This window comes from Pseudomonas sp. PVC-3-1, assembly GCF_057444315.1.
In genome coordinates, this window is record NZ_CM172023.1 from 336,642 (window position 1) to 392,428 (window position 55,787).

A 55,787-nucleotide genomic window follows, 5' to 3' on the forward strand; every position below is an offset into this window, starting at 1 on the left:
ATGTCCTGGCCCTGGCACGCCTGTGCCACGGCATCGGCGCGATGATGGAACGAACCGGCGGCGGACGGATTCTCAACGTCGCCTCCATGGCCAGCCTGCTGCCCGGCCCCTGGATGAGCAGCTACTACGCCAGCAAGGCATTCGTGCTGCACTTCTCGGAGGGGTTGCGCGAAGAACTCAAGGGCCGCGGCATCAAGGTTTCCGTGCTGTGCCCTGGGCCGACCCGCACGGCTTTCTACCGCAATGCCGACATGCGCCTGGGCAAGCTCGATGACGGCAAGCGCGTCATGTCGCCCGAGGAAGTGGCCTTCCTGGCCGTGAAAGCGCTGCGTCGCGCGCCCGCTCTCATCATCCCCGGTTGGCGCAACCGCCTGTTCGCCTGCGGCGTGCGCCTACTGCCGCGCTGGCTCATGCGCAAGCTGGCCGGACGTATCAATCGCCTGGCGCTGGCCAGCTGACCGGCACTCAGTCCGCGCGCACGGTACGGCCGTCCGCCCACTGGCGCAGCGCGGCCAGTTCCTCCGCCATGACCACCGACAAGGGCGCGGTACGGCGGATTTCCTCCAGCAACAGCGTCTGGTCCACCGCCTTCTGTCGTGCCTGTGCGGCATAGAAGGCGCCGACCACTGCCTGCTCGATCTCCGCACCCGAGAAACCGTCTGCCGCTTCGGCCAGTTCGCCCAGATCGAACTGCGCCACCTCCAGCTCACGACGCACGAGGTGGATGCGAAAAATGTCCATCCGCACGGCATGATCCGGCAGGTCGACGAAGAACAGCTCGTCGAAGCGCCCCTTGCGCACCAGCTCCGGCGGCAGGCGATCGATGGCGTTGGCGGTGGCCACCATAAATACCGGCGCCTTGCGCTCGGCCATCCAGGTCAGCAGCGTGGCCAGAACGCGCTGACTGACGCCGTTGTCCTGGTCACCGGTGGCCACGCCTTTTTCGATTTCGTCCGCCCAGAGCACGCAGGGCGCCATGCTGTCGGCCAGGCGTAGCGCTTCACGCAGGTTGCGCTCGGTCTCGCCGAAGTACTTGTTGTAGAGGCTGCCGAAGTCCAGGCGCAGCAGCGGCAGGCCCCAGAGACCCGCGATCGCCTTGGCTGCCAGGCTCTTGCCACCGCCCTGAACACCGACCAGCAGCACGCCCTTGGGCAGGTCCTTGTCCTTGCCTTCGGTGAATGCGCTCTGCCGCTCGCCCAGCCAGCGCTTGAGGCTGGCCAGCCCACCGACTTCGGCAAAGCGCGCGGTATCGTGCTCGAAGCTGAGCACGCCATCGAGATTGAGCAGCTCGAACTTGGTGCGGTTGAGCTCGGGCAAGTCTTCCTGGGTGATCGCCCCATCGTTGCAGATCACACTGCGCGCCAACAGCCGCGCCTCACCGTGAGTAAGTCCGCGCAGGTTCTTCACCACCTGGCGCAGCGTACGGTTATCCGTGCGCACGCGCGCGCCTTTATTGCGCTCGCTCCAGCGGCTCGCTTCCTCGCGTACCAGCCCGACCAGTTCATCCTCGGACGGCAACGACAAGGCAAAGCGCGCGGCGAAGCGCTGGACCTCGGCGGGCAATTTCAATGCATGGGAAACCAGCACCACTGTGGGGCGGAAATTTCCCTCGGCCATGGCGATCTCCTTGAGCAGACGCACGGCACGCGGGTTATCCACCAGATAGGGATGCAGATCGCAGAGCACATAGAGGTTCGGCTGCGGATCGGCCTTGATCAGGCGCAGGGCATTCTCGGCCTCACGGCTGTCGCCCTCGCCCTGGGGCTCGCCACCAAAGCCGAGGCGCTGCAGGCCCTCGGTCGCCGACCACAGCTGCAGGTTGAGCCCACGCCGTACCGCCAGGCCGGTCAGGGTCTCCAGCACCCGAGGTTCGTCCCAGGACTCGATGACGATCAGCTTGACCCTGGAATCGAGCACCAGGCCCAGGTCATGGATATCGTTCTGCACGCTTACTCCTTGCGTTGACCGGCCCGGAACTGGGCGCGGTGGTCGACGGCCGCTAAACTCGTGCTCCTGACCACACGACTGGAGGAGCATTTCGTGGACTGTCTGTTCTGCAAGATCGTCGCCGGGGACATTCCCGCGCGCAAGCTCTATGAAGATGACCAGGTGATTGCCTTCCAAGACATTGGCCCGCAGGCGCCAGTGCATTTCCTGGTAATCCCGAAGAAGCACATCTCGACGCTCAATGACCTGACCGAGGCAGACAAGCCGCTGGCTGGGCACATCCTCTTCACCGCCCAGCGCCTGGCCAAGGAACAAGGCTGCGACGAGGGCTTCCGTGTGGTGATGAACTGCAACGACCTGGGCGGCCAGACCGTGCACCATATCCACATGCACGTGCTGGGTCAGCGCCAGATGCATTGGCCGCCGGGCTGATCGCCGAGCAATCGACAAGAAGACGCTGCGCGCACCTCGGCAAGACCTGTCATCCGCCATCCGGTAAACTGGCGGGCGAATGTTCCTTCCGGAGGTGCGCCATGTCCGCCGACCGTCACTACTCCCCCGCCGACCGCTTCCTGCTGCAGGCCGATGCCGCGCTGCGCACCCTGCTGCCTTTCAGTGGCCATCCGGGGCGCCCGTCCCCCGCCATCGTCCAGCCGGATGCCGAGCTCAGCGACACCGATGCCCGCCACGTGGCCGGCCTCATGCGCATCAACCATACCGGCGAGGTCTGCGCGCAGGCGCTGTACCAGGGCCAGGCGCTGACCGCCAAGCTGCCGAAGGTGCGCAAGGCCATGGAAGAAGCCGCCGACGAGGAAGTCGACCATCTCGCCTGGTGCGAACAGCGCATCCGCGAACTGGGCAGCCGCCCGAGCGTGCTCAACCCGATCTTCTACGGCCTGTCGTTCGGCGTCGGCGCTGCTGCCGGGCTGATCAGCGACCGGGTCAGCCTGGGCTTTGTCGCCGCCACCGAAGACCAGGTGTGCAAGCACCTGGACGAACACCTGGCGGAAATCCCCGCCGAGGACCAGAAGTCCCGCGCCATTCTCGAGCAGATGCGCGAGGACGAGGAGCACCACGCCACCAGCGCCATCGAGGCCGGCGGCCTGCGCTTCCCGGCGCCGGTGAAGTTCGGTATGACCCTGCTGTCCAAGGTGATGACCAAGTCCACCTACCGGATCTGATCCGGCCGACAAAAAAAGGGGCGCCCAGTGGGCGCCCCTTTTTCGTTTCTACTGTCGAGCGTTGCGAGCGCAGGAGAGACAAGGCGAAAAGTCAGGATGAAAGCGGAGTTTGCTGCAGCAAATGAGCATTTCAGCCCGGCTTTTCAACGCCGTGTCTCCCAGCGCAGTACCTCGATCAGCGCGGCATGTTGCGCGCGTAGAAGATCTCCAGCATTTCGTGCCGTACGCGCTCCTCCACCTGCTTGCGCTGCTCGGGCGACAGGTTGCGGGTCGCGTCACCGAACAGGTAGTTGTCCAGGTCGAACTCCTTGAGCAGCATCTTGGTGTGGAACAGGTTCTCCTGGTACACGTTCACGTCGGTCATCTGATAGGCCTCGTACGTGTCGTCGGAGAGATAGTTCTGGATCGAGTTGATCTCGTGGTCGATGAAGTGCTTCTTGCCTTCCACGTCGCGGGTGAAGCCGCGCACGCGGTAATCCACGGTGACGATGTCCGAATCGAACTGGTGGATGAGGTAGTTGAGCGCTTTCAGCGGCGAGATCACGCCGCAGGTCGACACATCGATGTCCACCCGGAAGGTCGCGATGCCTTCCACCGGATGAATCTCCGGATAGGTGTGCACGGTGATATGGCTCTTGTCGAGGTGCGCCAGGATGGTTTCCGGTAGCGGCCCCGGGGATTCCTCGATCTGGCTGTCAGTCGGGGTGACCGGCTGCTCGGAGATCAGGATGGTTACGCTGGCGCCTTGCGGATCGTAATCCTGACGAGCGATGTTCAGGATGTTTGCGCCAATGATGTCGACAACATCGGTGAGGATCTGCGTGAGTCGTTCAGCATCGTACTCTTCGTCGATGTACTGCACGTAGGCCTGCTGGTCTTCAGGCGTCTCGGCATAGCAGATGTCATAGATGTTGAAGCTCAAGGTCTTCGTCAGGTTGTTGAACCCGTGGAGCTTGAGTTTGCTTTTCACCGTGGGATAACTCTCATCAAATGCGGCTCTGCCGCGTGGTTGAGCATGCCCGTCAGATGCGTACGGCGGCACCTGCGTAGGACGGTTTACACCTCTTCGCGATGGCGATTGTGGTTGCTTGGTTTCGGGCCGGATGGCCCTGAAAAAAGGTGGCGCATTATGCAGAGGTCAGTCGACCTCTGCCAGAGTTTGCGCACCCTTGATGATGAAAGGATGAAGGTGCCTGTCAGCCCAGTTCCACAATCTCGTAGTCGTGGGTGATCTCGACGCCGGCACGGCCGAGCATGATCGAGGCGGAGCAGTACTTCTCGGCCGACAGCTCGACCGCGCGCTTGACCTGCGCTTCCTTCAGACCACGGCCCTTGACCACGAAATGCACGTGGATCTTGGTGAACACCTTCGGGTCCTCGTCGGCACGCTCTGCTTCGAGGAAGGCTTCGCAGCTTTCCACTGGCTGGCGGCCCTTCTTCAGGATGCTGACCACGTCGAAGTTGGTGCAGCCGCCCAGGCCGAGCAGGAGCATCTCCATCGGGCGCACGCCCAGGTTGCGGCCACCGGCGTCTGGCGGACCATCCATCACCACGACGTGGCCACTGCCGGATTCGCCGAGGAACATCGCCTCGCCCGCCCACTGGATTCGCGCTTTCATTGCAAGGAACTCCGCCGAAAAAAAAGGGGCGACAGCTTATCACAGGCCCCTAGCACGCCCAGTGGGAGCGACGGCTGTTACCCAGGTCTCATTTCCACACGGCAAGTATGCATTTATCACTTAAGCTGGCGCCGGTTTACTGGCACACTCTCGGAAATTGCCTACACGAACGTTCCAGACTTCCAATTGCTGGTAACACGACGTCTGTTAAGCTCTTGCGGATTTACGTTCACGCAAGAATGCTCAGCTAGGCAATCGCCGCCCTGCGGATCGAGGGGGATCGAGCCAGGGACGCACGGCACTACAGCTGGTCATAACAAATCATTAGCGCCTGTTGTGCAAAGGCCACTTTTTCTACTTTCCGGGACTCGGGCATGGTAGCTATTACCCTCACACCCAAAATAAAGAACCTCGACAAGTTGCTCGCGCACTGTCATCGCCGCCGCTTCACCGCCAAGAGCACCATCATCTACGCCGGTGACCGCTGCGAGAGCCTGTTCTTCATCATCAAGGGGTCGGTAACCGTCCTGATCGAGGATGACGATGGCCGCGAGATGATCATCGGATACCTCAATACCGGCGATTTCTTCGGGGAGATGGGGCTCTTCGAGAAGGAAGGCAGTACCGGCCAGGAGCGTAGCGCCTGGATTCGCGCCAAGACCGAATGCGAAGTCGCTGAGATCAGCTATGCGAAGTTCCGCGAACTGAGCCAGCAGGATCCGGAGATTCTCTTCACCCTCGGCAGCCAGATGGCGGACCGCCTGCGCAAAACCACGCGCAAGGTCGGTGACCTGGCCTTCCTCGACGTCACCGGGCGTGTCGCGCGCACCCTGCTGGACCTGTGCCAGCAGCCGGACGCCATGACCCACCCGGACGGCATGCAGATCAAGATCACCCGTCAGGAAATCGGCCGTATCGTCGGCTGCTCCCGCGAGATGGTCGGTCGCGTGCTTAAGAGCCTGGAGGAGCAGGGTCTGGTACACGTGAAGGGCAAGACCATGGTGGTCTTCGGCACCCGTTGAAGAAACGCCAGAAAACAAAAAAGCCGGCAATTGCCGGCTTTTTTGTTGCCCTGATTCTGTAGGAGCGAGCTTGCTCGCGAACATTACAAGGCCACTACTGCGCCTGGGCAGTTCGCGAGCAAGCTCGCTCCTACAAAGAGCAGTCAGTCCGGGTCGGCGCCCAGCTTGACCTTGCTGCGCTCGGGGAAGAACAGGCGCTTGAGCTCGGTGCCCGGCTCGTCGGCACGCATGAAGGCTTCGCCGACCAGGAAGCCGAACACGTCGCTGACTTCCATCAGCTCGACATCGGCGCGGTTGAGGATGCCGCTTTCGGTAATCACCATGCGCTCGCGCGGGATTTCCGGCAGCAGGTCCAGGGTGGTCTCCAGGCTCACCTCGAAGGTGTGCAGGTTGCGGTTGTTGATGCCGACCAGCGGAGTGTCCAGGGTCTTCAGCGCGCGCTCCAGTTCCGGTGCGTCATGCACTTCCACCAGCACGTCGAGGCCGACGTCCTTGGCCACCGAGGCCAGCTCGGCCATGCGCACGTCATCCAGCGCCGAGACGATCAGCAGGATGCAGTCAGCGCCGATGGCACGGGCTTCCACCACCTGGTACGGGTCGATCATGAAGTCCTTGCGGATCACCGGCAGCGAGCAGGCCGCGCGGGCTTCCTTCAGGTAGGCGTCGCTACCGAGGAAGAAGTCGATGTCGGTCAGCACCGAGAGGCAGGCAGCGCCACCTTCCTCGTAGCTGCGGGCGATATCGGCAGGGTCGAAGTTCTCGCGCAGGATGCCCTTGCTCGGCGAAGCCTTCTTCACCTCGGCGATCACTGCCGGCTCGCGGCGCTTGGCGCGCTCCAGCAGGGCGTTGGCGAAACCACGCGGGGCATCGGCCGCACGCGCCAGTTGTTCCACCTCCGCAAAGGCGACACGGGCGCGGCGTTCGGCGACTTCTTCGGCCTTGCGGGCCAGGATCTTCTGCAGAACCGTCGGCACACTCACTGTGCGTTCTCCTCTCGGTAAACGGCGGTGAAGGCCGCCAGCTCTTCCATCTTCTCCCGCGCCAGCCCCGTGTGCAGGGCGTCGTGGGCCAATTGCATGCCTTCGTGCAGGCTGGTGGCCAGGTCTGCCGCGTAGAGCGCGGCGCCAGCGTTGAGCACGATCAGCTCGGCGGCTTTCTGCCCGGCCTCGGTCTTGCGTCGGCCCAAGGCGTCACGGATCAGCTCCAGCGACTGCTGCGGGCTGTCCACGGTCAGGCCGATCAGGCTCTGGCTCTTGATGCCGAAGTCTTCGGGCTGCACTTCGTATTCGGTGACCACGCCGTCCTTCAGCTCGGCGACGTGGGTCGGCGCGGCGAGACTGAACTCGTCCAGTCCATCGCGGGAATGCACCACCAGGATGTGCTCACTGCCCAGGCGCTTGAGCACCTCGGCCAGCGGACGGCACAGCGCCTGGCTGAACACGCCGACCACCTGGTGCTTCACGCCGGCCGGGTTGGTCAGCGGGCCGAGCATGTTGAACAGGGTACGCAGGCCGAGCTCGCGGCGCGGGCCGGCGGCATGCTTCATGGCCTTGTGGTGGACCTGGGCGAACATGAAGCCGACGCCGACGGTCTCGATGCAGCGCTTCACCTGGACGGGTTTGAGGTCCAGGTAAATGCCGGCTGCTTCCAGCAGGTCGGCGCTGCCGCTCTTGCCGGAGACCGCACGGTTACCGTGCTTGGCGACCTTGCCACCCGCTGCGGCGACCACGAAGGCCGCCGCCGAGGACACGTTGAAGATGTTCGCGCCATCGCCGCCGGTGCCGACCACATCGACCACGTGCTTCAAGCTGTCCAGCTCGACCTGGTCGGCCAGCTCGCGCATCACTGCCACGGCGCCGACGATCTCGTCGATGGTCTCGCTCTTCATGCGCATGCCCATGAGGAAGGCGCCGATCTGCGCGTCGGTGCACTGCCCGGTCATGATCTCGCGCATGACGTCCTGCATTTCCTCGGTGGTCAGGTCCAACTGGTTGACCACGCGGCTGAGGGCTTCCTTGATATTCATGCGCGCACCCCGCCGGTCTGCTTGAGGAAGTTGGCCAGCATCTCGTGGCCCTGTTCGGAGAGGATCGACTCGGGGTGGAACTGCACGCCTTCGACGTTCAGCGTCTTGTGGCGCAGGCCCATGATCTCGTCGACCGAGCCGTCTTCCAGCGCTGTCCAGGCGGTGATTTCCAGGCAGTCGGGCAGTGTCTCGCGCTTTACCACCAGGGAGTGGTAACGGGTCTGGGTCAGCGGATTGTTCAGGCCGGTAAACACGCCCAGGTCCTTGTGGAACACCGGGCTGACCTTGCCGTGCATGACCTGGCGGGCACGTACCACATCGCCGCCGAAGGCCTGGCCGATGGACTGGTGCCCCAGGCACACGCCCAACAGCGGCAGCTTGCCGGCGAAGCGCTCGATGACTTCCAGGGACACGCCCGCCTCGTTCGGCGTGCACGGGCCGGGGGACAGGACGATGCGTTCGGGATTGAGCGCGGCGATCTCGTCGACGCTCAGCTCGTCATTGCGAATGACGTGGATGTCGGCCTTCAACTCGGCGAAGTACTGCACCAGGTTGTAGGTGAAGGAGTCGTAGTTATCGATCATCAGCAGCATGTCTGCTCGAACCTCATGATTGCACTGCTTTCGGATCGCGCCATCGTCGACACCCGTTGCGGCCTCGCAGGCTGCGCGAATCTGGCGATTATGCCAGCGGATGGAAGAAATGGACGCGTAAGAAGAGACCGGCGCTATGCCGGGAAAGAAGGAATCAGGCGCGCCAGCGCCAACGGGCGAATGCCTTGAGGAGGGAGGTGATGATGCGGGTGCGGTGGATCACGGTTGCGGTCTCGCCTAGCGATGGCCGAACAGTAGCCCAAGGCCGGGCGCCAGCGCAATACGCGTGGCGCCCCTGCCGACGAAGGTAGGAAGTTTCAGCGGCACGCGTCGAGGGCCGCGCGCAGGCGGGTTTCGTAGGCGAGGTGCTGCTGCCGCTCGGCCAGCAGCGCGCGTACCTTGGTTTGCAGATCGTCAGCCGGGCGCAGGTTGGCGGTGGCGAATCGCGGGGTTTCGACGGCAGGTGACCGGCACGGCACCGGAACGGGAATGCGCACTTCCACCGGCAGCGGCGCGGTCGAAGCGCAGCCAGCCAGGAGCAGCACAGGGATGACCCGCAGCAGCTTCATGGCAGCAGCTCCCGGTCGATCAGCTGACGCACCACGGCGCACTCCTCGCCCTCGCTGCGCTCCAGCAGCAGCCGGCTGGCTGCGGCGTCATGGCTTTGCGCCCGTTCGCGAGCCTGGGCCAGGGCGCGCTCGGCGACATCCGCACGCTGGCGGGCAGCCTGCTCCAGCGCTTCGACCTGAGTGTTCTGCAGCGCCAGCTTCGACTCCAGCACCTTGCCGGCGTCGCTGCAGCGCGCCTGCTCCAGGCGCAGTTTCTCCAACTGCCCGCCATAGAAGTGCGCCGTCAGCCAACCGCCGATGAAACCGCCGAGCAGAAAGCCGGCCATACCCAGCGCCAGCCAGACGCGGCTCATCCCAATACCTCCTGCGCCCGGCGCCAAAGCTGCGTGCGCGCTTCCAGGCCGTTCAGCCCGCCATTGATACGCCGGGTGATGTCCTCGAAACGCTCTTCGTCGGCCAACTCGTTGAGACCCTTGCGCTGCCACCACCACGCGGCGGAGCGGCAAGCCCAACGCGGTTCCGCCAGCAGTTGCGGGCGGGCGACGAAGGGCTGCTCGAGCCCCTCACCCACCGACCGGTAATTGCTCCGCCCGGTGATCTGCAGCAGGCCGCGCCCACGAAAGCGCCAGCCATCCCCGGACGCCTCGTCGCCGTTGCCATTGCGCCCGGCGTAGACGAGGTTGGCGATGCGCTCCGGCTGGTACGCCACCTCCCGCGCCAGTGCCGTGGGCGAGCCATCGGCACGGCGAAAGCGTCGCGGCCAGACGGCGGCCAGCCGCTGCGCGCTGTAGGTCAGGCTTTCCACGCAACGGGTCAGCTGCGCACTTTCGTGACCGACCTGGGCGAGGAAGGCGGCAGCGCGCGATGGCGTGTCGATGGCGAAGTCACGCATCGCGGCATTGAGCACCGGAACAAAAACGCCCGCGACGGGGCGGGCGTTGGACAGGATCAGCAGCAGTTGGCGTTCGTCGATAAGCATGTCAGCTGCCCTCCCGTGTCTGCCTTGAGGGCCATACTCAGACCTCAATATCGAATTGCGGAAGGCTGGGCGCAGGCCCGCTGATGATGTCGTCGACGATGAATGCCATTGCCGCGACCGGTACCTGTGTTCCGCGAACTACGATTTCACTTCCGCCGCGCAGCCTGACTCGGCTGGTCCCGGCATCCAGATTCACCGTGACAACCTCGCCAATCAACCGGGTACCGCCGGGTAACAGGTCGATGAAGCGTTTCCAGGTGTTGATCGTGGCCATCAGCTCTCTCCTGAATAATGGCGCTCCAGGCGCAATGACTGGCGCACTCGGCTAGCTCCGATTCCTTCGGCGCTGATCTCGACGCCCAGGCAGAGTCCTCGCCAGGTTTCCTGGATATCCCGCACTTCGCACAGCATGGCGGGCTCGACCAGACCGGGCGCACTGCCACCCTTTTCAAACAAGGGAATATCCAGCGTCGTAATCGCCTGATTCCCGCCCTGCGAAAGCTCACAGATCCCTCTCGAGCGCGCTACCTCCGTACCGGTCATCCAGTCATCAGCGACATCCTTCGCCTCGACATCCCCCGCGCTCCCGCCACGACGAACCTGAACCCCCACACCGTGGGTGGTGCCACTGACATACACGGAGTTCCAGGCCGGTCGCGGAGCCCACTCGCTGCTCCACTCGGTGATAATTTCTGCGGGTACGATTCGGTCAACTACGGCACTGCCCCAAAACCAGGCAGCTTCCCGGTATCGAGGAAGAACACTCAGGCCATCGCCAGCAGGGTCAGGACGCACGACAGCGCCGGAAACGGCGGCCAGCCGCGCCACGACCTGCAACGGCGTCTGATTCACGTAACTGAACGCGCCGGCAGGTAGCGTCCAGTCCGGCGGGCCCATTGCGACGCTGTCCCAGTGCAATGCGAAACCATGGGGCACGATATGCTCCTCCGCCGCCTGCCTGGCGTTGACCGGAGCATCGTTACTGGAGCTCGCCAGCTGCGCATATGGCTCGGTCAGCAACTGTGTGCGACTTGCACCCTGGATGCTGTAGCGCTCGCCGGGGTGCCGGCCACTGCCGCTGTAGCGCTCGACCAGAAAGCGCCATTGCCATCCATTAATGGTCAGCTCCACGGTCTTGGGCCCGTCCGCGTCGGGCTTCACGACGTTCAGGGAGGTACGCCCGAACAGTTCGGCGGAAAACGACCAGGCAAAGCTGTCGATATCCAGACCGATGCGGATATTGGTTGCATCCAGCGGCGTTCTTTCCGGCAACACCACCAGGGTGACCGTGTTCGCGATCATGTAAGTCTCCAGAATGTCCGGTTCCACGGGTGGCTCGATGACCACCACTGGTCCGGGGTAATCGGGGTAGGCAATGCCTGTGGGCACCGGATCGGTTGGCGTTCCCCAGGCCCATGACATCGTCCGGATCGACGCCAGGAAGCGCGCGGATGCGAACTGCCCAGCCACAACTGAATCCCTGGGCTGGATGGCATGAGTCGTCGGCACGTAGCGGAAGTCGAAGAACGCGGCAGGCAGATTTGAAGGCGAGTAGCGCAAACCTGAAAAACGGAACTCCAGGACCCTGCCGGGCACATAGAGCGATTCGGATACCTCACGGACGGGATCCCACGCGGCCCCATACTCATCGGAGCGCCGCCACCCCGGCTCCGGCGCAAAGTCACGCATGGGCGGGAGCGGTCGATAGAGCATGCGAAATCGCACATCCCTCGGCGGTAGGCGATCGCCCCAGTTCGACCGGACATCGGTGTCCGCACCCACCGTGGTCGCCCAGCCATCAGCCGCTTCGCCCTCACGGCAGTTGGCCTGGCCCCACGTACCGCCGGAGGCGGCGTCGGCGACCAGCAATTCCTCCCAGGCCGAGGCCATCACGGCCTCGGCCTGGGCACCCCGCGCCCAAGGGACAGCAGTCAGGGACTGGCACCCCGCAATGTCCGACCAGAGTGCGCGCGACTGAGTATCCGGCCGTCGCGCAGCCCTATGCCAGGCGCATTGAGTTTCATGTGTCAGCATCAGATCATCTCGACAGGAACAGGGCCAAGGGCGAGGGGAACGTAATAGCGCACGGCAACGGCGCGAACCGTTCCGATCTGTCGCGAGGGGTTATCACCCTGCACAGGCCACCATTGGGGCTCGACAGTAGGCAGATTGCCGGCCTCGGTGACTTCATAAAGCCAGCCCTCGAACCGCGTCGGGCGAACGCGCTGCCCGACCTGCAGTGCCTTGCCGGGCTCGAAAGCCACGCCGAAATCATCCAGGCCCAGTGCGTAATGAGTGCCGGAGGCGGTTACGCCCAACTCGATGTCGCTCCAGCTATCCGCGCTCGTATCGCCAGCGCCGGCAACACGCCATTCGCCATCGGCCTGCTGCTCAACCACTACGACTTTACGCACGCGCCCGACACCATCGACCTGCGTCCTGCTTGAAATCTTCGCAGGCTGGGTGATGAGGCCACCACCAGCACCTTCAGTGAGGTTGTATGACAGCGATGTGGTACTCGCATCGAGCACCGGCCAACGCAGCAAGCCCAGGCGTGGCGAACCGTTATCGGACGCCTGGACGAGGAACTGTCCGCGCAACAGGCTCGCGCTGATCCATTGCGTCTTCGCTTGCGCGCCGAGCTGGAAGAACGCCACGGCATAAATGCCCAGCGGATCGTCGCCTTTGAACAAGGTGACGAACTTTTGCTGCGGAGTTGCTGCACCGTCACGGAAAACCTGCAGCGAAAGAGCTTGCAACGGCGGATAGCCACGCATGTTCGGCAGAACGCTGACGACCGCCTCGACAGTCTTCCAGCGGGCAATGCTGGGTGTGAAAAAACCTCGCCTCACAAATGGAAGCTGTGCTTGAGCGACGCCAATGTTCATCACCAGGCTCCTGGGTCGTCGGTGAAGAACAGCAGGCCCCAGGCGGTGGGCATGGGCCAGATTCTGTAGCCGTTCAACTCCTTCGGTGCCGTCCAGGCTTCCAAGGTCGGCGAGAACCCCATAGAGGTCATCAGCGATGAAGGCACGTATTTGCCGATAACGTTGTCGAGTAGGACGCCTGGCAAATATCCGACATACGCCAGTCCAGATATGTACAGATGCAGCGGGTTCAGCCTGAGAGTCGGCGGCAGCGCGTCCACCAGGGGCGAGGTATAGCCGGCGACCTGCTGGAATAACGACGGGGCCGCTGCGATCACCGTACCGGCGCCGCTGACGGCCGCGCCTGTCAGGGGATCTCGCAGAATGGTGTAACCATTCTCGAATATGTAGTTGTAGATCGATGCTCCGGTAAAGGTCCCCAAGGCGATTTGCCCGCCCAGGGCCATCATATTCTGGACCCCGGTCAGGCCCGAGTGCAGCTTGGCCGATCCCGCGAAGAAATTGATGACACGCTGGTACTGCGCATCGTTGACGTCAGTGGATAGCCTGATCTGCAGCAGGAAAGCCGTAGGCGTGGCCAGCAAGAGCCAACCTGCGACCACGTACTGGTCGAAGAAGCTGATCCAGTGGCGGTTGGCCTCACTGGGATTGCTCGACGCCGAGTAGGGGCCGGACCGCAGGTTCTGCCCTGCTGGTGGCGACCCCGAAATCGAGGTCAACGACTCGGCCAGGTAGACCTGCAACCCATAAACATTGGTGGGCGGACGAGTGAAATTGATAATCCCACCCACGGCGCGCTCGAGCGAAAAACCCGTGGCGAGGTTCTGCACCAGGCTCCAGCCTGCTGCCTGCCTGCCGGAGTAACCATTCACCAGGCACGGAATCAGAATCTGCTTGAGCCTCTCCAGGTTGTTGCCGGTCAGGTTCAGCCCTGGCCCGGCAACGTCATGGTGTGTATAGACAGCGGCGGCCATTAGTCTGCATCTCCTCGAATTTGAATCCGGAACTGGTCATCGGCGACCGAGCCTTGCCCGCTCAGTACTGTCCGAGCGATCCACAGCGGCCCCAGGCAGCTGTCAGTGTTGAAGCGCACCGCATTGCCCGCCGCCCAGCCGCTGCCCCAGCCGGCTGCGCGGATGGTGAAGTAGGCTGTGTTGGTTTCGGGGTTGATCGGAGAAAGATCGGACCCCGTGCTGCCCGTCGCGATGACACCCAGTTTTGCCTCGACCACCTGGAAGCTGGTGGCGGTGGTGAACACCAACGCCCACTTGCCATCAACGGTGCCCATGTTCGTAATCAGGGGTGGGTAGCTGAGCGTGTTGTAATTCGCCGTGGTGGTTTCACCCACAGGCACATCCGTCCAGTTGGGTACTCCTGCGTTCCAGGTTTTCTGGGTGAACCAGTGGTGGTAGCGGGCCTGCAGGTCACCCCAACTGAGCGCGCTCGACACCATGGTCTCGTTGGCGGGCAAATCCCAAGGCAGCGGCGAACTGATACCCAGTTCCCCACTGATCTGCACCTCGGTGCACAGCGCCATGTGCTCTACCCGGTCGAGTACCGTCAATGGCAACGTCAGCACGGCGCCACTCTCGTCCTGCAATACCAGCGGATTGGACCAGGTGATACGACCCTGCTCGCGATCAGCTGTGAAACTACTGGCCTTGAGCTTCAGCCCAACGGCATCGACTACTTTGATTTCCGCCTGCTGGCGCCGGCCGAGCTGAAGGGTGCCTCCAGCAGTTGGACTGGGCACCGTGGTCTCGCCGCTATGATGGATAACCAGCACATCGGCCGCACGGTAGTGCGGTACGCGACCGTCCGCCGGCAGGCGGACCGGATCCAGGCCGATCAGGCTCGCATCCAGCGGAAGCGAGGAGTAGACCACCGCGTTGTAGCGAATCAGCAACGGGATGACCGGAATGTTGCTAGCACCCGTCTCGTCATCGAGCTTGCTGGTGAAGCGCAGCCGGGCAATGCCCGTGTCGATATCCACGGCCCCCTTGATCACGGCATGATTGAAAACACCGTTGGCGTCTGCGGTCGCAGTCACCACCTGGGCCGTATCCACGCGCACCGCAGTCACTTGCAGACTGCCTGCACGCAGCGGCGCGCCGGGAGTGCGGAAGACCAGATCGGAAACACTGAACCCGCTGTTGGTAGTCAGGCACGCCAGCAGGGTAACTGCGGCAGCGGCACCGGCGTTGTAGGTGCTCAAGGTCGCAGTACGCCCCTTGTAATCCACCGCCCCAACTGCGACCCCGGCGTTGGTGGAGGTGTTGATATTCTTGTACAGCACTCCCGATCGATCGACGTAGGTCTCGCCGGCCCAGGTGAATACCAACGAGCCCGGCAGGATCGGCTCGGAGATACCCGGCAGTAGGTCCAGCGTCACCGGGGCAATTGCCTGCGTGTCAGTCTGTGGGCCGTAGCTCTGCGAGGCGCCCTGTGCACGAACGCTCAAGGTACCGCCGAAACGCTCCATCAATTGCGTGTTGGTCTTGACCAGGCGCAGCTTCTTTTTCCCAAAGGCGCCGGACGTTTCGGTGAGGTAGGTGTACTCGCGGAAGGTGTAGTTGCCCGCTACCTTCAGGGAAAAGGCTCCGGTGGAGTAATTGATGGAACCGCTCACGCCCTGCCAGGCGCCGGCTCCATCGTCCGTCACGCTGCGGTCGACGCTGATTTCCGACTCGTACACCGGCAGTTCGCCGGTTTCATAGGTCGCTCCAGGTGCAGGTACAGCCTGTCGTTGGCGGGTCGTCCAGGCGATCTGCACCGAGCCGGGCTTGAGAGGGAAGCCCGGGATGATGCCCGAACACATGCCGGATCCATCGGAGGTCACCGTCATCGGAGTGTCGGTCACACTGCCTTGCTGGTACGCATGGGTAATGCTGCTACCCGCATCCGGAGTGGCGGAAAGCTCCATGCTCACGGTGCCGGCGGCATAGTTGATGACCCCGCTGCCCCCTGCTCCGCTGAGCACGCCATGGCTGTTGTCGGTGATGCTACGGGTCGCGCCGCCAACCTTGAAGGTGGCGGAGTAGCTCCCCGGCAGCAGCCCCTGATGCGGCAAGGTACGGTTCACCCTGGCTTTGGCGGGCACGCTGCTACCGGTGCGCTGAGTGATCGCGTCGTCATTCTGCGACGCGTAGGCGAAGATGATCGAGGAGCCAACGTCGGGCAGCGCGTTGAGGGTCAGCGAAACGGAGCCCGTCGCAAAGGCGACGCTGCCAGTACCTGCGCCCTCCAACTCACCGTTGCCCGGATCGCGGATCTCCTGCCACTTGCCAAGGGCAAGGAAGGACACGACGAGTGTTCCTGGACGTGGCAGAGCATCAGCCAGCGATAAGGTGTAGACGAAACCACGGTTGCCGAGGTCGATAGCTATCTCGCCGGTCACGGTCTCGCCGGTGGTCGCAGCCGCAGGCTGATAACTTGCCGACGCGGCGCCAGTAAACGCGCCCCCCGTGCGGACCAGATTGATCTCGCCACTCTCGTAGTCGACGGTCCCGCTAATCAGCCAGTTGGAGCCACTGACATAGCGCAGGCCACCATTGCCGTTATCCACGTACACACCACCGTTGGCCGACAGCGACAGCGTGCCCGGTGCGCAGCCGGTGCCCAGGAAGACCCTCGACTGGCCGCCGCTCACCAGCGCCACGGAAAGCGCGACGGTGCGCGACGGGCCGGCGGCGATGTACATGCGGCGCTGATAGCCAGCCAACTGATCTATCAACGAGTTCTCACGTGTACTGCTGGGTACCAGTTGCGAATAGACGGTCTTCACTCGAAGGCTGAGCGAGCCCTTCTCGACGGCCTGAGCCAGCGGGCTGATGCCGTAGTAGCGCGCGGCGTCGGCCACCTGCGTGCCAAGCACCTGGCTCTTGGGCGTAGAGGTACCCGACGGCGTCGGCTGGCCACCGGGAAAGGTCGCCGAGAGCGGAGCGCTGATCGAAAGGTCGAGGCGTCGGCGAGTGAAGGTGGTGAAGTTCCCACTGCCGTAGTCGTACGTAAACTGTTCGAGGCGCACATCCACCGCAGTGATGCGCACGTACTGGGAAGCAGTGGTGCCGTTGACCAGTTGGAACACCTGGCCGATTTCCGGGATGCGCTGCTCTTCGCGCTGGATACAGGCAATCGCCCGTTGCCCCTGCAACTGGTTGCCGAAGAGCTCGAACGATGCCGCCACGGCGGGAACAACAAAAGACTCGATGGCATTTCGTGCGTCCGCGCGTTCGTCGGTCTGGGTACCAGCGAACAACAGCATCGATACCCGGGGATCTTCTGGCGCCTGGGTGATGACCGCGTGCGCCCCCTGATAGGAATCGGCCGTTGCGGTACTCACGCCTGCAAAGCATTTGCGCAGATTGATGCGACCGATGGTGCGGTCCAGGCGTGAAATGTCTGGGAACAGGTTATTGATTGCGCCATCCACCACAGGTGCGCCGGTGGCTCGGCCACCGCCATCCTCTTCGTCCGTCAGACGCTGGGACTTGAGCAGCTTCACGTCATTGGTGCTGATCGTCATGATCACTCCATCCAGAAATAAAAAACCCCGCAGGTGCGGGGTTGGGGTTAAGGCTCAGGCTGCGGTGGCGGCGCCACCGTGATGAGTCGTATCGTCAGCAGGTAATCGGCCTCGGGAGTCGGATTGACCTCGCGAAACAGAGGTGCAGCCTCCAGGGGAGCGCCAGCCTGGCGATTGAAGATCACCGAGAATTCACGCCCATCTGCCAAGCTCAGTTGCATCACCCTTCGTGGTTGGTCCCGCAGGTTCTCCAACTGGCGGACCACTGACAGCGGAGTCCAGGCACCTTCGTCGGAGCGCAGGGTAATAGGCCTGCCGTGGAGCTTGGCCCCTTCCTGCACCAGCAGAGCTCCGGTAATCGAGCGCTGCTGCTCCTGAGCGACGGCATCCCAGTCGAATTCATCCACCCAGGCCAACTGGTCGTCCAGCTCGATTGAGTCGAGTTTCATCAGAGTGTCCTCCTGCCAACCTGCTCAAGAATGCCCAGAAGTCTGGCTTCGTCCCCATTGTCCTTTACCGCCACATCGACGGAGCCTGAGGCCGACTCGAGGCGAATCACCCGCATGGGCGCCGGCTGTTGCGCAGCGGCCGACTGCACCTGCTCCAGGCGGCTCTTCTGTTCGACCTGCTGCCGTTGCTGGTCGGTTTCGCTCTGTATCTGACGCAGGGTCGAGAGAGCACTTTGCGCATTCTGGATAGTGCGCGAGTCTCCGGACTTCTGCGCCTGCTCCAGCTGCTCCTGCAGCTGATCACGTCGACTGGCGAAATTGAGGCGCTCCACTTCGTCGCTATCGCCGCGCAATCCGGCGAGCTCGCCCTTCATGCTCGACAACGTCTGCTGCGAGGCATCCCGCAACTGCTGAATCTGCTCGCGAGCCGCCGCGATGGTGCTCTGGAGCTGCTTCAGGTCGGCACTGTCCAGCAGCTTCATGCCCGCTTGCGCCGAGCTTGCACGCTTGATGAAGGTATCCAGCTCCATCGAGCCATTCTGGTATCCCTCCAGCAGGCTCTGCAGCGACTTCTTCTGGGACAGGAACTGGACCTGGACCTCCGCGCTGCGCGTCTGGGTCTCCAGCACCCACTTGCCCAATGAGGTCATGCCAACGGTGGCCGCCCCTTTGAGCGACTGGTAGGTCTGCAACGCCCGCTGCAGGGACTCGCTGGTCTTGTCCAGCGACGAGGTATCGAGCTTGGCCTCGCTGTTTGTAATGCCCTGGAGCTTGTCGAACTCAGCTAGAGCTGCGCTGCTCATCCCTGCCAGCGGAGTCCTCGCCTGTGTCAGCACTTTGCCGAAGTAACCGGCGAAGGGAGACCAATCTTCCTTGACTCGGCCTCCCATTGTTCTTTCACTCTCGATCCGCTCCCCAATTGCCCGGCGCTCTGCCTCCAGGTCCTTGGCAGCCGTGGCGCGGAGCTCGTGTAGCGTGGGCGGAGTTTTCTCCTCTTCGGGTTTTTTCTCCTTGGACTTCTCGGCAGAATTCTTAAGATCACCTGCCGCCTTGGTGGTTTCCTGGGTAGCCGTGGTCATCCCTTGAGCTGCCTTGATCATCTCTTCGACAGCTTTTATGAGCTGTTTCAGCAGGTCCGGGAGCTCCTGCGCCGCCTCGGCGCTTTGTGAGTCAGACAACATTCCTCCTCAGACGGGGAGGCAGTACTCACCTCCACCGTCTTGTCACTGATCGACCCGAATTGCGCAAAACGCGAGAGCGAGTCGCACCTCAGTTCAACATCGGCAAATCACTCAGGACGCCAGCTGCATCTCGCAGAATGCGGAAATTTCACCCACAGCACGCTGCGAGCTGGCCAGCAGGGTCAGCGGACCGGTGAGCTTCAGGTACTCCTGACCGAAGACCGCCAGCTCGCTCAGATGACCGAACTTCACACGATGGCAGCGCAGCGCGAACGGCGTGCCCGACTGGGCATCGTTCAGGCCCGCGATGTAGAGCTCCCATTCCGCTTCGCTGCCATTGAGCATCTGCACAACCTTCGCCGGAAGCGGGGTGTAGCTCACCTTCACACCAGCGTCGTCGATGCCGCCGCCGGCGATCACCTGGATGCCGTGAGGAGTGAGTCGATAGTCGGTGCCAGGAACCAGGGCCGCCCCCTGCGCGGACTTGACGGTAATGGACTGTTTGGGGTCGGGGAGATGAAGGAAGGGAATCAGCTCATCGGCAACGCCCTTTGATTTCAGCGCCTCATCGGCCACCGGGGTAGTCGGGACGACACTGGTTGTGCCGCGGGTCAGCAATGCGATGTTCTCGGCGGTGATGTCGTAAAGGCCGATGGAGGCGGTGACGTCGGATACCCGCTCGCGAACGTTGCGGTTACCGCCGCCGCCCATGTAGTTGGGCAACGCCTTGCGGTCGGTCGCGTAGCTGATGCTGAAGGCATCGCAGTTGCCGAAAGGCAGGAACGGAGCCTGCGAACCGAACAGTCGGCCGTGAACAATACCCTCGCCAATGAACGAGCGATCGGTGGTTTGCATCATCAGTAGAAATCCTCAAGGACATGGAAAGTGAGAAGACCACCGGAACTCGCCTGGCGAGTTCCCGGGCCTTCAATGAAAAAGGGCGCCTTGCGGGCCCTCGATTTCTTGCAATCGGCACATCAGCCGAATCGCTCGGTATATGTCGTAGTGACCAGCATCCGAACAGCAACCGGGGCACCTGCCCCGTGCAGCCCGGTAACCTCATCGCTGGCAACGGTGATCTGCTGGGACGGTCCGCGATTCAGGCGCCATACGGCCTTGCAGACCGACCACTCGAGACGGCCGAGCAGTGACTCCCGATCCGCAGGAGAAAGCCCAACCGGGTCAAAGTGAACCTCAAGCTGGTACGTGCGGCGCCGGCGAGTATGGATAGCGGGTGCATCTGCCTCGGAAGAAGGAGTGCTGCTGGCTGTGCAGAGCCAAGCGGCCGGCAAGGTCACCGCTTCTGTCTGAGCATCCGGTTTGCCAAACTCCACCGAGTGAAGAGTCAGCGGATAGCCGTCATCCTCGCGGATCGAGGCAAGCGCACCGACCAGGCTCTCCATCAACTCATTGGAGACAATCTTCATTTCCATCAGCCATTTCCTGATTCCAGTTGATTCGAATTCCCGGGAGCATCCAGCACCGGGCTTGCCCGGCGACTCAGCGATGCTCATCGATATCGCAGACACCCAGGCGCTTCGCCGCCCAGCGTTCGTAAAGTCCGACGGCAATCTCCGCGCCGGCCGCTGCGGTCAGGCTGCCGATAGCGGCGGCAAGGGTCAGCGAAGCACCGCAGGCCATGGCCAGGAACATCACCGCCATGCCGCAGACAATCGAGGCGCCGGAACGCAACGCCAACCGGCGCAGCAATCGCCAACCACCCAGGCCCGCCTTGTCGGCGCGCCACATTTCACCGCTGATGCCGCCCGCGACAGCGAGCAGGATCAGCCCCCACAAAGGCACATCGGCCAGGGTCTGCGGTTCGTTGCCCATTGGCTCACCTTGGATAAAGACGCCCGCGAACGGGCGAAACCGGCGGCTATCAGCCAACCGGGGATGACTGCCGACGCTCTCGCCGGCCACCTGCCGAAACGGCGGATAAAAAACGCGGGCATGAAAAAGCCCGGCTCACTGGCCGGGCTTTTCGGGGTTTCGCGTTGTGCTCCCTGGGGACGCACCTTTACAAGAATGACTACTTTGTACCCCTCGATTCCCACCGGAACAAGGCTTCTCGGGGAATGCACTGCAATACGCAGATGACACACCGCAATGTGCCATCGAAACGCCGAAATCCAGCGTCGGAAATTTCAGAGGTCTTTGCTCATCAGCACGGTAGTGAAGCCGCTGTGCCATTCCTCATCAGGGTAGAAATCGACCTCCGCATAACCCTGCTTTCCGTAGAAGGCCCGTGCCTGCAGGTTGAAGGTGTCGGTCTCCAGGCGGACACGCACATAGCCCGCGTCGGCGATGGCAACCTCGCCATGACGCAGCAGAGCCGCGCCAATGCCCAAGCGTTGATGACGGGGAGAAACATGCAGGGCATCGATGAAGTCCTCACGCCAGTCGAGCATGCCGGCCACTTCATCAGCAATGCAGGCGATCTAGAAGAACTGCAGGCGTTCATGCACGTACACGCTGGTGTGCGTAGAAGACTCGAAACGCGCAATGGCTTCGGCGCTGAGCTCGGGCTTCCAGGTGGCTTCGTAGGTTTCGCCGAGGATGCGCAGGACGGCATCGGCATCCGCGGGTTCAGCGCGGCGAATCAGGATAGGTGTCGTCATGGGTCGCGAGCATAGCGCAACGCACATGGCGAAAAGCACAAAGCCCGGCGCGGGCCGGGCTTCGAGGGAGGGAAGGAAAGGATCAGGCGACGCGGCGCATCAGCCGTGACTGGATGCTCTGATGCGCCACATGCAGGCGCAGGTAGAAGGTGTTGCGGCTGCAGCGGCAGTGCCGGTACTTCTGCGAGGCCTCACTGTCACGGTTGAGGTAATGCTCGGTGACTACGTCCTTCTGCTCGTCGGGCAGGTGGTTGATGATCAGGTCCAGTTCGGCGACGCGGTCGAGGATCACCTTGCTGCCCCGTGTGCCGCGAATCATCTCGCCCTTGTTGGCCATCATCATCGCCAGCAGGTTGCCGCCGGCATAGCCGCCACCGGCGCTGCCGGGGTTGTGCATCTCTTCGGCCCAGAGCTTGAGCATTTCATCGATGGGTTTGATCACAGTGTTTCTCCCATGGCGGCTCAGTGCCGCCGCTCCAACTCGTCCATGGCCTGGCAGTCGATGCAGCGAGTGCAGCCCGGCGCGGCCAGGCGGCGCGCCAGTGGAATGTCGTCGCCGCAGTCCTCGCAGTATTCGGCGGAGTCGATGGCCGCCGAGGAGCGGCGGCTGTGCAGCATGTCCTCGATGCGCTCCAGAACCAGGTCGTTGGCGTAGTCGGCGATATCAGCCACGGCGCACCTCCGCAGGAGCGGTGTCATGGGGCTGTAGCGCGCAGTTCGTTGGGTGGTTCATGTAAATCCTCCTGGCGACGTGCCCTCCGTGGTCGCCGAGCCTTCGGCCGCCTGGGGTGGTCAGTCGCGATCTATTCGTCGCGGACGCCGACTCGTCGGACGGCATCCATTGCCGGTACGCGGGCGGCATCTCCCTGGCCTGCCCGCGTCCTCCAGCCTGCAGGGCAGGCAACCCGCGGCTTCCTTGCCGTGGTGAGGGGGAAGCCGGTCGCCTCCCTTCAGCCAAACCGATTCTGGTTTCTCCGGTGGGCTGCTGGCTTTTATGATTACAACCACAGCTATATTTAGTCAACACCAAAGCTATTTACACGCTACAACCCAGGAGGTAGAGTGCCCCCATGGAAAACTCACCCTCATCGACGCTGGCAGAGCGCCTGAAACAGGCGATGGCCTCGCGTAACCTCAAGCAGGAAACCCTGGCCGAAGCCGCCGGGGTTTCGCAGAACACCATCCACAAGCTGACCTCGGGCAAGGCCCAGAGCACGCGCAAGCTAATCGAGATCGCCAGCGCGCTGGGCGTCTCGCCGACCTGGCTGGCCACCGGCGAAGGTGCACCGACGCAAAGCGTCGGCACGCCGACCGCGGCGCCCGCCGACGGCAGCCCGTTGCGACTGGAACCGCTGCACCCATGGGATAGCGATACGCCGCTGGACGAGGACGAAGTGGAACTACGCCTTTACAAGGAAGTGGAACTGGCGGCCGGCGCCGGCCGCACCGCAGTACGCGAGATAGAGGGGCGCAAGCTGCGTTTCTCCTACGCCACGCTGCGCGCGGCGGGGGTCGATCCAGCGGCGGCGATCTGCGCCCAGCTCACCGGCAACAGCATGGAGCCGCTGATCATGGATGGCTCCACGATCGGCATCGACACCGCCACCACGCACATCACCGACGGCGAGATCTACGCCCTTGAACATGAGGGCATGCTGCGGGTGAAGTTCGTCTATCGCCTGCCGGGTGGCGGCATCCGCCTGCGCAGCTTCAACCGCGACGAGTACCCTGACGAGGAGTACCCGCCGGAGCAGTTCGATAGCGGCCAGATCCGCATGATCGGCTGGGTGTTCTGGTGGTCCACCGTGCGCCACCGTCGCGCACCAACCCTGGTTCGCTGAACCCCGTTCGCAACAGGAAAGCCCCGCTTAGGCGGGGTTTTTCTTACGTGTCGATTGAAGATAAATACAACCTTTGCTATATTTCTCTTGTCGCCACCACCATCGGAACAGGAGAGTCCCATGCAGTCGACCGCAGATGTCCGCCCCGCCCCCCGCCCGGAGACGGTGAGCCTGGTCTATCAGATTTTCGGGGATGTCCTGGTGCCGCTGGAGCAGGTGCGCGAGCGCTGGTTCCGCAACCTGAACCGGGAGAATTTCAGCAAGGCACTGTCCTGCGGGCGCATCGCCCTGCCGGTGACCACGCTGGACGACAGCCACAAGGCAATGCAGTACGTCGCGGTGGATCACCTGGCGGCCTATGTGGAGGAGCGTTCGCAGCAAGCCGATGTGGCGCTGGCTCGGCGCAAGGCGAATCTGCAGGTGATGGAAGCACGGCAGGCCGGTTGAGTCCCGGTGCGCGACACGTCATGTGCTGTAGGAGCGAGCTTGCTCGCGAACCCGCCCAGCGATGGAGGAGCCGGCAGACTCAGTTCGCGAGCAAGCTCGCTCCTACCAAGAGCTGTATCCCCTGATATTCCTGCGTTGGGCGTTCCCCTCACCCCAACCCTCTCCCAGAGGGAGAGGGGGCAGCTCGGAGCAAGCGGAACGTCCCGCGCCAGCCGGTGGATTCCAGCCGGCATCCGGCGGTTCGAGCCCCAATAAAAAGCCCCGCCGAAGCGGGGCTTTCATCGAGCCGGCCACTCAGTCGCGGCCATGCACCTTGGCCGTGTGCTCGGCCAACGCGACGGCGCGGAACATGGCGCGGCGCTTGTTGATGGTCTCTTCCCACTCCGCCGCCGGCACGGAGTCGGCAACGATGCCGCCGCCAGCCTGGACGTGAAGCTCGCCGTTCTTGATTACCGCAGTGCGGATGGCGATGGCGGTGTCCATGTTGCCGTTCCACGCGAGGTATCCCACGGCGCCGCCGTAGACGCCACGCTTGACCGGTTCCAGCTCGTCGATGATTTCCATCGCACGAATCTTCGGCGCTCCGGACAGGGTGCCAGCCGGCAGGATGGCGCGCAGGGCGTCCATCGCCGAAAGCTCGGGCTTGAGCTGGCCGTTGACGTTGGAAACGATGTGCATGACGTTGGAGTAGCGCTCGATCACCATCTGCTCGGTGACCTTTACGCTGCCGGTCTGCGACACGCGGCCAACGTCGTTGCGGCCCAGGTCGATGAGCATCAGGTGCTCGGCGATTTCCTTGGCGTCGGACAGCAGGTCTTCTTCCAGGGCGCGGTCGGCCTCTTCGGTCGCGCCACGCGGGCGGGTGCCGGCGATGGGGCGCACGGTGACTTCACCATCCTCGACGCGCACCAACACTTCCGGCGAGCTGCCCACGACGTGGAAGTCGCCGAAGTTGAAGAAGTACATGTAGGGCGTCGGGTTGAAGCAGCGCAGCGCACGGTACAGGTCGATGGGCGCAGCAGCGAAGTCGATGGACATGCGTTGCGACGGCACCACCTGCATGCAGTCGCCGGCGAGGATGTACTCCTTCACGGTGTCCACCGCCCGCTCGTAGTCCTCGCGGGTGAAGCTGGCGCGGAATTGCGGCTCCGGCGCGTTGACCGCGCTGAAGTCCAGGCCACGGCGCGGGGTGATCGGCTGGCGCAGGCGCTCCAGCAACTCATCCAGTTGTGCCAGGCCCTTGTCATATGCGTCGGCCTGCGCCGGGTCGGCGAGGACGATCGCGTGCATCTTGCCGGCGAGGTTGTCGAAAACGACCACCGCGTCGGAGACCATCAGCAGAATGTCAGGATTGTTCAGCGGATCCGGGTTCGGGCACTGCGCCAGGCGCTGCTCGACGTAGCGCACGCAGTCGTAACCGAAGTAGCCGACCAGGCCACCGTTGAAGCGCGGCAGGCCGGCGATGGTCGGTACGCGGTAGCGCTCCTTGAACTCCTCGACGAAGGCCAGCGGGTCGGCGCATTCGAAGCTCTCGATCTCGACGCCGTCGACCTTGATGCTCGCCTGGTGACCGTACACTCGCAGCACGGTACGGCTGGGCAGGCCGATGATCGAGTAACGCCCCCACTTCTCGCCGCCCTGTACGGACTCGAGCAGGTAGGTGTTGGGGCCATCGGCGAGCTTCAGGTAGATCGACAGCGGGGTATCGAAGTCGGCAAGGGTTTCGCAGGTCAGCGGAATGCGGTTGTAGCCTTCGGCGGCCAGGCGCTGGAATTCTTCGCGGGTCATGATCAGCCTCGTGGAATAAGAGCCTGTTTAGGATCTCGCGAGCTAGAGCGGAACAAGGCGAAATCGCTTGAGAGAGCGGAGTTTACACGCAGTAAATGAGCATCTCGAAAGCGATTTCAACGCAGTGCCGCCGACGCGCAGCAGATAGTAAACGGGCTCTGAGGGGGAAACGGACTTGGGTGCACACACGCCGGCGTACCGGCCAAAGGATGTCAGGCGCGCCAGCGCCACCGGGCCAGGGCCTTGATGACTTTCATCCAGAGTGTGTGGGGAGCCGTTTCCACGGTGCTGTCTCGCTGAGCGGGTTTTGAAGCGGAGTCGGGCAACACTATCGCTTTGCCCGAGTCGAAGCAAGGCAGCAGATGGCGCAGGTCGTCGAGCACCAGTGTCGGGGTTTCCTCAGCGATGGGGCGGCCGTGGTTGTAGCCGTAGCTCAGGCCCACGCTGCGCACGCCGGCGGCCTTGGCCGCGAGGATGTCGTTGCGCGAGTCACCGACGAACAGCGCCTGTTCTGCCGACACACCGGCCATCTTCATCACGAACAGCAGCGCGGCCGGGTCGGGCTTCTGCTGCGGCAGGGTGTCGCCGCCGATGATCCAGCGGAAGAACTTGCCCAGCTTCATCTCGTCGAGCAGCGGGCCGACGAAGCGCTCGGGCTTGTTGGTGATCAGCGCCAGCTCAACGCCGCGCTTCTTCAGCCACTTCAGGGTCTCGATCACGCCGGGATAGACCACGGTCAGCGCGTGGCTATCGGCGTAGGCGTCCATGAACAGTTCGAGGGCGCGCTCGGTGTCTTCCTCGCTGACCCCATCGTGTTCGATGTCATTGGCCAGGGCGCGGCGCACCAGCACGCGTGCACCGTTGCCGACCCAGTGACGCACCGCGTCCAGGCCGGCCGGCTGGCGCCCGAGCGTCAGCAGCATCTTGTCCACCGCCGCGGCGAGGTCGGGGACCGAATCCACCAGGGTGCCGTCCAGGTCGAACATCACCAGACGCGGCAGCCCGGCGAACGGCAGTTGTGCAGCGCTCATCACTTGCGCGCCTGCGCCAGCTCAGCGTGCATGGCGCGGATGACCTCGGCGTAGTCCGGTGCATTGAAGATGGCGGAACCGGCGACGAAGGTGTCGGCGCCCGCTTCGGCGATTTCGCGGATGTTCTTCACGTTCACCCCGCCGTCGATTTCCAGGCGGATGTCGCGGCCGGAGGCGTCGATCAGGGCGCGGGCTTCACGCAGCTTGTCGAGGGTGCCGGGGATGAATTTCTGCCCGCCGAAGCCGGGGTTCACGCTCATCAGCAGGACCATGTCGATCTTGTCCATCACGTACTTCAGCGCATCCAGCGAGGTGGCCGGGTTGAACACCAGGCCCGCCTTGCAGCCGCCGTCCCTGATCAGTTGCAGGGAGCGGTCGATGTGCTGGGTCGCTTCGGGGTGGAAGGTGATGTAGGTGGCACCGGCTTCGATGAAGTCGCCGATGATGCGATCCACCGGGGAAACCATCAGGTGCACGTCGATGGGCGCAGTGACGCCGTACTTGCGCAGGGCCGTGCAAACCATCGGGCCGATGGTGAGGTTCGGCACGTAGTGGTTATCCATCACGTCGAAGTGGACGATGTCGGCGCCGGCAGCGAGCACTTTGTCCACATCCTCGCCCAGGCGGGCGAAGTCGGCGGAAAGGATCGACGGAGCGATGGCGTAGGGTTGCATGGCGCACCTCTGTGGGCGGAAATCACGGATGGCGCGCATTGTAGCCGCTCGGACGGCTCGAAGGGGATCGCACCGATGATCGCCACCGATGGCCGAGGCGAATAGTGCAGGAGGGGGCGACAGCTCAGGCGAGGGCGCAGGCAAAAAAATCGCGGATCAATCCCGCCCCTGTGGGTGAGCACAGGGACGAGACCGTCCGCGAAACACTGTGAATCAGGAAGTCGGTGCGGTACGCAGTTTCTCGCTGCGGCCGCGCAGCCACTCGAGGGTGAGCAGGAGCAGGACGGAGAAGCCGATCAGCAGGGTCGCCGCGGCGGCGATGGTCGGGCTGAGGTTCTCGCGGATGCCGCTGAACATCTGGCGCGGCAGGGTGGCCTGCTCGGGGCCGGCGAGGAACAGGGTCACCACCACTTCATCGAAGGAGGTGGCGAAGGCGAACAGCGCACCGGAGATGACGCCGGGAGCGATCAGCGGCAGGGTGACCTTGAAGAAGGTCAGCACCGGCGGCGCGCCCAGGCTGGCGGCGGCGCGCACCAGGTTGTAGTTGAAGCCCTGCAGGGTCGCCGACACGGTGATGATGACGAAGGGCACACCGAGCACCGCGTGGACGATGATCAGCGAGATGTAGCTGTTGCCCAGGCCCAGCGGCGCGAAGAACAGGTAGCTGGCCACACCGATGATCACCACCGGTACGACCATCGGCGAGATCACCAGGCTCATGACCAGCGCCTTGCCGCGGAACTCGCCGCGGGTCAGGCCGATCGACGCCAGGGTGCCGAAGACCATCGCCAGCACGGTGGCCGCCGGGGCGACGATGATGCTGTTGGTCAGCGCGCGCATCCACTCGGCGGAGTTGAAGAAGTCGGCATACCAGCGCAGAGAGAAGCCCTGCAGCGGGTAGACCAGGAAGGTGCCGGAGTTGAACGACAGCGGCACGATGACCAGTACCGGCAGCACCAGGAACAACAGGATCAGGCCGCAGAGGATGCGCAGGGTGTAGAACCACACGCGCTCGACTGGGGACATATAGGGACTCAGCATCTTCTTGTTCTCCTCGGAGCCTGCTCAATACCTGCCTGCACTTGCTCATGCGGCGTTGCGAACAGGCTCAAAATGCTCATTTACTGCGCGTAAACTGCGCTTTCTCGCCTGCTCTCGCCTTGCCTGAGCTGCGTTCGGCAAGGCCTTGAACAGGCTCCTCCATCAGCCCAGGCGCAGGCGGCTCGCGCCTACCAGCCAGCCGTAGATCACGTAGAGCACCAGGGTGGCGAACAGCAGCAGGCCGCCCAGGGCCGTGGCCATGCCCCAGTTGATGGTGGTGTTGGTGTAGAAGGCGACGAAGTAGCTGACCATCTGGTCGTTCGGGCTGCCCAGCAGCGCCGGGGTGATGTAGTAGCCGATCGACAGGATGAACACCAGCAGGCAACCGGCGCCGACGCCAGCCACGGTCTGCGGGAAGTAGACCTTCCAGAAGCTGGCGAACGGGTGGCAGCCCAGCGAAATCGCGGCGCGCATGTAGCTCGGGGAAATGCCCTTCATCACGCTGTAGATCGGCAGGATCATGAACGGCAGCATGATGTGGACCATGGAGATGTACACGCCGGTGCGGTTGAACACGAGCTGCAACGGCTGGTCGATCAGGCCCATCTTCAGTAGCGCGCCGTTGATCAGGCCGCCCGACTGCAACAGCACGATCCACGCGGCGACACGCACCAGGATCGAGGTCCAGAACGGCAGCAGCACCATGATCATCAGCAGGTTGGATTTGCGGGTCGGCAGGATCGCCAGCAGGTAGGCCAGCGGGTAGGCCAGCGCCAGGCAGATCAGGGTGATCACCGCGCCCATCCAGAAGGTGCGGGTGAAGATGTCCAGGTAGATCGACTGGTCAGGCGTGGCGCGGGCGATCTCGCCCAGGTCGTCGATGCGGTGATCGAGCGCCGCCAGCAGGTAATAGGGAGTGACGGAGCTGGCATTGCGACGAATCGCCTGCCAGTACGCCGGGTCGCCCCAACGCTCGTCGAGAGCTTCCATGGCGTCCTTGTAAGACGCCGGTTGCTCCTTGAACGGCAATGCGCGCGCGGTCTTGGAGAGCAGGCTGCGGTAGCCGGCCAGCTCCATGTTCAGGCGCTTGGAGAGATCACCGATGGTCTGGTTCTTGCGCGCGGCGACCAGGTCGTCGCTCAGCGCCTTGTACACCGCATCCGAAGGCAGCGATTTGCCGTCCCATTCGGAAATGGCGTTGACGGTCAGCGGCATGGCGCCGACGACCTCGGGGTTGTTCACGCTCTTGTAGAGCAGCGCCGCGATGGGCACCAGGAAGGTCAGCAGCAGGAAGACCAGCAGGGGCAGCACCAGCGCCTGGGACTTCAGACGGTTCATCCGCTCCGCGCGCGCCAGGCGCTGCTTGAGGGTGGGGCCGGCGACCTCGTTCAGAGACACAGCGGTGGCCATAGCGAACTCCGGTAAAACGGGCCGCCCAAGGGCGGCCAAGGTGTGGTGTCAGGAGGAGCCGCCGCGAGGGGATGGCGGCTCCGGTCCGCCACGGTCCGGGAGGCCGTGGCGGTTTGGCACTGCTGCTACTTACTTGGCAGCCCAGGCGTTGAAGCGCTGTTCCAGCTGCTCGCCGTAGTCAGCCCAGAAGGTCACGTCCATACCGACCTGGCCCTGCATGTTTTCCGGGGTGGTCGGCATGTCCTTCAGCAGGTCCTTGCTCAGCAGCGGTACGGCGTTCTTGTTGACCGGGCCGTAGGCGATGTTTTCGGAGTAGGTCTTCTGCTGCTCGGGCTGAACCGAGAAGGCGATGAACTTCAGGCTCTCGTCGACTTTCTTGGCGCCTTTGGGGATGGCCCAGGCGTCGAAGTCATAGATGCCGCCGTTCCAGACGATCTTCAGGTTGCTCTCTTTCTGCACGGCGGCGATGCGACCGTTGTAGGCGGAGCTCATGACCACGTCACCGGAGGCGAGGTACTGCGGCGGCTGGGCGCCAGCTTCCCACCACTGGATGTTCGGCTTGATCTGGTCGAGTTTCTTGAAGGCGCGATCCTGGCCTTCCTTGGTGGCCAGCACCTTGTAGACGTCCTTGGGCGCGACGCCGTCGGCCATCAGGGCGAATTCCAGGGTGTACTTGGCGCCCTTGCGCAGGCCGCGCTTGCCCGGGAACTGCTTGGTATCCCAGAAATCGGCCCAGCTGGTCGGTGCGGTCTTCAGCTTGTCTGCGTTGTAGGCCAGCACGGTAGACCAGACGAAGAAGCCGACGCCGCAGTTGCTCACGGCGCCCGGTACGTAGTCGTCAGCCTTGCCGAGGATGGCCGGGTCGATGGTCTCGAACAGGCCTTCGTCACAGCCGCGAGCCAGCTCCGGCGACTCGACTTCCACCAGGTCCCAGGAGACGCTGTTGGTGTCGACCATGGCCTTCACCTTGGCCATCTCGCCGTTGTACTCGCCGGCGACGATCTTGTTGCCGCTGCTCTTCTCGTAGGGGCCGTAGAATGCCTTCACCTGGGCGTTCTTGTTGGCGCCGCCGAAGGACACCACGGTCAGGTCGGTAGCGGCCATGGACTGGGCCGCGAAGGCCACGCCCAGAGTCAGCGCTGCGAGTTTGAGCCCCGATGCTTTCAAGGACTTCGACATTATTGTTGTCTCCACAGTGTGCAGTTTGTTTTTCTTGGATGCGTCCGGGAGTGGCCGGGCCGCTTTCGTTACGCCGCGGACAGTGGGTCGAGCGCGCGGACGTGCTCGACTTCCCAGCCCAGCGGAACCACGTCGCCAACACTGAGCGCGGGATCGAGCTCGGCGATCGGCTGTTTGACGAAGAAATCGGTACGGCCGCAGACCTCCAGGCGAATGCGCACGTGGTCACCCAGGTAGATGAATTCGGCGACGCGGCCGGAGAAGCGGTTCACGCAGTTTTCGCTGTGGCCGTTGAGGCGCACGCGCTCGGGGCGGATCGACAGGCTGACGGTATCGCCGACGTTGCCGACGTTGACCGCCAGCGCCTCGACCTTCTCGCCACGAGCCAGGCCCACGGTGCAGCGGTCGCCATCGCGGGCCTGGAGCTGGCCGGCGATGCGGTTGTTCTCGCCGATGAAGTTGGCGACGAAGGAGTTGCGCGGATGCTCGTAGAGCTCGGCCGGCGGGGCGATCTGCTGGATCTCGCCCTGGTGGAACACGGCCACGCGATCGGACATGGTCAGGGCTTCGCCCTGGTCGTGGGTCACGTAGACCACGGTCACGCCCAGGCGCTGGTGGATGTGCTTGATCTCCATCTGCATGTGTTCACGCAGTTGTTTATCCAGCGCACCCAGGGGTTCGTCCATCAGCACCAGTTGTGGCTCGAAGACCAGCGCACGGGCCAGGGCCACGCGCTGCTGCTGGCCACCGGAGAGCTGGGCGGGATAGCGGCCGGCGAAGGTGTCGAGCTGGACCATCGACAGCGCACGCTTCACGCGCTCGCTCACGTCGGTCTTGCTCATGCCGCGCACCGAGAGCGGGAAGGCCAGGTTCTCGGCCACCGTCATGTGCGGGAACAGGGCATAGTTCTGGAACACCATGCCGATGTCACGCTTGTGCGGGGGGACGTTGTTGATGGCGCGGCCGGCGAGCTGGATTTCACCGGCGGTAGGAGTTTCGAAACCGGCCAGCATCATCAGGCTGGTGGTCTTGCCGGAACCGGACGGCCCCAGCAGTGTCAGGAATTCGCCTTTGCGAATGTCCAGATTGAGGTCCTTCACGATGAGGGATTCGCCGTCGTAGCTCTTCTGCACGCCACGGAAACTCACCAGCACATCGTTTGCCTGATTCTCGGCCATCACCGCACCTTTGTTTTTTTGTAAATGCCGTTGAATCAAGCCTAGAGAAGCTGGACCGGCACGCAAATCGGGCGGTATGAGAGATTGCTATAAGGCTTAGAGAGGATGCTTTGTAGGGATCGCCCTACAAAAATTAGCGATTCGAAATGCCAGGCCCACCACCGCGCAGCGGGCCTGACAAACCGCCTCAGCGCTTGGCCCAGGCCTGGAAGCGCTGCTCCAGCGCGTCACCGTGCTCGGCCCAGAACGCCACGTTCATGCCCACGGCATTGGCGATATTCTGCGGCGCGGTGGGCAGGTTGGCGGCCACGTCCGGCGCCAGCAGTTCCACGGCCTTGCGGTTGGTCGGACCGTAGGAAATGTTCTCGGCGAAGGCCTTCTGCTGCTGCGGCTGGCCGGCAAAGTTGACGAACTGCTCGGCCAGTTCCTTCTTGAACACGCCCGAAGGCAGCGCCCAGAAGTCGAAGTCATAGATGCCGCCGGCCCAGACCATGCGGAAGCCCTTCTGCTCGGCCTGTGCGGCGGCGATCCGGCCGTTGTAGGCGGAGCTCATCACCACAGTGCCGTCGGCGAGGTCACGCACCGGGTCCTGGCCGGACTTCCACCAGTTGATGCTCGGCTTCAGCTCATCGAGTTTGCGGAAGGCGCGGTCGACGCCGTCGTTGGTGGCGAGCACCTTGTAGACGTCCTTGGGCGCGACGCCATCGGCCATCAAGGCGAATTCCAGGCTGTACTTGGCGCCCCAGCGCAGACCGCGCTTGCCGGGGAATTTCTTGGTGTCCCAGAAGTCCGCCCAACCGCTCGGCGTACCCTGCAGCTTGCTCTGGTTGTAGGCCAGAAGCGTCGTCCAGACGAAGATGCCGACGCCGCAAGGCTGCACCGCGCCAGGAACGAAATCGGCCGTGTTGCCCAGGGTCTTGGGATCGAGCTTCATGAACAGCCCTTCCTCGCAGCCGCGCGCGAGCTCGGGGGCCTCGACTTCCACCACGTCCCAGGACACATGGCTGATTTCCACCATGCGCTTGAGCTTGGCCAGGTCGCCGTTGTAGGAGCCGTGGACGACGGCGTTGCCGGTCACTTCCTTGAACGGTTTGTAGAAGGCTGCCTCCTGGGCTTCCTTGTTGGCGCCACCGAAGGAAATCACCGTGACGTAGTCCGCCAGCGCTGGCATCGCAGCGCTTCCCAGCAGGCCGAACAGCAGCCCTCCCCTTACCGCTCGCAACATCTTCTTCTCCTTGTTATCACGACGTACTGCATGAAGCCGGCAATCATTCCCTGCCTCACGCCCGCTAGATAGACGGTGTGTTACAGAAATCGGACACGTCGCACATCGTGGAGGGAAAATTCAGCGAGCCATCTGCCGCAGATCAAGCCGGCGGCGCGGGTCGGTCAGACGAGCTTGTGCTCCATGGCGTAACGCACCAGGTCCGCCACCGAGTTGGCATTGAGTTTCTGCATCAGCCGCGCCTTGTGGGTGCTGATGGTCTTGCTGCTGACCGCCAGCTGCTGGGCGATCTCGTTGACGCCCTCGCCATGCACCAGCCGCTCGAACACCGAGAACTCGCGCTCCGACAGCAGTGCATGGGGCGGGCGCGAATCGGTGAGGCCGACTTCGAAGACCATGCGGTCGGCGAGATCGGGGTCGATATAACGGCCACCACTGGCGACCTTGCGGATCGCCGTGAGCAGCAGCGCCGGGTCGCTGTCCTTGGTCGCGTAGCCGGCGGCGCCGACCTTGAGTGCGCGGGCAACCATCTGCACCTCATCGTGCATCGACAGCATGAGGATGGCCGGCGGATTGTTCAGCGCGCGGATCCGCGGGATGGCTTCCAGGCCGTTGACGCCAGGCATGGAGATGTCCAGCAGGACCACTTCGCAGGGTGTCTGGCGCAGGGTTTCGAGCAGTTGCTCGCCGTTGGTGGCCTCGCCCACCACCTGCAGGTCCTTGGCCATGCCGATCAGTTGCTTGATGCCCTCACGCACGATCGTATGGTCTTCCGCCACCAGCACTCGAATCACCGCTCTTCCTCCCGATCCACTCTTGTCATTGTCGTTATGGTTGCCGCCCGCTTACGCACTTCGGGAGCGCAGAGGCACCCGGATCCACAGCGTGGTGCCCTCACCGGGCTGGCTGTCGATCTGCAAGGTGCCGCCGAACATCAGCACCCGCTCGCGCATGCCCACCAAGCCAAAGGAAACGCCCTGGCGAGTGGCACTCGGGTCGAATCCCACGCCATCGTCGGCGATGCGCAGGCACAATTCGCGCCCCTCGACGCTCAGCTGCAATTCCACAGTATGCGCCTGGGCATGGCGCATGACATTGGTCAGCGCCTCCTGGAGGATGCGGAACAGGCCGATGGCCTTGGCGTCGGACAGCTCCGGCGGGTTCTCCGGCACCTGCACCAGGCACGGAATCTGTGTACGCGATTCGAAGCGGCGTGCCTGCCATTCCACCGCCGAACCGATGCCGGCATCGAGGATCGGCGGGCGCAGCGCAGTGGCCACGTCACGCACCAACTGGAACAGCTGGGCGATCAGGCGTTTCATGTTGTCCAGGCGCTCGCGCAGGCCACTGTCCAACTCGGCATAGGCCAGTTCGCACATGGACGTCTCCAGCTTGAGCACGGTGAGCACCTGGCCCAGTTCATCGTGCACTTCGCGGGCGATGCGCGCCTTCTCCTCCTCCCGCACGCTCTCCAGGTGCGCCGACAGCTCGCGCAGCTGCGCGCGGGAATCCTGCAGTTCCAGCTCGATCTGCTTGTGCTCGGTGATGTCCCAGACCACGCCGTCCCAGGCCGGGCGGCCGTCGTCCAGCGTGCGTACCGTGGCCTTGATGTCGACCCAGCGCGGCTCGTGGCTGCGGGTGAGGATGCGGCCCTGCCACAGCCAGTTGCAGTGGCCTTCCACCGCCGCCAGCTGGCTGGCGAGATACCCCTCGCGCTCGGACGGATGCACCAGCCCCATGATCCCCAGCCCACTCTCGCGCAGGTAACCGGGCGAATAGCCCAGCGAGGTTTCGCTGCCGCCGGTGATGAAGCTGATATAGGCGAAATCGGAGTCGTCATCCGGCGCATTGGGCTCCAGGCGGAACACCAGCCCCGGCACGTTGGCGGCGATGCCCTGCAGGCGCGCCTCGCTTTCCTCCAGCGCGGCGCGGGCACGGCGGCGCTCGGTGACGTCGCTGAGGAACACCAGCAGGTATTCCGAATCCCCGAAGCGCAGGAAGCTCAGGGATACGTCCGCCGGCAGCCACTGGCCATCGGCGCGCAGGCAGCGAGTCTCGAAGCTCAGCGGTGCCTCGTCGGCATTGCGCGCGCGGCGCCAGAGGTTGAGCCAGCGGTCCATGTTCAGCGCCGGTTCGAAGTCCGACAGCGGCCGGTCCACCACCGCGCCCGGCACATAGCCGAGCATTTCTTCAGCGGCGCGGTTGGCATAGCGAACGTGGCTGTCCCAGTTGACCCAGAGAATACCCACGGTGCTGCTGTCGATGGCGAACTGGGTCAGGCGCAGCGCCTGTTCCGCCGACTGGCGCAGCTCGATATCCCGCCGTGCCGCGAGCAGGCGCGACTCGAGGGCGTGGTGCTGGCGGCGCAGCAACAGCAACGCGGCAACCGCAAACAACAACAGCAGGCCGAGCAGGATGCAGAGGTTCTGCCAGAAACCGGGCGAGGAACCCAGCCGCGGATAGGTCGGTTGCAGCCAGCGTTCATGCAGTTGGTCGAGGTCCTTCGCCGGCACCGCGCGCAGGGCTGCATCGATGATCCCGGCCAGTTCCGGCAGGCCTCGCCGGGTCGCCACACGCAGCAATTGCGGATAGCCGATATCGGCCACCACAGAAAGGCCGGTGAACTCGGTCTCACGGGTCAGGCGCGCCAGTTGCGCCTCGTCGATCACGGCGTAGTTGGCTTCGCGGCCGAGCACCTTGCGTAGCACTTCACGGTCGCTGTCGACCACTTGCAGGGTCAGCCCCGAGTAGGTCCCGCGCAGGTAGTCCACCACCGGGCCGGGGCCGCGCACGGAGACGGATTCACCTTCACCGAGGTTGTCCAACTCCACCGAGGTGCCGCTGCGACGATCGCCCACGACCAGGCGCGGCACGCGCAGATAGGGGTCGGAGAACAGCCAGTCGCGCAGCGTCGAAGGTGTCTGGCTGACGCCGGGCGCGAGGTCGATTTCCCCCGCGCTGACTGCCTTTTCCAACGCTGCCTGATCCGCGAAGGTGCGCCACTCCAGGCTGACGCGCAGGGCTTTGGCCAGCCATTCCAGCAGCTCGACGTTGGCCCCGGAGAGCTGCTGCAGGCGGCGATCCTGCTGCACATAGGGCGCTTCGAGCACCGCGCCGACGCGCAACTGCGGGTGCTCGGCGAGCCAGGCGAGCTGCGCGTCGTCCAGCGTCAGCGGCGGCGCGGCGGTTTCCGCCACGGCCAGCAACGGCAGGCAACAGAACCAGGCCAGGCAGGCTTTCCAGAACAGACGAATCATGCCGACAGCACCATGGATTTCACTCGGGTCAAAGCAAATGGCCGGCATACCTTACAGCAAGCCCGATTGAACCCGGCATGCCCGCGCCTGACAAAGCTAATACAAGCCGCTAGGCTGGCCGCACTCGCGCCCGCCAAGACAGGGATATCACCGATGCCGTACCTGCCTCGCCCGACCATTTTCGCCCTCTGCGCCGCCCTCGGCCTCGCACCGCTGGGCGCAACCTGGGCCGAAGACGCCAAGCCCGCCACCGATGAAAAACCGACGGCCGCACCGGTGCAGCGCCCGGCCGTCAGCGAGCGCAGTCAGGACGAAGCGAGCGGCCTGGTGCGCCAACTGCCCGAGAGCGAACGCCAGGAGCTCAAGGCCGGCGACGAGACCTTCCTCGCCCTCTGGCTGCCGGCCAACACCGCCGACGCCGAAGGCGCAGTGATCCTCATCCCCGGCGACGGCGAAAGCGCTGACTGGCCGGTGGCGATAGGCCCGCTGCGGCGCAAGCTGCCCGATGCCGGCTGGCAGACCTTGGCCGTTACGCTCCCCGACCCGCAGAGCACCGCACCGATTCCACGCCCGAAGGAATCACCGGACAAGGCCAGCGCCGACACCGACGCCACGGCCACCGACAGCGCCAGCAAGCCGGAGGTAAAAGGCAGCGAAGGCAGCGCCACGCCGACGCCGGAAAGCACCGCCGAAGCCGGCAGCGCCGAGCCGGCCCAGGCCAGCCCGGAAGCCCCGCCACCGCCCACCGATCCGGTGGAGCTGCGCAAGGCCCATGCCGAGCGCGTACTGGCGCGCATCCAGGCGGCCGTCGAACTGGCCCAGCAGCACAAGCCCAAGACCATCGTGCTGCTCGGTCACGGCACCGGCGCCTACTGGGCAACCCGCTACCTGGGCGAACGTGCGCCGGCCGAGATCAAGAACCTGCTGTTGGTGGCGCCGGAGATGCCGCGCGAGTTCAAACCGTCACTGGACGAGACCGTGCCGCTGCTGAATCTCGCCACCGGCGACTTCTATTACAAGGACAAGGCGCCTGACATTGCCGCCGCGAAGCTGCGTCTGCAGGCCAGCAAGCGGCAGAAGGCACCGAACTACGTGCAGATCGGCATGAACGCCCTACCCGCCGACCTGGGCACCGAGCAGGAGCAGCTCTACCGGCGCATCCGCGGCTGGCTGTCGCTGCACCTGGAGCCGATCGAGCAGCCCTGACGGCAGCCTGGCTCAGCGAAAACCGCGGCGCTGGCGCACCAACAGGTAGGCGGCCTGGATCTCGCGGGTGCGGTTGGTTGCCGCGGCGATCCGCTCTGGGCTCGCGCCCATGCCTTCAAGCTTGTCCGGGTGGTTCTGGCTGATCAGCTTGCGGTAGGCACGCTTGATCTCTTCCGGCTCGCTGTCCACCGTCACGCCCAGCAAGCGCAGCGCCCCGGTATAGGACTCGCGCGGCGTGGCGGATGGCTTGGGCGGCTCTGCGCCCGCCGACAGCGCCAGGATCCTGTTACGGGACAGCCCCAGCGAATCGCCCCACTGCAGCAGCAGGTTCTTCTGCGCGGCATTCGGCACGCCGCCTGCCCAGGCCATGCGCCAGCAGGCCTGAACCAGGCCTTCGGCAGTGGCCTCCTGGCCATGGCGCTGGCGCAGGCCAACCTCCAGCAACTCGCCGCCCAGCTTGCCGCGACCGAAGGCATCGATCGCCTGGCGCCGGGCCTTGTCATTCAGTTGCAGGCGCTGCATCTCGGCCCGCGCCTGCTGGATGTGCGCATCGACCACGCGCCCACGGCTCTTCGCCAGTCGGCCAAGCAGGAGAAACAGCAATTCCTGATCGCTGACCCTGGGCCCGCCACGCAACTGCTCCAGCAGGCCCCGCCACGTGCGTTTCTTCAGGCGCCGGTCGAGCACCTGGCCCAGCAGTGCACCGAGCATGGCGCCCGGAATGCTCGCCAATGCCCAGCCGGCAATGACACCTACCAGGGTGCCTGGCCAGAACACCTCAGCCCTCCGCCGACTGGCGTTCGACTTCCGCCAGGCGCTCGTGAGTGCCGACGTCGATCCAGCGGCCACGATGGTGCGCGCCGCTCACGCGACCGGCTGCCATCGCCTGGCGCAACAGCGGCGCCAGCTTGAACGCGCCGGGCTCGGAGCCCTGGAACAACTCGGGACGGAGGATGGCAATGCCGCTGTAGGTGAGGCTCGGCTGGCCTTCGCGGTAATCGCTGACTCGGCCTTCACTCAGACAGAAATCGCCGCGAGTGTGGTGCCCAGGGTTGTCCACCAGGACCAGGTGCACCAGATCACTCTCGGCCAGCGCGCCGTGCAGGCTCGCGTAGTCAAAGTCGGTCCAGATGTCGCCGTTGGCGATGACGAAGGCATCGTCACCCAGCAGCGGCAACGCCTTGAAGATGCCGCCGCCAGTTTCCAGCGGCTCACCTTCGGGCGAGTAGCGGATGCTCACGCCGAAGGCCGAACCATCGCCCAGGTGATCCTCGATCTGCTGGCCGAGCCAGGCGTGATTGATCACCAACTGATCGAACCCGGCCCGGCGCAGCGCCTGCAGTTGGTACTCGATCAGCGGCACGCCGGCGGCGCGCACCAGCGGCTTGGGCGTGTGCAGCGTCAGCGGGCGCAGGCGTTCACCCTTGCCCGCCGCGAGGATCATGGCTTTCATGCGGGATGCGTCTCGTCTTTGGGCAGGCTGGCCAGCAGGGCGGCGAGGTCGGCCAGCTCAGGCCGGCGCGCGATGACGCTCTCCAGGTAGCGGAAGAAGCGCGGCACGTCGCCCAGGTAGCGTGGTTTGCCGTCGCGGTGGCAGATGCGCGCGAAGATGCCGATCACCTTGAGATGGCGCTGGGCGCCCATCAGGTCGCTGGCGCGGAAGAACTCGTCGAATGTATCGGGCAGCGGGATGCCGGCGGCCTGTGCCTTGCGCCAGTAGCGCGAGAGGCCGTCGTGCACACGCGGCTCGGGCCAGCTGAGGAAGGCGTCCTTATAAAGGCAGGTGACATCGTAGGTCACCGGCCCGTAGACAGCGTCCTGGAAATCCAGAATGCCGGGGTTCGGCTCGCTGAGCATCAGGTTGCGCGGCATGTAGTCGCGGTGCACGAACACGCGGGGCTGCTCCAGCGCGCTCTGCACCAGCAGGTCGCAGGTGCGCTCCCAGCGGGCGAGTTGCTCGCCTTCCAGGGTCACGCCCAGGTGGCGCTGCAGGTACCAGTCGGGAAACAGCTGCAGCTCGCGGCGCAGCAGGGCATCGTCGTAGGCCGGCAGGCGCTCGGCGACATCGACCTGCTGGAAGGCCACCAGTGCGTCGAGGGCGTCCTCGAACAATTCTTCGGCGTTCTGCGCAGTGAGTACATCGAGGTAAGTCTGGCGCCCCAGATCATCGAGCAGCAGGAAACCCTGCTCGACCTCCTCGGCCAGAATCTTCGGCACATGCACACCGGCCTCGGCCAGCAGGCCGGCGACCTTGATGAAGGGGCGGACGTTCTCCTGGGGCGGCGGCGCATCCATCACGATCAGGCTGCGCCCCTCGCCCTGCCAGCGGAAATAACGGCGGAAACTGGCATCGCTGCTGGCCGCGGTGAGACTGGCCTCGGGCACCGTCCCCCAGCCTTGCGCGTTGAACACAGCGGGCAAACTCAAGTCCAACCAGCCGATCATCTGCTGGTAACGGGCATCCTGTGACATCTTTATGGGTTCTCCACGGCCCTAGCCGTTGCGCGGGTCATGCTTTATTATCCAGCATCTTTTTGAGCCCATCGATAGGCGTGCGGCCCGTTTTGGGCTGAAGGCTCGCAGGAAGCCCGGATTAACAAGATGGCAGTGAATTTCCCCGTGTTCCGTAGAAAATTCCCCTTACTGGTGACCGGTGGCCTTCTGGCTATTCAACCGCTTGCCTCTGTGACCGCGGCACCCGGCGAGCAGTTCGCCTGCCAGCCTTCCGCGTCCGGCGCATGGGACTGCTCGTCGCAGAACAGCGCCAGCAGCGTACCGCGTCCGCAGCATGGCGCCAGCTCGGTCAGTGCCGGTGGCGCCACCGCCAGTAGCTCGAAGTCCTCGGGCAGCTCGAGCAGCGCTGGCGAAGAGCCCAAACAACTGGTCACCGAGTCCGGCGGCCGCGGCCTGAAGTCGCGCAGCAGCGACTACAGTCACCTCGACTGGATTCCGCGCGACAAGCTCACCGCTGCCCAGCAGGCGGAAATGGGCCCGTATTGCAGCGGCGCCTATGTCGAGCCAGTACGCCCGGGCATGAACGACAAGACGCCGAACGACGAGGCTCCGACCTACGTCTCGGCGAAGGTTTCCCGCTACGAGCAGGAAAAGCAGATCGCCACCCTCGCGGGTAACGTGGTCCTGCGCCAGGGCAGCATGCAGGTGGAAGCCGACGAGGCCAACCTGCACCAGGCCGAAAACCGTGGTGAGCTGGTCGGCAACGTCAAGCTGCGCGACAACGGCGCCCTGATCGTCGGCGACCATGCCGAACTGCAACTGGACAACGGCGCGGCGAAGATCGACAACGCCGAATACGTCATGCACCAGGCGCAGATCCGCGGCAGCGCGCTGTATGCCAAGCGCCAGGAAGACGCGATCATCCAGCTCAAGGACGGTACCTACACCCGCTGCGAACCGGGTAGCAACGCCTGGGTGGTCAAGGGCAACAACATCAAGCTGAACCCGGCCACCGGTTTCGGCACCGCGACCAACGCGACCCTGCGGGTGAAGGACATTCCGGTCTTCTACACCCCGTACATCTATTTCCCGATCGACAATCGTCGTCAGTCCGGTTTCCTGGCACCGTCCTTCGCCAGCTCGACCGATACCGGTTTCACGCTCACCACGCCGTACTACTTCAACCTGGCGCCCAACTACGACGCCACGTTGTACCCGCACTACATGGTCAAGCGCGGGCTGTTGATGGAAGGTGAGTTCCGCTACCTGACCCACAGCAGCGAAGGCCAGGTCACGGCAGCCTACCTGAACGACAAGAACGACGACCGCAAGGACTTCCCGCAGTACACCGACACCCGTTGGCTGTATGGCTGGAAAAACACCAGCGGCCTGGATTCCCGCCTGCTGGCGCAGGTGGACTACACCCGTATCAGCGACCCGTACTACTTCCAGGACCTGGACACCTCACTGGGCATCGGCTCGCCGACCTACGTCAACCAGCAAGGCAGCCTGACCTATCGCGGCGACAGCTACACCGCCCGCCTGAATGCGCAGTCCTACCAGCTGGCGACCGTGACCGACATAACGCCGTACGATCGCCTGCCGCAACTCACCCTCGACGGCAAGCTGCCGTTCAACCCGGGTGGCCTGGACTTCACCTATAGCACCGAGGCGGTGCGCTTCGATCGTGACCTGGATGACGGGTTCTACCGCATCGATGCCGATGATCCGACGCTCTACCCGCGCCCGGATACATCCCTGACCGGCCTGGCGCGCGCCACCGGCGATCGCTTCCACGCCGAGCCGGGCATCAGCCTGCCGATGAACCGCAGCTGGGGCTTCATGACTCCGACGGTCAAGGCGCTGTACACCAAGTACGACCTGGACCTGGACGGCAAAGGCAAAGCCACGCTGCCCTCGTACATCGACTACGACAGCAGCCCGGATCGCTCGCTCGGCCTGGCCAAGCTGGATTCCGGCCTGTACTTCGATCGCGACACCACTTTCGGCGGCACCAAGTTCCGCCAGACCCTCGAACCGCGGGCGATGTACCTGTACGTCCCGTACAAGGACCAGGACAACCTGCCGACCTTCGACACCGGCGAGTTCACCTTCAGCTACGACTCGCTGTGGCGTGAAAACCGCTTTACCGGCCGTGACCGCATCGGCGACGCCAACCAGCTGTCCCTCGGCCTGGGTTCGCGCTTCATCGAAGACGATGGCTTCGAGCGCGCCTACATTGCCGCCGGCCAGATCTACTACTTCAGCGACCGCCGTGTTCAGTTGCCCGGCCTGACCGAAGACGATCTGCGCGCCAGCGGCGCGAAGAACCCGGATGCCGACACCTGGCGTTCGCCGTACGCGCTGACCGGTACTTATCGCTTCAACCACGACTGGTACGCCAGCTCGGACTTCAACTGGAACCCGAACACGCACCACACCGACAACGGCAACCTGATGTTCCACTACCAGCCCGAAGCCGATCCTCGCAAGGTGCTGAACGCTGGCTACCGCTACCGTGCGGACAGCAAGCGCTTCAACCCCAACTCCGGCCAGTTCGAATACGGCAGTGACGAGTACAAGATCGAACAGCATGACTTCTCGTTCATCTGGCCGGTTCTGCCGCAGTGGGCCGCCATCGGCCGCTGGCAGTTCGACTACAACCAGAGCCGCACACTGGAAGCCTTCGGTGGCTTCGAGTACGACAGCTGCTGCTGGAAACTGCGCCTGATCAATCGCTACTGGGTCGACTACGACGACGAGGAATTCGTGACCTCCACGTCCAAGGCCGACCGCGGTGTATTCCTTCAAATCATCTTGAAAGGCCTTGGCGGCGTGGTTGGCAACCAGGTGGAAGGCTTCCTCGACCAAGGTATCCAGGGTTATCGTCAACGTGAAGACAATGCTATGTAAGGCCCTGCGCCCGCTGATGCTGGGCGCGCTGTTGGCAAGTTCCGTCGTGCACGCCGAAGTGGTTCCGCTGGACCGTGTGGTCGCCATCGTTGACAACGACGTGGTGATGCAGAGCCAGCTGGACCAGCGCCTGCGCGAAGTCCGTGCAACCATCCAGAAGCGCGGTGCGCCGCTGCCGCCTGAGCACGTGCTGACCCAGCAGGTACTCGAACGCCTGATCATCGAGAACATCCAGCTGCAGATCGGCGACCGCTCCGGCGTACGTATCACCGATGAAGAGCTGAACCAGGCCATGGGCACCATTGCCCAGCGCAACAACATGAGTCTGGATCAGTTCCGCGCCGCCCTTGCCCACGACGGTCTGTCCTACGACGAGGCCCGCGAGCAGGTGCGCCGCGAGATGATCATCAGCCGTGTGCGCCAGCGCCGCGTAGCCGAGCGCATCCAGGTCAGCGAGCAGGAAGTGCAGAACTTCCTCGCTTCCGACCTCGGCAAGATCCAGCTCTCCGAAGAGTATCGTCTGGCCAACATCCTGATCCCGGTCCCCGACAGTGCCTCGCCGGAAACCGTGCAGGCTGCGGGCCGTCAGGCTCAGGAGATGTATCAGCAGCTCAAGCAGGGTGCAGACTTCGGCCAGCTGGCGGTTTCCCGCTCGGCCGGCGACAACGCCCTGGAGGGCGGTGAGATCGGCTGGCGCAAGGCCGCCCAGCTGCCCTCCCCGTTCGACAGCATGATCGGCAGCCTGGCCGTGGGCGACGTGACCGAGCCGGTCCGCACCCCGGGCGGCTTCATCATCCTCAAGCTGGAAGAGAAGCGCGGTGGCAGCAAGATGCTGCGTGACGAAGTCCACGTCCGCCACATCCTGCTCAAGCCCAGCGAAATCCGCAGCGAGGAAGAGACGCAGCGCCTGGCCGAGAAGCTCTACGAGCGCATCCAGGCCGGCGAAAGCTTCAGCGATCTGGCGAAGAAGTTCTCCGAAGACCCGGGCTCCAAGCTCAACGGTGGCGACCTCAACTGGGTCGACCCGGAATCCCTGGTACCGGAATTCCGCGAGGTGATGAACAACGCGCCGCAAGGCCAGGTCACCAAGCCGTTCCGCTCGCCGTTCGGTTGGCACGTGCTGGAAGTCCTCGGCCGTCGCGCCACCGACAGCAGCGACAAGTTCCGCGAGCAACAAGCCGCCCAGACCCTTCGCGCACGCAAGTACGACGAAGAGCTGCAGGCCTGGCTGCGCCAGATCCGCGACGAAGCCTACGTCGAGATCAAGCAGTAAGCCGCTTGAGTCGCTCACAAAGAAACCCGGCCTTGGCCGGGTTTCTTTTTGCCCGCCGAAAGCTTCGAAGAACAAGGGCTTCGTCGTAGAGTAAGCCCATCCGCTGCAGATACCGATTCGAGAGCCTCCTGATGAGCATTTCCCACCTTTTCGCCCTCACCCCCGGCGAACCCGCCGGTATCGGCCCCGACCTCTGCCTGTTGCTGGCGCGCGAGGTACAGCCACACCCACTCGTCGCAATCGCCAGCCGTGAACTGCTGGCACAGCGCGCCGCCCTGCTGGGGCTGAGTATCGACCTGCAGGACGTCGGCCCCGGCCAGTGGCCCAGCGCCGCCGCCCCGGCGGGCACCCTCTACGTCTGGGATACGCCACTGGCCGCGCCAGTTGAACCAGGCACGCTGAACCCGGCCAACGCCGCCTACGTGCTGGAGACTCTGACCCGAGCCGGCCAGGGCTGCCTGGACGGGCACTTCGCCGGAATGATCACCGCACCGGTGCACAAGGGCGTGATCAACGAAGCTGGCATCGCCTTCTCGGGGCATACGGAATTCCTCGCCGACCTCACTCACACCGCCCAGGTGGTGATGATGCTGGCCACCCGCGGCCTGCGCGTGGCGCTGGTGACCACCCACTTGCCGCTACGGCAGATTGCCGATGCGATCACGACGGAGCGCCTGGAGCGTGTCACCCGCATCCTGCACGCCGACCTGCGCGACAAGTTCGGCCTGGCCAACCCGCGCATCCTGGTCTGCGGCCTGAACCCCCATGCCGGCGAAGGTGGCCACCTGGGCCACGAAGAGATCGACGTGATCGAGCCGACCCTGGAGCGCCTGCGCACCGAGGGCATGCAGCTTATCGGCCCGCTGCCGGCCGACACGCTGTTCACTCCCAAGCACCTGGAGCACTGCGACGCCGTGCTGGCGATGTACCACGACCAGGGCCTGCCGGTGCTCAAGTACAAGGGTTTCGGCGCGGCGGTGAACGTGACGCTGGGCCTGCCGATTATCCGCACCTCGGTGGACCACGGCACTGCGCTGGACCTCGCCGGGACCGGCCGGATCGACAGCGGCAGCCTGCAGGTCGCCCTGGAAACCGCCTACCAGATGGCCGAAGCCGGGGCCGGCGCGCGCTGACCCCGGCATTCCGTTCGGCCAGCGTTTCGTGCTGGCCGCGCCGGACTGGTAAACTGATGGTTTTTCCGCCTCCAGCCGGCCGCCGCAAGCGCCCGGCTGCTCTCCGGAGCCTTCGATGTCCGAACTCTTCCAGCACCGCGCCCGCAAACGCTTTGGGCAGAACTTCCTGCATGACGCCGGGGTGATTCACAAGATCCTGCGTGCCATTGCCGCCAAGGAAGGCCAGCACCTGCTGGAAATCGGTCCGGGCCAGGGCGCCCTGACCGAGGGCCTGGTGGACAGCGGCGCGAAGCTCGACGTGATCGAGCTCGACCTGGACCTGATCCCGCAACTGAAATGGCGCTTCGGCCTCAAGCCCAACTTCAGCCTGCACCAGGGCGACGCGATGAAGTTCGACTTCTCCAGCCTGATCGCCTCCCCCGAAGACAAGCTGCGCGTGGTCGGCAACCTGCCCTACAACATCTCCACCCCGCTGATCTTCCACCTCCTGGACCACGCCTCGCTCATCCAGGACATGCACTTCATGCTGCAGAAGGAAGTGGTGGAGCGCCTGGCGGCCGAGCCGGGCAATGGCGACTGGGGCCGCCTGTCGATCATGGTGCAGTACTTCTGCCGGGTGGATTACCTGTTCACCGTCGGCCCCGGCGCGTTCAACCCGCCGCCCAAGGTCGAGTCGGCCATCGTCCGCCTGGTGCCCTACGCTGAACCGCCCCATCCGGCCAAGGATCACCGCGTGCTGGAACGCATCGTCCGCGAAGCCTTCAACCAGCGCCGCAAGACCCTGCGCAATACGCTGCGTACGCTGATGAGCGTCGAGGACATCGAAGCCGCCGGCGTCGACCCGACCCTGCGCCCGGAGCAGCTGAGCGTCGCCGATTTCGTCAGCCTGGCTAACCGCTACTGCGAAACCAACCCGGAAGCCGAGCAAGGACCGAGCGCATGAGCGACCCCCGCTACCAGGTCAGCGTCAGCGTCACCACCCGCCACCTACCCGAACAGTCCCAGCCGGAACAGCAGCGCTACGTGTTCGCCTACACCGTGACCATCCACAACCACGGCGAGCTGGCGGCCAAGCTGCTGACCCGCCACTGGATCATCACCGACGGCGACGGCCACGTGCAGGAAGTGCGCGGCGCCGGCGTGGTCGGCGAGAAGCCGCTGATCGAGCCGGGCGCCAGTCACACCTACACCAGCGGCACCGTGATGGCGACCAAGGTCGGCAGCATGCACGGCAGCTACCAGATGGTCGCCACCGACGGCCATCATTTCGACGCCGAGATCCCGGCGTTCCGCCTCGCCGTGCCCGGAGCGCTGCACTGATGGCCACCTACGCCGTCGGCGACCTGCAGGGCTGCCTGGAACCACTGAAGTGCCTGCTGGCGCAAGTGAAGTTCGACCCGGCCCAGGACAAGCTCTGGCTGGTAGGCGACCTGGTCAATCGTGGCCCCGCATCGCTGGAGACCCTGCGCTTCCTCTATGGCATGCGCGATTTGCTGGTCTGCGTGCTCGGCAACCACGATCTGCATCTGATCGCCGTGGCGTACAACGCTGAACGCCTGAAGAAAAACGACACCCTGCGCGAGATCGTCGAGGCGCCCGACTGCGCTCAGCTGATCGAATGGCTGCGGCAAATGCCGCTGGTCCACCACGACGCTCAGCTTGATTTCACCCTGGTGCACGCCGGCATCCCCCCGCAGTGGGATATCGACAAGGCCCTGCAACGCGCCGCCGAAGTCGAAGCCGCCCTGCGCGACGACACCCAGTTGCCAATGTTCCTCGACGGCATGTACGGCAACGAGCCGGCCAAGTGGGACAAGAAGCTGCACGGCATCGCGCGCCTGCGGGTGATCACCAACTATTTCACGCGCATGCGTTTCTGCACGCCCGACGGCAAGCTCGACCTGAAATCCAAGGAAGGCCTGGACACTGCACCGCCCGGCTACGCCCCCTGGTTCAGCTACACCGAGCGCAAGGCCGCTGGGCGCAAGATCATCTTCGGCCACTGGGCCGCGCTGGAAGGCCAGTGCGACGTCCCTGGCCTGTTCGCCCTGGACACCGGCTGTGTGTGGGGCGGCAGCATGACGTTGATGAACGTCGACACCCTCGAGCGCATCCACTGCAGCTGCGCCGACAAACCAGAATGAATGCAGCGGGGCTACAGGCTCCGCGCCTTGCGAGGTAACCCCATGAGCGACTTCAAGCGCATCGCCCCCGACCTGGCCCAGCAACTGCGCGAAAGCGGCGCCCAGGTCGTCGATATTCGTGACCCGCAAAGCTACGCGATGGGCCACATCAGCGGCTCGCGGCACATCGACAACTACTCGGTGGCCGACTTCATCCGCGAGGCGGACATGGACGCGCCGCTGGTCGTGGTCTGCTACCACGGGAACTCCAGCCAGAGCGCCGCGGCCTATTTCGTCCAGCAGGGTTTCTCCGAGGTCTACAGCCTCGACGGCGGCTTCGAACTGTGGCGCAGCGTCTATCCCGCGGATACCAGCGCAGGCGGCGCTGACTGAAAGTCCCTACGAAAGGGGCGGATTAGCCCCTTCAAAAAATCTGTAACTTCTCGCTCTTTCGTCCTTTACACATCGAAGAACGAACTATCCTTTCCCTCAGGCCATCCAAAAAAGGGAGAGCCGGCACACCGGCTTCCGGTTAATCGGCAGTGACCATTGGGGCGGATCAGGGCAGAGGCCAGGTTCCGTTGGAGTTCTGGGGGATTCTCGCCGGTAACACTGGCAGCCCGACCGCACCCGCACAGACCGATCCGGCGCCGGCTCCATGCATCGAGCGAGGAGACGTCATGAGCATTTTCAGTCACTTCCAGGAACGCTTCGAAGCGACCCGTCAAGAAGAGTACTCCCTCCAGGAGTACCTGGATCTCTGCAAGCAGGACAAGATCGCCTACGCCACCGCCGCCGAGCGGATACTGATGGCCATTGGCGAGCCTGAACTACTCGACACATCCGTCGATTCCCGCCTGTCGCGAATATTCTCCAACAAGGTAATACGTCGCTACCCGGCCTTTGCCGACTTCCATGGCATGGAAGAGTGCATCGACCAGATCGTCTCCTTCTTCCGCCATGCCGCCCAAGGGCTGGAAGAGAAGAAGCAGATCCTTTACCTCCTGGGCCCGGTCGGTGGTGGTAAATCCTCCCTCGCCGAGAAACTCAAGCAACTGATGGAGCACGTGCCCTTCTACGCGATCAAGGGCTCGCCGGTGTTCGAATCGCCCCTGGGGCTTTTCAACCCGGACGAAGACGGCGCCATCCTCGAGGAAGACTACGGCATCCCGCGGCGCTACCTGCGCTCGGTGATGTCGCCCTGGGCAACCAAGCGCCTCAACGAATTCGGCGGCGACATCAGCCAGTTCCGCGTGGTCAAGCTGCACCCCTCGATCCTCAACCAGATCGCCATCGCCAAGACCGAACCGGGCGATGAGAACAACCAGGACATCTCTGCGCTGGTCGGCAAAGTGGATATCCGCAAGTTGGAAGAATTCCCGCAGAACGACGCCGACGCCTACAGCTATTCGGGCGCGCTGTGCCGGGCCAACCAGGGCCTGATGGAATTCGTCGAGATGTTCAAGGCGCCGATCAAGGTCCTGCACCCCTTGCTCACCGCCACCCAGGAAGGCAACTACAACAGCACCGAAGGCCTCGGCTCCCTGCCCTACAGCGGCATCATCCTCGCCCACTCCAACGAATCGGAATGGCACAGCTTCCGCAACAACAAGAACAACGAGGCCTTCATCGACCGGATCTACATCGTCAAGGTGCCGTACTGCCTGCGCGTCTCCGATGAGATCAAGATCTACGACAAGCTGCTGATCAACAGCTCACTGGCGCACGCCCACTGTGCGCCGGACACCCTGAAGATGCTCTCGCAGTTCTCCGTGCTGTCGCGCCTGAAGGAGCCGGAAAACTCCAACATCTACTCGAAGATGCGCGTCTACGACGGCGAAAACCTCAAGGATACCGATCCCAAGGCCAAGTCGATCCAGGAGTACCGCGACACTGCCGGAGTCGACGAAGGCATGTCCGGGCTTTCCACCCGTTTCGCCTTCAAGATCCTTTCCAAGGTGTTCAACTTCGATCCGCATGAAGTTGCCGCCAACCCGGTGCACCTGCTCTATGTGCTGGAACAGCAGATCGAGCAGGAGCAGTTCCCGCCGGAAACCCGCGAGCGTTACCTGCGCTTCCTGAAGGAATACCTGGCGCCGCGCTACGTCGAGTTCATCGGCAAGGAAATCCAGACCGCCTACCTGGAGTCCTACAGCGAGTACGGCCAGAACATCTTCGACCGCTACGTGCTGTACGCCGACTTCTGGATCCAGGACCAGGAATACCGCGACCCGGAAACCGGCGAGATCCTCAACCGCGCCGCCCTCAACGAGGAACTGGAGAAGATCGAGAAGCCGGCTGGCATCAGCAACCCGAAGGACTTCCGCAACGAGATCGTCAACTTCGTGTTGCGCGCCCGCGCCGGCAACAACGGCAAGAACCCCAGTTGGCTGTCGTACGAGAAGCTGCGCGTGGTGATCGAGAAGAAAATGTTCTCCAACACCGAGGACCTGCTGCCGGTCATCAGCTTCAACGCCAAGGCGAGCAAGGAGGATCAGCAGAAGCACAACGACTTCGTCAAACGCATGGTCGAGCGCGGCTACACCGAGAAGCAGGTGCGCCTGCTGTCGGAATGGTATCTGCGGGTTCGTAAGTCGCAGTAGTCTGCCATCGGCGCGGCGGCATTCCCGCCGCGCCGGTCGCCGTCGCATTCGGACCTGTCCTTGGCGGCTCCACGCCGCTGCGCAGCAGGCCCTGAGGAGCATTCATGAGCTACGTCATCGACCGGCGTCTGAACGGCAAGAACAAGAGCACGGTGAATCGCCAGCGCTTCCTGCGGCGTTACCGTGAGCACATCAAGAAGGCCGTCGAAGAGGCCGTCAGCCGTCGCTCCATCACCGACATGGAACACGGCGAGCAGATCAGTATTCCTGGTCGCGATATCGACGAGCCGGTCCTGCACCATGGACGTGGTGGCCGCCAGACGGTGATCCACCCCGGCAACAAGGAATTCACCACCGGCGAACACATACCGCGCCCCCAGGGCGGCGGTGGAGGTCGTGGCGCCGGCAAGGCGAGCAATCAGGGCGATGGGATGGACGACTTCGTCTTCCAGATCACCCAGGAGGAATTCCTCGATTTCATGTTCGAGGACCTGGAGCTGCCCAACCTGGTCAAGCGCCACCTCACCGGCAGCGACACCTTCAAGACCGTACGCGCCGGCATCAGCAACGAGGGCAATCCCTCGCGCATCAACATCGTGCGCACCCTGCGCTCGGCCCACGCGCGGCGCATCGCCCTGTCCGGCTCCACCCGCGGCAAGCTGCGCGCAGCGATAGCGGAGCTGGATCGACTCAAGCGCGAGGAACCGGACAACCTCGGTGACATCCAGGCGCTGGAGCAGAAGATCGCCACCATGCGTGCGCGCATCGACAAGGTGCCGTTCCTCGACACCTTCGACCTCAAGTACAACCTGCTGGTGAAACAGCCCAACCCGACCTCCAAGGCGGTGATGTTCTGCCTGATGGACGTCTCCGGCTCGATGACCCAGGCCACCAAGGACATCGCCAAGCGCTTCTTCATCCTTCTCTATCTGTTCCTCAAGCGGAACTACGAGAAGATCGAAGTGGTGTTCATCCGCCACCACACCAGCGCCCGCGAGGTAGACGAGGAAGAGTTCTTCTATTCCCGCGAAACCGGCGGGACCATCGTCTCCAGCGCCCTGAAGCTGATGCAGGAGGTGATGGCCGAGCGTTACCCCACCAACGAATGGAACATCTACGCCGCCCAGGCCTCGGACGGCGACAACTGGAACGACGACTCGCCGGTCTGCCGCGACATCCTGATGAAGCAGATCATGCCGTTCGTCCAGTACTACACCTACGTCGAGATCACCCCGCGCGAGCACCAGGCGCTGTGGTTCGAGTACGAGAAGATCCGCGATACCTTCGAAGACAGCTTCGCCCAGCAGCAGATCGTCTCCGCCTCGGACATTTACCCGGTGTTCCGCGAGCTGTTCCAGAGGAGGCTAGTCGCATGAGCAAGCGCCAGCCGATCGCCACCGGCTCGGAGTGGACCTTCGAGCTGATCCAGCAATACGACCGCGAGATCAGTCGCCTCGCCGAACGCTACGCGCTGGACACCTATCCCAACCAGATCGAGGTGATTACCGCCGAGCAGATGATGGATGCCTACGCGTCCGTCGGCATGCCCATCGGTTACAACCACTGGTCCTACGGCAAGCACTTCCTCAGCACGGAAAAGAACTACAAGCGCGGGCAGATGGGCCTGGCCTACGAGATCGTGATCAACTCCGATCCGTGCATCGCCTACCTGATGGAAGAAAACACCCAGTGCATGCAGGCGCTGGTGATCGCCCACGCCTGCTACGGACACAACAGCTTCTTCAAGGGCAACTATCTGTTCCGCACCTGGACCGACGCCACCTCGATCATCGACTATCTGGTGTTCGCCAAGTCCTATATCAACAAGTGCGAGGAACGCTACGGCATCGATGCCGTGGAAGACCTGCTGGATTCCTGCCACGCACTGATGAACTACGGCGTGGATCGCTACAAGCGGCCGTACCCGATCTCTGCCGAGGAAGAGAAGCAGCGTCAGAAGGAGCGCGAGGAACAGATCCAGCGCCAGGTCAACGACCTCTGGCGGACCATTCCCAAAGCCAGCGGCAAGGACAAGGAGCAGGGCCTGGCCCGCTACCCCAGCGAGCCACAGGAAAACATCCTCTACTTCATCGAGAAGAACGCCCCGCTGCTGGAACCCTGGCAGCGCGAAATCGTCCGCATCGTGCGCAAGGTGGCGCAGTACTTCTACCCGCAGCGCCAGACCCAGGTCATGAACGAAGGCTGGGCGACTTTCTGGCACTACACCCTGATCAACGACCTCTACGACGAGGGGCTGGTCAGCGACGGCTTCATGATGGAGTTCCTCCAGTACCACACCAGCGTGGTCTACCAACCGGGGTTCGACAGCCCCTACTACAGCGGCATCAACCCCTACGCGCTGGGTTTCGCCATGTACCGCGACATCCGCCGCATCTGCGAGAACCCCACCGACGAAGACAAACGCTGGTTCCCGGACATTGCCGGCAGCGACTGGCTGGCCACCATGAAATTCGCCATGAAGAGCTTCAAGGATGAAAGCTTCGTCCTGCAGTTCCTCTCGCCCAAGGTGATCCGCGAGTTCAAGCTGTTCAGCATCCTCGACGACGACCAGAAGGACGACATGCTGGTCGACGCCATCCACGACGACGACGGCTACCGCAAGATCCGCGAAACCCTGGCAGCGCAGTACAACCTCGGCAATCGTGAGCCGAATATCCAGATCTGGGACGTCGACCGCCGTGGTGACCGCTCACTGACCCTGCGCCACCAGCAACACGACCGCAAACCGCTGGGCGATTCCACCGACGACGTGCTCAAGCACCTGCACCGCCTGTGGGGCTTCGACATCCACCTGGAGACCCTTCAGGGTGAAAACATCGTCAACACCTTCCACATGCCCCCAAAGGGTGAACGCGACAGCGAGGAGGGCTACCCGCGCCTGGACCTGATCATCCCACCCATTTGATCGGTTGACCGGGCCAGCAGGCGTGACAAGCATGGCGGCAACCCCGCTGGAGACCGCCATGCGCCTGTTCGCCATTCTCCTGCTCTGCCTTGCTGTCGCGACCTGCAGCAACCCCGTGCCCCACGCCCAGGTCGCGCATCCCGCCGATGCGCGCTTGGCCGGGCTGCGCGACTTCCAGCTGATGCCGCCGGAAAACGTCGTCGACGCCCTGCCCTACCGCAGCCGTTATCCACTGATCAACGCCCAGGTGCGCCAGGGCCTTATCGAGCGCGGCTACCGCGAAAGTGCCGCGCCACAGCTGCGCGTTTACTACTGGTTGGCGCTGCAGGATGCGCCGCTGGAGTTCAAGGTTGATACCCCGCCGCCCAATCCGTTGGGGCCCTATCTCGCCATCCATCGCCTGCGCGATGAGACCGGCACCTTGCGCCTGCGCCTGACCGATGCGCAGGAACAGACGCTCTGGGAAGGCACCGTCAGCACCGGCCTGAGCCCTGCCCACGCCAGCGCCGCCCTGCTGCAGGACGCCATTGGCGCCCTCGTCCAGCAGATTCCCGCCGCCGCGCCGTAACGCCGCACCGCGTAGGAGCGGACTTCGTCCGCGATGATATCCGGCGCGATGCGGACCTATCGCGGACAAAGTCCGCTCCTACGAGCACGGCCAACACCCCCGCCACGCTTGCCCCACTCGCCGCAAACCCCGAAGCTATCCCCCAGAACAGGAGACAGCTTCATGCAGATCTACAAGGTGGGCGGCGCCGTGCGCGATCGCCTGCTCGGCATCCCCGTCAGCGACACCGACTGGGTAGTGGTGGGCGCCAGCGCCGACGAGATGCTCGCCCAGGGCTACCGCCCGGTGGGCGCCGACTTCCCGGTATTCCTCCACCCGAAGACCGGCGAGGAATACGCCCTCGCCCGCACCGAACGAAAAAGCGGGCGCGGCTACGGCGGCTTCACCTTCTACGCCAGCCCCGACGTCACCCTGGAAGAAGACCTGATCCGCCGCGACCTGACTATCAACGCCATGGCGGAAGACGATGACGGCCAGGTCGTCGATCCCTACCACGGCCAGAAAGACCTCGAAGCCCGCCTGCTGCGCCACGTCTCCCCGGCCTTCGCCGAAGACCCGCTGCGCGTGCTGCGGGTCGCCCGCTTCGCCGCCCGCTACGCGCCGCTGGGCTTTACCGTGGCACCAGAAACCCTGGCGCTGATGCGCGAGCTGTCCGAATCCGGCGAACTGGAAGCACTGACCGCCGAACGCAGCTGGAAGGAAATCTCCCGCGCGCTGATGGAATCGCGCCCGGACGTGTTCATCCAGGTCCTGCGTGATTGTGGCGCCCTGGCCGTCCTGATGCCGGAAGTCGACGCGCTGTTCGGCGTACCGCAGCCACCCCAGCACCACCCGGAAGTGGATACCGGCGAACACGTGCTGGCCGTGCTGCGCGAATGCGCCCGGTACGACCAGCCACTGAGCGTGCGCTGGGCCTGCCTGGTGCATGACGTGGGCAAGGGTGAGACCCGTGAGGAAGAGTGGCCCAAGCACCACGCCCACGAACACCTGGGCCTGCCGCTGATCGATGCGATCAACGCCCGCTTCAAGGTCCCACGGGACTGCCAGGAGTTGGCCCGACTGGTGGGCGAGTACCACACCCACTGTCACCGCGCGCTGGAGCTGCGGCCGAACACCATCCTGGAGGTGCTGCAGTCCTTCGACGTCTACCGGCGACCGCAGCGCTTCGAGGAATTTCTCGCTGCCAGCGAGATGGATGCCCGTGGCCGCCATGGACTGGAAGATCGCGCTTATCCACAGGCCGACTACCTGCGTGGCGCAGCACAGGCCGCACGCGCGGTCGCGGTGCAGCCGCTGCTGGAAAAGGGATACAAGGGCGCCGAGCTGGGCGAAGCGCTCAAGCGCGAGCGTCTGAATGCCCTGAGGGCCTACAAGGAAGGCTACACCGCCTGAAACAACAGCAGGACTTGTAGGAGCGAGCTTGCTCGCGAACCGCCCAGCGCTGGAGTGGCCGGTAAGCTCCGTTCGCGAGCAAGCTCGCTCCTACAGATAAGTCCTAAGGCGCCGGATGCGCCTCGATCAATGCCGCCGGCGTCAGCTCCACACCGCACCAGCGGAACCGCACCGGCCAGAGTTTCTGCTCGATCTGAGAATTCGCCCACAGCTCGGCAAACGAACGCTGCACGCCTGGGTGCTGTACCTGCGGAGCCAGCAACGCCAGCGGCCAGAGGACGAAGGCATTCTTCAGCACCTCGGCGCGCGGCAGCGTCAGACCGTCGAACTCGCCATGCAGGTCGCCATAAAGCAGCACGTCGATATCCAGCGGCAGGCCCTTGCGCTCCGGCGCATAGCGGCCATTGTCCGCCTCGATATGCTTCAGGCGCAGGCTCAGTTCCGCCAATGGCAGATCGGTGCGCGCGACAATCACGAAGTTGTAGAACGGGCCACTGCGAATGCCCACCGGCTCACTCTCGAACA

56 protein-coding genes (2 of these 56 cut by a window edge) are annotated in these 55,787 nt (G+C 63.9%); 19 read left to right on the plus strand and 37 right to left on the minus strand.

Features of this window, described 5'->3' with window-relative positions; translation table 11 throughout:
* On the plus strand, positions 1-458 hold the 3' portion of the coding sequence (locus AC2T4A_RS01685) for an SDR family NAD(P)-dependent oxidoreductase (protein WP_478378225.1). 331 nt of this gene lie to the left of the window's left edge; 458 of the gene's 789 nt are visible here — the last part of the coding sequence; its start codon lies off the left edge, out of view; its stop codon occupies positions 456-458.
* Between the two features lie 7 nt (positions 459-465).
* On the opposite strand, the gene AC2T4A_RS01690 is transcribed toward AC2T4A_RS01685, so the two are convergent.
* A complete protein-coding gene (locus AC2T4A_RS01690; protein ID WP_416743331.1) occupies positions 466-1,947 on the minus strand; it encodes an AAA family ATPase in 1,482 nt (493 codons plus the stop codon).
* Positions 1,948-2,040: 93 nt separating this feature from the next.
* Between AC2T4A_RS01690 and AC2T4A_RS01695 the strand changes: the two genes are divergently transcribed.
* Entirely contained in the window at positions 2,041-2,379 is a 339-nt protein-coding gene (locus AC2T4A_RS01695) for a histidine triad nucleotide-binding protein (RefSeq protein ID WP_478378226.1), read from the plus strand.
* A gap of 101 nt (positions 2,380-2,480) precedes the next feature.
* Positions 2,481-3,128, plus strand: coding sequence for a 2-polyprenyl-3-methyl-6-methoxy-1,4-benzoquinone monooxygenase (gene coq7, locus AC2T4A_RS01700; protein WP_081520755.1), 648 nt, complete (start codon positions 2,481-2,483; stop codon positions 3,126-3,128).
* 175 nt (positions 3,129-3,303) lie between these two features.
* On the opposite strand, the gene speD is transcribed toward coq7, so the two are convergent.
* Entirely contained in the window at positions 3,304-4,098 is a 795-nt protein-coding gene (gene speD / locus AC2T4A_RS01705; RefSeq protein WP_138525630.1) for an adenosylmethionine decarboxylase, read from the minus strand.
* 226 nt (positions 4,099-4,324) lie between these two features.
* Positions 4,325-4,747, minus strand: coding sequence for an OsmC family protein (locus tag AC2T4A_RS01710; RefSeq protein WP_015475289.1), 423 nt, complete (start codon positions 4,745-4,747; stop codon positions 4,325-4,327).
* 374 nt (positions 4,748-5,121) lie between these two features.
* Here AC2T4A_RS01710 and crp point away from each other — a divergent pair, with 374 nt between their 5' ends.
* A complete protein-coding gene (crp, locus tag AC2T4A_RS01715) occupies positions 5,122-5,769 on the plus strand; it encodes a cAMP-activated global transcriptional regulator CRP (RefSeq protein WP_024763566.1) in 648 nt (215 codons plus the stop codon).
* A gap of 143 nt (positions 5,770-5,912) precedes the next feature.
* Here crp and trpC read toward each other — a convergent pair whose 3' ends face one another.
* From trpC to AC2T4A_RS01815, 20 genes are all read right to left on the minus strand, one after another.
* Entirely contained in the window at positions 5,913-6,749 is an 837-nt protein-coding gene (gene trpC / locus AC2T4A_RS01720; protein WP_416743335.1) for an indole-3-glycerol phosphate synthase TrpC, read from the minus strand.
* Positions 6,746-7,795: an anthranilate phosphoribosyltransferase gene (gene trpD, locus AC2T4A_RS01725; RefSeq protein WP_371232864.1), complete on the minus strand. Its 1,050-nt coding sequence runs from the start codon at positions 7,793-7,795 to the stop codon at positions 6,746-6,748. Before trpD ends, trpC begins: the two co-directional genes overlap by 4 nt.
* On the minus strand, positions 7,792-8,388 hold the full coding sequence (locus AC2T4A_RS01730) for an aminodeoxychorismate/anthranilate synthase component II (protein ID WP_416743339.1): 597 nt from the start codon (positions 8,386-8,388) through the stop codon (positions 7,792-7,794). Before AC2T4A_RS01730 ends, trpD begins: the two co-directional genes overlap by 4 nt.
* Before the next feature lie 317 nt (positions 8,389-8,705).
* Positions 8,706-8,957 carry a hypothetical protein gene (locus AC2T4A_RS01735; protein WP_486742600.1) on the minus strand — a complete coding sequence of 84 codons (252 nt, stop codon included), beginning with the start codon at positions 8,955-8,957 and terminating at the stop codon, positions 8,706-8,708.
* Complete coding sequence (locus AC2T4A_RS01740; protein WP_486742601.1) at positions 8,954-9,310, minus strand: hypothetical protein; 357 nt, start codon at positions 9,308-9,310, stop codon at positions 8,954-8,956. The genes AC2T4A_RS01735 and AC2T4A_RS01740 overlap by 4 nt, the downstream gene beginning before the upstream one ends.
* Positions 9,307-9,936, minus strand: coding sequence for a glycoside hydrolase family 19 protein (locus AC2T4A_RS01745; protein ID WP_486742602.1), 630 nt, complete (start codon positions 9,934-9,936; stop codon positions 9,307-9,309). The genes AC2T4A_RS01740 and AC2T4A_RS01745 overlap by 4 nt, the downstream gene beginning before the upstream one ends.
* Before the next feature lie 37 nt (positions 9,937-9,973).
* Positions 9,974-10,210, minus strand: a complete 237-nt coding sequence (locus tag AC2T4A_RS01750) for a hypothetical protein (RefSeq protein ID WP_486742603.1) — start codon at positions 10,208-10,210, stop codon at positions 9,974-9,976.
* Positions 10,210-11,826, minus strand: a complete 1,617-nt coding sequence (locus tag AC2T4A_RS01755; protein WP_486742604.1) for a hypothetical protein — start codon at positions 11,824-11,826, stop codon at positions 10,210-10,212. Before AC2T4A_RS01755 ends, AC2T4A_RS01750 begins: the two co-directional genes overlap by 1 nt.
* Positions 11,827-11,969: 143 nt before the next feature.
* On the minus strand, positions 11,970-12,824 hold the full coding sequence (locus tag AC2T4A_RS01760) for a hypothetical protein (protein ID WP_486742605.1): 855 nt from the start codon (positions 12,822-12,824) through the stop codon (positions 11,970-11,972).
* Complete coding sequence (locus AC2T4A_RS01765) at positions 12,824-13,798, minus strand: hypothetical protein (protein ID WP_486742606.1); 975 nt, start codon at positions 13,796-13,798, stop codon at positions 12,824-12,826. The genes AC2T4A_RS01760 and AC2T4A_RS01765 overlap by 1 nt, the downstream gene beginning before the upstream one ends.
* The gene (locus AC2T4A_RS01770; RefSeq protein WP_486742607.1) at positions 13,798-17,349 is read right to left on the minus strand and encodes a hypothetical protein; all 3,552 of its coding nucleotides are present in this window, start codon (positions 17,347-17,349) and stop codon (positions 13,798-13,800) included. Before AC2T4A_RS01770 ends, AC2T4A_RS01765 begins: the two co-directional genes overlap by 1 nt.
* Before the next feature lie 47 nt (positions 17,350-17,396).
* Positions 17,397-17,798, minus strand: coding sequence for a hypothetical protein (locus tag AC2T4A_RS01775; RefSeq protein ID WP_486742608.1), 402 nt, complete (start codon positions 17,796-17,798; stop codon positions 17,397-17,399).
* Positions 17,798-18,976, minus strand: coding sequence for a hypothetical protein (locus tag AC2T4A_RS01780; RefSeq protein WP_486742609.1), 1,179 nt, complete (start codon positions 18,974-18,976; stop codon positions 17,798-17,800). Before AC2T4A_RS01780 ends, AC2T4A_RS01775 begins: the two co-directional genes overlap by 1 nt.
* A 114-nt stretch (positions 18,977-19,090) precedes the next feature.
* Positions 19,091-19,837, minus strand: coding sequence for a phage tail tube protein (locus AC2T4A_RS01785; RefSeq protein ID WP_486742610.1), 747 nt, complete (start codon positions 19,835-19,837; stop codon positions 19,091-19,093).
* A 119-nt stretch (positions 19,838-19,956) separates the two neighbouring features.
* The gene (locus AC2T4A_RS01790) at positions 19,957-20,412 is read right to left on the minus strand and encodes a hypothetical protein (protein WP_486742612.1); all 456 of its coding nucleotides are present in this window, start codon (positions 20,410-20,412) and stop codon (positions 19,957-19,959) included.
* Between the two features lie 67 nt (positions 20,413-20,479).
* Complete coding sequence (locus AC2T4A_RS01795) at positions 20,480-20,812, minus strand: phage holin family protein (RefSeq protein ID WP_486742613.1); 333 nt, start codon at positions 20,810-20,812, stop codon at positions 20,480-20,482.
* Positions 20,813-21,126: 314 nt separating this feature from the next.
* Positions 21,127-21,390, minus strand: a complete 264-nt coding sequence (locus AC2T4A_RS01800) for a GNAT family N-acetyltransferase (RefSeq protein WP_486742614.1) — start codon at positions 21,388-21,390, stop codon at positions 21,127-21,129.
* Positions 21,391-21,420: 30 nt separating this feature from the next.
* Positions 21,421-21,600: a hypothetical protein gene (locus AC2T4A_RS01805; protein WP_486742615.1), complete on the minus strand. Its 180-nt coding sequence runs from the start codon at positions 21,598-21,600 to the stop codon at positions 21,421-21,423.
* An 82-nt stretch (positions 21,601-21,682) separates the two neighbouring features.
* On the minus strand, positions 21,683-22,042 hold the full coding sequence (locus tag AC2T4A_RS01810; protein WP_045212666.1) for a PA0613 family protein: 360 nt from the start codon (positions 22,040-22,042) through the stop codon (positions 21,683-21,685).
* Between the two features lie 20 nt (positions 22,043-22,062).
* The gene (locus tag AC2T4A_RS01815) at positions 22,063-22,272 is read right to left on the minus strand and encodes a TraR/DksA C4-type zinc finger protein (RefSeq protein WP_486742616.1); all 210 of its coding nucleotides are present in this window, start codon (positions 22,270-22,272) and stop codon (positions 22,063-22,065) included.
* A gap of 398 nt (positions 22,273-22,670) precedes the next feature.
* On the opposite strand from AC2T4A_RS01815, the gene AC2T4A_RS01820 reads away from it, so the two are divergent.
* Positions 22,671-23,441, plus strand: a complete 771-nt coding sequence (locus AC2T4A_RS01820; protein WP_486742617.1) for an XRE family transcriptional regulator — start codon at positions 22,671-22,673, stop codon at positions 23,439-23,441.
* A gap of 120 nt (positions 23,442-23,561) precedes the next feature.
* Positions 23,562-23,888 (plus strand): pyocin activator PrtN family protein, encoded by a 327-nt coding sequence (locus AC2T4A_RS01825; protein ID WP_486742618.1) that lies wholly within the window; start codon positions 23,562-23,564, stop codon positions 23,886-23,888.
* 294 nt (positions 23,889-24,182) lie between these two features.
* Here the strand turns inward: AC2T4A_RS01825 and trpE are convergent, their stop codons facing one another.
* The 10 genes from trpE to AC2T4A_RS01875 form a co-directional block, all read right to left on the minus strand.
* On the minus strand, positions 24,183-25,676 hold the full coding sequence (trpE, locus tag AC2T4A_RS01830; protein ID WP_486742619.1) for an anthranilate synthase component I: 1,494 nt from the start codon (positions 25,674-25,676) through the stop codon (positions 24,183-24,185).
* A 212-nt stretch (positions 25,677-25,888) separates the two neighbouring features.
* A complete protein-coding gene (locus tag AC2T4A_RS01835) occupies positions 25,889-26,707 on the minus strand; it encodes a phosphoglycolate phosphatase (RefSeq protein ID WP_486742621.1) in 819 nt (272 codons plus the stop codon).
* Complete coding sequence (gene rpe, locus AC2T4A_RS01840) at positions 26,707-27,381, minus strand: ribulose-phosphate 3-epimerase (RefSeq protein WP_486742622.1); 675 nt, start codon at positions 27,379-27,381, stop codon at positions 26,707-26,709. The genes AC2T4A_RS01835 and rpe overlap by 1 nt, the downstream gene beginning before the upstream one ends.
* Before the next feature lie 213 nt (positions 27,382-27,594).
* Complete coding sequence (locus AC2T4A_RS01845) at positions 27,595-28,422, minus strand: ABC transporter permease (RefSeq protein ID WP_416743379.1); 828 nt, start codon at positions 28,420-28,422, stop codon at positions 27,595-27,597.
* A gap of 162 nt (positions 28,423-28,584) precedes the next feature.
* The gene (locus tag AC2T4A_RS01850; RefSeq protein WP_486742623.1) at positions 28,585-29,832 is read right to left on the minus strand and encodes an ABC transporter permease; all 1,248 of its coding nucleotides are present in this window, start codon (positions 29,830-29,832) and stop codon (positions 28,585-28,587) included.
* A gap of 129 nt (positions 29,833-29,961) precedes the next feature.
* A complete protein-coding gene (locus AC2T4A_RS01855) occupies positions 29,962-31,011 on the minus strand; it encodes an ABC transporter substrate-binding protein (protein ID WP_416743381.1) in 1,050 nt (349 codons plus the stop codon).
* Between the two features lie 68 nt (positions 31,012-31,079).
* On the minus strand, positions 31,080-32,189 hold the full coding sequence (locus AC2T4A_RS01860; protein WP_024763595.1) for an ABC transporter ATP-binding protein: 1,110 nt from the start codon (positions 32,187-32,189) through the stop codon (positions 31,080-31,082).
* A 187-nt stretch (positions 32,190-32,376) separates the two neighbouring features.
* On the minus strand, positions 32,377-33,414 hold the full coding sequence (locus AC2T4A_RS01865) for an ABC transporter substrate-binding protein (RefSeq protein WP_486742624.1): 1,038 nt from the start codon (positions 33,412-33,414) through the stop codon (positions 32,377-32,379).
* A gap of 164 nt (positions 33,415-33,578) precedes the next feature.
* The gene (locus AC2T4A_RS01870) at positions 33,579-34,208 is read right to left on the minus strand and encodes a response regulator (RefSeq protein ID WP_045212692.1); all 630 of its coding nucleotides are present in this window, start codon (positions 34,206-34,208) and stop codon (positions 33,579-33,581) included.
* Between the two features lie 51 nt (positions 34,209-34,259).
* A complete protein-coding gene (locus tag AC2T4A_RS01875; RefSeq protein WP_486742625.1) occupies positions 34,260-36,671 on the minus strand; it encodes a PAS domain-containing sensor histidine kinase in 2,412 nt (803 codons plus the stop codon).
* 153 nt (positions 36,672-36,824) lie between these two features.
* On the opposite strand from AC2T4A_RS01875, the gene AC2T4A_RS01880 reads away from it, so the two are divergent.
* Positions 36,825-37,877, plus strand: coding sequence for an alpha/beta hydrolase family protein (locus tag AC2T4A_RS01880; protein ID WP_486742626.1), 1,053 nt, complete (start codon positions 36,825-36,827; stop codon positions 37,875-37,877).
* A gap of 12 nt (positions 37,878-37,889) precedes the next feature.
* Here AC2T4A_RS01880 and AC2T4A_RS01885 read toward each other — a convergent pair whose 3' ends face one another.
* From AC2T4A_RS01885 to AC2T4A_RS01895, 3 genes are read right to left on the minus strand one after another with little or no spacing between them, the layout of a single operon-like run.
* Entirely contained in the window at positions 37,890-38,654 is a 765-nt protein-coding gene (locus AC2T4A_RS01885) for a DnaJ domain-containing protein (protein ID WP_416743385.1), read from the minus strand.
* Position 38,655: 1 nt separating this feature from the next.
* Positions 38,656-39,330, minus strand: coding sequence for an N-acetylmuramate alpha-1-phosphate uridylyltransferase MurU (gene murU, locus AC2T4A_RS01890; RefSeq protein WP_416743386.1), 675 nt, complete (start codon positions 39,328-39,330; stop codon positions 38,656-38,658).
* Entirely contained in the window at positions 39,327-40,349 is a 1,023-nt protein-coding gene (locus AC2T4A_RS01895; protein WP_478378250.1) for an aminoglycoside phosphotransferase family protein, read from the minus strand. Before AC2T4A_RS01895 ends, murU begins: the two co-directional genes overlap by 4 nt.
* A 129-nt stretch (positions 40,350-40,478) precedes the next feature.
* Between AC2T4A_RS01895 and AC2T4A_RS01900 the strand changes: the two genes are divergently transcribed.
* From AC2T4A_RS01900 to AC2T4A_RS01955, 12 genes are all read left to right on the plus strand, one after another.
* Entirely contained in the window at positions 40,479-43,244 is a 2,766-nt protein-coding gene (locus AC2T4A_RS01900; RefSeq protein WP_478378251.1) for an LPS-assembly protein LptD, read from the plus strand.
* Positions 43,225-44,517, plus strand: coding sequence for a peptidylprolyl isomerase (locus AC2T4A_RS01905; protein WP_416743390.1), 1,293 nt, complete (start codon positions 43,225-43,227; stop codon positions 44,515-44,517). Before AC2T4A_RS01900 ends, AC2T4A_RS01905 begins: the two co-directional genes overlap by 20 nt.
* A gap of 137 nt (positions 44,518-44,654) precedes the next feature.
* Entirely contained in the window at positions 44,655-45,650 is a 996-nt protein-coding gene (pdxA, locus tag AC2T4A_RS01910) for a 4-hydroxythreonine-4-phosphate dehydrogenase PdxA (protein WP_478378336.1), read from the plus strand.
* 115 nt (positions 45,651-45,765) lie between these two features.
* Entirely contained in the window at positions 45,766-46,593 is an 828-nt protein-coding gene (gene rsmA, locus AC2T4A_RS01915; protein ID WP_486742628.1) for a 16S rRNA (adenine(1518)-N(6)/adenine(1519)-N(6))-dimethyltransferase RsmA, read from the plus strand.
* On the plus strand, positions 46,590-46,970 hold the full coding sequence (apaG, locus tag AC2T4A_RS01920) for a Co2+/Mg2+ efflux protein ApaG (RefSeq protein ID WP_054908027.1): 381 nt from the start codon (positions 46,590-46,592) through the stop codon (positions 46,968-46,970). Before rsmA ends, apaG begins: the two co-directional genes overlap by 4 nt.
* A complete protein-coding gene (locus tag AC2T4A_RS01925; RefSeq protein WP_486742629.1) occupies positions 46,970-47,794 on the plus strand; it encodes a symmetrical bis(5'-nucleosyl)-tetraphosphatase in 825 nt (274 codons plus the stop codon). The genes apaG and AC2T4A_RS01925 overlap by 1 nt, the downstream gene beginning before the upstream one ends.
* Positions 47,795-47,836: 42 nt before the next feature.
* The gene (gene glpE, locus AC2T4A_RS01930) at positions 47,837-48,166 is read left to right on the plus strand and encodes a thiosulfate sulfurtransferase GlpE (protein WP_416743395.1); all 330 of its coding nucleotides are present in this window, start codon (positions 47,837-47,839) and stop codon (positions 48,164-48,166) included.
* Positions 48,167-48,453: 287 nt separating this feature from the next.
* Positions 48,454-50,376, plus strand: a complete 1,923-nt coding sequence (locus AC2T4A_RS01935; RefSeq protein ID WP_045212719.1) for a PrkA family serine protein kinase — start codon at positions 48,454-48,456, stop codon at positions 50,374-50,376.
* A 104-nt stretch (positions 50,377-50,480) separates the two neighbouring features.
* Positions 50,481-51,752, plus strand: a complete 1,272-nt coding sequence (locus AC2T4A_RS01940; protein WP_478378253.1) for a YeaH/YhbH family protein — start codon at positions 50,481-50,483, stop codon at positions 51,750-51,752.
* Positions 51,749-53,302, plus strand: coding sequence for a SpoVR family protein (locus AC2T4A_RS01945; RefSeq protein WP_416743401.1), 1,554 nt, complete (start codon positions 51,749-51,751; stop codon positions 53,300-53,302). The genes AC2T4A_RS01940 and AC2T4A_RS01945 overlap by 4 nt, the downstream gene beginning before the upstream one ends.
* Positions 53,303-53,360: 58 nt before the next feature.
* The gene (locus tag AC2T4A_RS01950) at positions 53,361-53,870 is read left to right on the plus strand and encodes a DUF4136 domain-containing protein (protein ID WP_486743641.1); all 510 of its coding nucleotides are present in this window, start codon (positions 53,361-53,363) and stop codon (positions 53,868-53,870) included.
* 162 nt (positions 53,871-54,032) lie between these two features.
* Positions 54,033-55,262 carry a multifunctional CCA addition/repair protein gene (locus tag AC2T4A_RS01955; RefSeq protein ID WP_486742630.1) on the plus strand — a complete coding sequence of 410 codons (1,230 nt, stop codon included), beginning with the start codon at positions 54,033-54,035 and terminating at the stop codon, positions 55,260-55,262.
* 103 nt (positions 55,263-55,365) lie between these two features.
* Here AC2T4A_RS01955 and folK read toward each other — a convergent pair whose 3' ends face one another.
* A protein-coding gene (folK, locus tag AC2T4A_RS01960; protein ID WP_478378255.1) for a 2-amino-4-hydroxy-6-hydroxymethyldihydropteridine diphosphokinase crosses the window boundary here: on the minus strand, positions 55,366-55,787 show its 3' portion. Its footprint extends 115 nt past the window's final position; 422 of the gene's 537 nt are visible here — the last part of the coding sequence; its start codon lies beyond the right edge, outside the window; it ends in the stop codon at positions 55,366-55,368.

What these genes read in the sequence shown, in the direction of transcription:
- coq7 (WP_081520755.1), top strand. Translation starts at nt 2,481, where the DNA reads ATGTCCGCCGACCGTCACTACTCCCCCGCCGACCGCTTCCTGCTGCAG.
- AC2T4A_RS01710 (WP_015475289.1), bottom strand. Translation starts at nt 4,747, where the DNA reads ATGAAAGCGCGAATCCAGTGGGCGGGCGAGGCGATGTTCCTCGGCGAA.
- crp (WP_024763566.1), top strand. Translation starts at nt 5,122, where the DNA reads ATGGTAGCTATTACCCTCACACCCAAAATAAAGAACCTCGACAAGTTG.
- trpD (WP_371232864.1), bottom strand. Translation starts at nt 7,795, where the DNA reads ATGAATATCAAGGAAGCCCTCAGCCGCGTGGTCAACCAGTTGGACCTG.
- AC2T4A_RS01730 (WP_416743339.1), bottom strand. Translation starts at nt 8,388, where the DNA reads ATGCTGCTGATGATCGATAACTACGACTCCTTCACCTACAACCTGGTG.
- AC2T4A_RS01735 (WP_486742600.1), bottom strand. Translation starts at nt 8,957, where the DNA reads ATGAAGCTGCTGCGGGTCATCCCTGTGCTGCTCCTGGCTGGCTGCGCT.
- AC2T4A_RS01740 (WP_486742601.1), bottom strand. Translation starts at nt 9,310, where the DNA reads ATGAGCCGCGTCTGGCTGGCGCTGGGTATGGCCGGCTTTCTGCTCGGC.
- AC2T4A_RS01745 (WP_486742602.1), bottom strand. Translation starts at nt 9,936, where the DNA reads ATGCTTATCGACGAACGCCAACTGCTGCTGATCCTGTCCAACGCCCGC.
- AC2T4A_RS01750 (WP_486742603.1), bottom strand. Translation starts at nt 10,210, where the DNA reads ATGGCCACGATCAACACCTGGAAACGCTTCATCGACCTGTTACCCGGC.
- AC2T4A_RS01755 (WP_486742604.1), bottom strand. Translation starts at nt 11,826, where the DNA reads ATGGCCTCGGCCTGGGAGGAATTGCTGGTCGCCGACGCCGCCTCCGGC.
- AC2T4A_RS01760 (WP_486742605.1), bottom strand. Translation starts at nt 12,824, where the DNA reads ATGAACATTGGCGTCGCTCAAGCACAGCTTCCATTTGTGAGGCGAGGT.
- AC2T4A_RS01765 (WP_486742606.1), bottom strand. Translation starts at nt 13,798, where the DNA reads ATGGCCGCCGCTGTCTATACACACCATGACGTTGCCGGGCCAGGGCTG.
- AC2T4A_RS01770 (WP_486742607.1), bottom strand. Translation starts at nt 17,349, where the DNA reads ATGACGATCAGCACCAATGACGTGAAGCTGCTCAAGTCCCAGCGTCTG.
- AC2T4A_RS01775 (WP_486742608.1), bottom strand. Translation starts at nt 17,798, where the DNA reads ATGAAACTCGACTCAATCGAGCTGGACGACCAGTTGGCCTGGGTGGAT.
- AC2T4A_RS01785 (WP_486742610.1), bottom strand. Translation starts at nt 19,837, where the DNA reads ATGATGCAAACCACCGATCGCTCGTTCATTGGCGAGGGTATTGTTCAC.
- AC2T4A_RS01790 (WP_486742612.1), bottom strand. Translation starts at nt 20,412, where the DNA reads ATGGAAATGAAGATTGTCTCCAATGAGTTGATGGAGAGCCTGGTCGGT.
- AC2T4A_RS01795 (WP_486742613.1), bottom strand. Translation starts at nt 20,812, where the DNA reads ATGGGCAACGAACCGCAGACCCTGGCCGATGTGCCTTTGTGGGGGCTG.
- AC2T4A_RS01800 (WP_486742614.1), bottom strand. Translation starts at nt 21,390, where the DNA reads ATGCTCGACTGGCGTGAGGACTTCATCGATGCCCTGCATGTTTCTCCC.
- AC2T4A_RS01805 (WP_486742615.1), bottom strand. Translation starts at nt 21,600, where the DNA reads ATGACGACACCTATCCTGATTCGCCGCGCTGAACCCGCGGATGCCGAT.
- AC2T4A_RS01820 (WP_486742617.1), top strand. Translation starts at nt 22,671, where the DNA reads ATGGAAAACTCACCCTCATCGACGCTGGCAGAGCGCCTGAAACAGGCG.
- AC2T4A_RS01825 (WP_486742618.1), top strand. Translation starts at nt 23,562, where the DNA reads ATGCAGTCGACCGCAGATGTCCGCCCCGCCCCCCGCCCGGAGACGGTG.
- trpE (WP_486742619.1), bottom strand. Translation starts at nt 25,676, where the DNA reads ATGACCCGCGAAGAATTCCAGCGCCTGGCCGCCGAAGGCTACAACCGC.
- AC2T4A_RS01835 (WP_486742621.1), bottom strand. Translation starts at nt 26,707, where the DNA reads ATGAGCGCTGCACAACTGCCGTTCGCCGGGCTGCCGCGTCTGGTGATG.
- rpe (WP_486742622.1), bottom strand. Translation starts at nt 27,381, where the DNA reads ATGCAACCCTACGCCATCGCTCCGTCGATCCTTTCCGCCGACTTCGCC.
- AC2T4A_RS01845 (WP_416743379.1), bottom strand. Translation starts at nt 28,422, where the DNA reads ATGCTGAGTCCCTATATGTCCCCAGTCGAGCGCGTGTGGTTCTACACC.
- AC2T4A_RS01850 (WP_486742623.1), bottom strand. Translation starts at nt 29,832, where the DNA reads ATGGCCACCGCTGTGTCTCTGAACGAGGTCGCCGGCCCCACCCTCAAG.
- AC2T4A_RS01855 (WP_416743381.1), bottom strand. Translation starts at nt 31,011, where the DNA reads ATGTCGAAGTCCTTGAAAGCATCGGGGCTCAAACTCGCAGCGCTGACT.
- AC2T4A_RS01860 (WP_024763595.1), bottom strand. Translation starts at nt 32,189, where the DNA reads ATGGCCGAGAATCAGGCAAACGATGTGCTGGTGAGTTTCCGTGGCGTG.
- AC2T4A_RS01865 (WP_486742624.1), bottom strand. Translation starts at nt 33,414, where the DNA reads ATGTTGCGAGCGGTAAGGGGAGGGCTGCTGTTCGGCCTGCTGGGAAGC.
- AC2T4A_RS01875 (WP_486742625.1), bottom strand. Translation starts at nt 36,671, where the DNA reads ATGATTCGTCTGTTCTGGAAAGCCTGCCTGGCCTGGTTCTGTTGCCTG.
- AC2T4A_RS01880 (WP_486742626.1), top strand. Translation starts at nt 36,825, where the DNA reads ATGCCGTACCTGCCTCGCCCGACCATTTTCGCCCTCTGCGCCGCCCTC.
- murU (WP_416743386.1), bottom strand. Translation starts at nt 39,330, where the DNA reads ATGAAAGCCATGATCCTCGCGGCGGGCAAGGGTGAACGCCTGCGCCCG.
- AC2T4A_RS01895 (WP_478378250.1), bottom strand. Translation starts at nt 40,349, where the DNA reads ATGTCACAGGATGCCCGTTACCAGCAGATGATCGGCTGGTTGGACTTG.
- AC2T4A_RS01900 (WP_478378251.1), top strand. Translation starts at nt 40,479, where the DNA reads ATGGCAGTGAATTTCCCCGTGTTCCGTAGAAAATTCCCCTTACTGGTG.
- rsmA (WP_486742628.1), top strand. Translation starts at nt 45,766, where the DNA reads ATGTCCGAACTCTTCCAGCACCGCGCCCGCAAACGCTTTGGGCAGAAC.
- apaG (WP_054908027.1), top strand. Translation starts at nt 46,590, where the DNA reads ATGAGCGACCCCCGCTACCAGGTCAGCGTCAGCGTCACCACCCGCCAC.
- AC2T4A_RS01925 (WP_486742629.1), top strand. Translation starts at nt 46,970, where the DNA reads ATGGCCACCTACGCCGTCGGCGACCTGCAGGGCTGCCTGGAACCACTG.
- glpE (WP_416743395.1), top strand. Translation starts at nt 47,837, where the DNA reads ATGAGCGACTTCAAGCGCATCGCCCCCGACCTGGCCCAGCAACTGCGC.
- AC2T4A_RS01935 (WP_045212719.1), top strand. Translation starts at nt 48,454, where the DNA reads ATGAGCATTTTCAGTCACTTCCAGGAACGCTTCGAAGCGACCCGTCAA.
- AC2T4A_RS01940 (WP_478378253.1), top strand. Translation starts at nt 50,481, where the DNA reads ATGAGCTACGTCATCGACCGGCGTCTGAACGGCAAGAACAAGAGCACG.
- AC2T4A_RS01945 (WP_416743401.1), top strand. Translation starts at nt 51,749, where the DNA reads ATGAGCAAGCGCCAGCCGATCGCCACCGGCTCGGAGTGGACCTTCGAG.
- AC2T4A_RS01950 (WP_486743641.1), top strand. Translation starts at nt 53,361, where the DNA reads ATGCGCCTGTTCGCCATTCTCCTGCTCTGCCTTGCTGTCGCGACCTGC.
- AC2T4A_RS01955 (WP_486742630.1), top strand. Translation starts at nt 54,033, where the DNA reads ATGCAGATCTACAAGGTGGGCGGCGCCGTGCGCGATCGCCTGCTCGGC.